Below are 57,671 nucleotides of genomic sequence, written 5' to 3' on the forward strand. Positions count from 1 at the left end.
ACCAGCTGTTCTTCCTTGGTCCGGCGTGAGGATAATAGCGGGCTGACCAATGGTGCAGACTGGCAAATGTCCTGCGATGCCGCACAGAACTGGCCAGCCGACGAAGCGCCGCGCTTTTTTGAAACCTATTTTGAAACGGTGCAAGTCGGCGATGGTGGTGCTTTTGCGACGGGATATTTCGAACCGCAAATTCGGGGGTCCCGAGTCAAAAATGACAATTATCCGGTACCGGTCTACCGGAAGCCAGCCAATTTGATCGATGTAGACCTTGGCTTGTTTTCTGAAAAGCTGAAGGACAAGCGGGTTCGCGGCAAGGTGGATGGGGCAAAATTGGTTCCTTTTGAAGACCGCGGCCAAATTGACGACGGCGCCGTTGCTGATCAGGGCCTCGAGATTGCCTGGGCACAAGACTATATCGATCTGTTCTTTCTGCAGATTCAAGGCAGCGGCCGTCTGGCACTCCCCGACGGTTCGGTCATGCGGATCGGCTATGCTGGTCAAAATGGTCATGACTATACCGGTATCGGTCGGGTGATGCGGGAACGCGGCCTGCTCGCCGACGGCAAGACCAATATGCAAGGAATCATCGAATGGCTGCGCGCCAATCCGCAACAAGGCATGCAGATCATGCGCGAGAATAGAAGCTATGTCTTTTTCCAGGAGTTGACCGGCCCCGGCCCTTTGGGTGCCATGGGCCATCCTGTGGTCGCGCGGACGTCGGTGGCGGCGGATCGGATGTTCGTGCCATTGGGTGCCCCGGTTTTTCTGGATCTCGAGCATAATATTGCCGATGGCCTCTGGGTGGCACAGGATAGTGGCGGGGCGATCAAAGGCCCTAACCGTTTCGATACATTTTGGGGCGCAGGTGAAGAAGCAGCGCAGATAGCCGGCGGTATGTCATCGCGCGGTCAGGCGCTGATCTTCGTACCGAAAGGTACGCTATCCAGGCTTTTGTCTTCTCAACCCACCGCTGGCCAATAGACCATGTCCGACCGGCCGCTTACCGCCGGCGAAAAGGCGCTTTGGCAGAAATTGATCGCGACCGTAGAGCCGCTCGACAGAGACCGGTTGCGGCGTGTGGAAGCGCTTCCCGTCCGCAGCAAGCCAAGGGACATTGCCGGGCCAATCACGGCAGAATATTTTGGCGGGCAAGCCGCGAAAGCGGTTCCGTTGCGCGATCAGAAGCCGGTGCCTACCCAACATGGCCTTGACGGTGGCTGGGATCGCCGACTGGCCAAAGGCATGGTGCAGCCGGATGTTACCGTCGACTTGCACGGTTGCAGCCTGTCGTCGGCGCATGGGCGTCTCGATAGTGCGCTCGAACTAAGCATTGCCGCTGGCCATCGTGCGATCCTGCTCATTACCGGTAAAGCGCGAAGTGATGAGGAGCGCCATCGGTCCGGCGGCCGTGGGGCGATACGCTCTGCTATCTCGGACTGGCTTGCCGCTTCACGCCATGCGTCGCATATCGCCACGGTACGTTCTGCCCATCCACGGCACGGAGGAGCGGGAGCGCTTTATATAATTTTGCGGCGTAGACGCTAAGCAGCGCTTTGACGGTTGCGAGCTGCCTGTTTCAAGCCCGGTTAGCGCAAGGCCCGCTGGACAATGAGCGCGAAGATTTTGGACAGTTGTTCCAGATCATCAATCGCCACCGCTTCATCCAATTTGTGCATGGTCGCGTTGCAGAGACCAAATTCGACGACCGGCGTGATCTTCGCCAGAAAACGTGCGTCGGAAGTGCCACCGGATGTAGATAGTTCGGGATCCACGCCGGTTATTTCGCGAATGGCACTTGCGACAATGTCGGAAAAGTCGCCCGGCGGTGTCAAAAAAGGTTCGCCGGAGATGATGGGTTTCAACTCACCGCCATGCCGCTCAACGATTTCCTGAATCATGGCGCTCAGGCTTTCACCGCTATGTTGGTCATTGAAACGGATCGACAGGCGTCCTTTGGCCTTAGCGGGAATGACATTATGGGCCGGATTACCAACGTGAAGATCGGTAAATTCTATATTGCTCGGTTGGAACCAATCGGTGCCTTGATCCAGTTGCAGTGCATCAATTTCGCTCAAAATCTTACCAAGCTTGGTGATCGGATTGTCGGCATTATGAGGATAGGCGACATGGCCTTGCATGCCATTTACCGTGATCCACATATTGACCGATCCGCGCCGGCCAATTTTCATCATGTCGCCAAGCTGGTTTACCGATGTCGGTTCGCCGACGAGACAGAGGTCGGGGGTAATGCCGCGCTCGGCCATAAGGTCCATCAGCGCGACGGTTCCAAAACGCGCGGGTCCTTCTTCATCGCCGGTAATGATCAGGCTGATCGTACCGAGATCTTCTGGCAGGTCTTGGAGCGCACTGACAAAGGCTGCGATGCTGCCCTTCATGTCAACCGCTCCGCGTCCGTAGAGCAGGTCGCCGCGAATTTCGGGAACAAATGGATCGGTTTGCCAACCTTCTCCGGGCGGCACGACATCAAGATGGCCGGCATAAGCAAAATGGCGTGATCCGGGGGCACCGTGACGTATGGCAAAAAGATTCTCTACAGCTCCGCCATGTTCAGCATCTTCGGGCCTATCGCCAGCGATGAATCGAGATATTTCAAAACCCAAAGGTTCCAGCATCGCTTCCATTTCGTCAAACACGCTGCCGGTTGCCGGGGTGATGCTGGGGTGAGCGATCAGTCGCTTTGCATGTTCAATTACGGTTGCGCGAGTCATATGTGGCCAATCACTTTGCTGCCGTTCCCGGCTGTTCAAGACGTTCTATCACCCACGGTTCTTCTTCGGCGGCTTCCATCCATTGAGCGGTCCATTCATGATCGAGAATGGTCTGCATATAGCTGGTGGCAAAGCCGGGCAGGTGGAATCCGTATGTTTGAAATCGTGATACGATGGGAGCATACATGATATCTGCTGCGCCATAGGTGCCGAATAGAAACGGGCCACCGCCGCCAAAGCGCGCGCGGGCCTGGGCCCAAAGTTCGATGATCCGGGCGGCATCTGCCTTTACGTCATCGCCGAGGGCAAGGCCTTGATAGATTTTGCGCGTGTTCATCGGGCATTGACGGCGCAGCGCCATGAAGCTGGAGTGCATTTCTGCGACCATTGAACGGGCCATGCCGCGAGCGGTTTCGTCCTTTGGCCAAAAGCGATCCCGGTGGGTTTTATCCGCAAGCCAGTCAACGATCGCCAGACTATCCCAGACGACGGTTTCGCCATCCCACAATATCGGAACTTTACCGCCCGATGGCGCAAAATTCTCGCTTTCCCGGACATGGTCCCAGTCGTCACCGAACAAGGGGACCGTTAGTTCTTCGAAGGACAGGCCCGACTGCTTGCAGGCAAGCCAGCCACGCATTGACCAGCTGGAATAGGCTTTGTTTCCGATTATCAATTTCATAGTCTGTCCCATAACCAAATATGGTCGCTCGTGTATAGAGAGGCGTTGTTGGACCTAGTCCTGCACTGCATCGAGTACGGCGCGTCGAAGTTCATCTATGCCCTGTTTCTTTTCCGATGAGGTGAGCAGCAATTCGGGGTGAGCGGCGGGATGTTTCTTGGCGATTGCCGCGACTTTTTCGGCCGTGACGTCCAATTCCGCTTGCTTCACCTTATCGGTCTTGGTCATCACCACCCGATAGCTGACCGCTGCGTTGTCGAGCATCTCCATCACTTCCTCGTCGACTGGCTTGATGCCATGTCGCGAGTCGATCAGGACAAAGGTCCGTTTCAGCACGGCCCGTCCGCGCAGATAGTCGTTGATAAGAAACCGCCATTTCTGGACGACTTTTGGCGGCGCTTTGGCAAAGCCATAGCCCGGCATGTCGCAAATACGAAAAATCAGTGGGTCACCGATATCGAAGAAATTCAGTTCTTGGGTTCGCCCGGGCGTGTTTGACGTCCGCGCAAGACCATTGCGATTGGTTAGCGCATTGATCAGCGACGACTTGCCGACGTTCGACCGGCCCGCAAAGGCAATTTCCGGCACCTTCGGGTCGGGCAGGAACTGTAACTGCGGCGCGCTTTTCAGAAAGCTGATCGGGCCAGAGAATAGCTTTGGGTGAAGTGGGGTCACCATTGGCTGTTCTTTCTGGTGGCCAGGGTCATGCCTCGGCCTTGTCAGCTGCAGCTTTCTTTGCCTTTTCTTCTGCTTCCTTCGCCATCATTTCCTTCATCTGCGGGTGGCGCGAATAGAGCCACTTTTGCTGCGCGATGGTGAGAATATTGGATACGGTCCAATAGAGCTGCAGGCCGGCGGCAAATGGTGCCATGATGAACACCAAAATCCATGGCATGATGGCGAATATCTGTTTCTGCATCGCGTCCATCGGCGCGGGGTTCAGTTTGAACTGCAAGTGCATGGTGAAACCCATGAGGATCGGCAAGATGCCAACCGCCAAGAAGCTTGGCGGATCGAATGGCAGCAGACCGAATAGGTTGACCGGGGTCAATGGGTCCGGCGCGCTCAAATCCTTGATCCAAAGCGCAAAGGGTTGATGGCGCATTTCGATCGAAAGCATCAGCACTTTGTAGAGCGCGAAGAAGATCGGAATCTGCAGGAAGATCGGAAGACAACCCGACAATGGATTGACCTTCTCATCTTTATACAGCTTCATAATGGCTTGCTGTTGCGCCTGCTTGTCGTCTTTATGTTTTTCCTGCAGTGCCTTCATCTTCGGTTGAACGGCGCGCATTTGGGCCATGCCGGCGAACTGTTTTTGTGCAATCGGGAACATGATTCCGCGAACCACGAAGGTCATCAGGATGATTGCTACGCCGAAATTCCCGACCAGTTGGAACAACCAGTTCAGCAGATAGAAAAGCGGCTTTTCAAACCAGTAGAACCAGCCCCAATCAATAGCACGGTCGAGGTTTTTGATTCCAAAATCTGCTTCATATTGTTCCAGAATCGCATTTTCTTTGGCTCCGGCAAAAAGGCGGGTCGTGGTTTTCAGTTGTTTGCCCGGGGCGATGATCTGGGCACTCTTTTTCGCGATCTCGGCTTGGAAGATATCACCCCCACCCGAACGAAATTTTGCGTCGACCTGATTGATATCATCAGGGATTAGCGCGCCCAGCCAATATTTATCGGTAAAGCCCAGCCAGCTGACTTCCTTGTCATAGGCATTGGTTCCGGCAACCGCGGACGTGCCGAATAGGCTTGCAAAGAAGCCGGGTTCTTCGCCAGCAAGATTTTCATAATCTACATCGTAATTTGCCGCGCCTTCATAGACGCCAACGGGGCCGGAGTGGATGGTCCAGGTGCTGGCTTCATCCACCGGGATATTATTTAGATCCCGCTTTCGGTTTATCAGGCCATAGGGTCTGAGTGCGATCGCATTTTCGCCGCGATTGGTGATGTTCTGGTCGGCAGTGATCAGATAATTTTCGTCAATTGCCAATGTGATCGCATAGGTTTGCCCGGTCTCGTTGGACCAGCTGAGCGTGACCGGTGTTTCAGGCGTCAGCTTGCTTTGGTCGGCAGACCAGATTGTATTGTCATCCGGGACCGCAACGCCGTCACCCGCCCAACCGAAGCGGCTGAAATAGGCATTTTTGGTTCCAGAGGGCGAAAAGAGCCGAACAGGCGCGCTATTCTTGCTCAGTTCAACGGTGTGATCGGTCAGCGTCAGATCATCAATCCGCCCGCCTTTCAGGTTGATCGATCCATTCACCCGCGGTGTTTCAATCAAGATGCGTGGATTTTCGCGCAAAACGACGGGGAGCGGGCGAATCTGGCCCGCGGTCGCCGCGGCAGATATTTCGGCGCCATCAGTAGCTGGGGCGGTGCCTGGGGTCATTGTCCCGCCAGCGACCGGATCGCTGGCTTGGACATTGGTCTGTTCCACCGCTTGCGTCTTGTTGGCCATGTCTGGAAAAAATTGTTCCATCAGCAGCGGCCAACCAAATAGGATGATCCCGGTGAGAAGCACCGCCATGATAATATTGCGTTTATCGTCCACTATCTCGTCCTGTTTTCGGCCATTTATTGCAAATAGGGTTGGTGTATGAAGCTATCAAGGCACTGGATCGTAGCCCGAGCCACCCCAAGGATGGCAGCGCAATAGCCGTTTCGTTCCCAGCCAGCTACCCTTAATTGCACCATGTTTCTCAATCGCTTCGATTGTATAAGCGCTGCACGTTGGCTGATAGCGGCAAGTGGGCGGCAATATCCGTGATGGTCCCCATTGCCAGCAGCGAACTAGGAAGATGAAGATAGGTTTCAACATCTCTAATCCAGCTTTTTGGCAAGATATTTCAAGCCCTTTTCCAACTCCGCCTTCATGGTCGCGAAATCCGCCTCGTTGCGCGCTTTTCGGCCGATCATGATATGGTCGACGCCGGCAATGCCATGGTCCGCCAATGTCTGGGCCAGCAAAGCTCTAAATCGGCGCTTCATCCGATTGCGTGCGACGGCATTGCCAATTTTCTTGGTGACGGTGATGCCGTAGCGGATGGTTTCAGTTGGAATGATGTGATCGCTGCGCCGGCGATGCGCGAGCAGGACGAAGCTGGGTGTAACGAATCGTTTGCCGCGATTGGCGGCGAGAAAATCCGTCCGCTTGCGAATCACTTCGACAGCCGATTCGGTTGAAGGGCGCTTCAAGTCCAAATGATCGGGTGATGGGCGTGCGTCGACAGGCGTCGCACGGGCGGTCACATTGGTTTTAGGCAGAGAGCTTTTTGCGGCCACGGTTGCGGCGGGCAGCCAGCACTTTGCGGCCTCCAACGGTCGCTTTGCGGGCGCGGAAACCATGGCGCCGTTTACGGACCAGACGGCTGGGTTGAAATGTGCGCTTCATCGCGATTATCCTACGTCAAAATTTCGATAAAAAAGGCCGCCAAAAGCTGCGGCCGATACGTTGAGGCTGCGATTAGGCAGGCAGGCGCGGAAAGTCAAGCATTTGCGCTAGACTTTCTTGTCACGATTGCCGGTTTTAACCTTGCCGAAAATCGGCAGTTCAAAATCGTCAGGCAGTGTCTTGTGATGTCTTCTGCGCATTGCCCAGTCGGTCCATTTGCCAAAATTGGGGAATCGCCGCTTGAAATCGACATAGCGTTTCTTTGCCCAGCGTGAATTTTGCAGAACCAGGGCCAGACCGATGGGAAAGACGATAACGAAGCCCGGACCGGGCACCGCGCCGATGATCGGAGAAATCAGAATCAGGAAGAATCCGACAACCGCGAGTGCGAATCGGGAACCCGAAGTATATTTCCATCTCTTTTTGGTCAGTTTCTCGCTCATCACATTCCACTTGGTGTTTTCCGGCCTGAGTCGCAAGCGTACAATTGCAACTCAACCGCCTAGCAGTAATTATTGTTCCTGAAATGCACGAGAGGTGAACAGGGGCTAAAACAGCTCCCGTTAGTGGACGAGTTGGAAGCTGGCCATGTCTCGACGCGATAGCCGCAGCTGATCCGAAAATGGCACGCTGTTGGTCAAGTCATAAAACGCCTTCGCAGTCGGTGCTGACACGCCCATTTCCGCATAATAGTCGAGATATTCGGCGTGGACAGGATCACTGGGTGGGTAGTCATTGGCTTCCCGTCCGTTTTCGTCGATCCAGCTGTGCACGACAAACTCGGCATCATGATGCGCTGTTCTGCGGACCCCGGCGAGAAAAAGCTCTACTGCGCCAGACCGGACCGAACCGCGAGCTGGTACATGGGTGCTGATTCCGGCGCGGCGGATCATCCGAGCGAGGTTGAGATTGGCTTCTTCATCGATGGATCCGGCGCAATCGCGCATTTCGATCCGCTTGATATTGGGATATTGCTTTAGCATCTGGCGGAAAATTGCAGGCGTATAGCTATCCACTGTACCCGTCATTTCTACCATATCCGGCGCTACTATGCGGAATGGGCCGAACTGAGGTGATAGGTTCGCAGCCGGTGTCGCGGTCGCGGGCGGGCCGAATATATCATAGCCCAGCACTACGCTGGTTTCGGTAATCACATGGCTGCTGGCGCTATGTGCTGTATTGGCTGGGAACAGCAGAAATGCTGCGAGCAAAGCGGCTACGATCGAAAAGCGGTTCAAGCCTTTCGGTGTTCTGCTACTTGCTACAGCTGTTGAATTTGCGTCCCATTTCATGCGTCTGTTATACGAGCAGAGCGTTTGCGAAAGCCTGAATGGGGGTGGTTGTAAATGTATTAACTAGTATCATTCGCGGATTTTCTGCGTTTTGACGGTTACGGCCAATTGGCCGTTGATGCTCGACTCACTCTTTGGCCGCCGCCAGTGTCTCATTTATGAAATTGGGGCGGCTATGATGGTGGCGCTGGTTCAGACGGTAGCGTACCTTGGACTGGAAGCGCGAGGTGTCGAAGTGCAATGTCAGGTTGCACCGGGATTGCCTGCATTTAACGTTGTTGGTTTGCCGGATAAAGCGGTGGCAGAGAGTCGCGAACGAGTGCGTGCGGCCATTGCAGCCATGGGGCTTTCGCTTCCGCCAAAACGTATCACCATCAATCTGTCACCCGCCGATTTACCGAAAGCCGGTTCCCATTATGATCTACCGATTGCGTTGGCTTTGCTCGGTGCGATGGGTGTTATCGATGCAGAGACGCTTGCGAGCTATATCGTGGTCGGGGAATTGTCCCTGGATGGCCGATTGGCGGCGACGCCGGGCGTTTTGCTTGCTGCGCTTCATGCGTCGGGAGAAAGTCTGGGACTGATCTGTCCGGCGCTGCAGGGATCTGAGGCGGCTTGGGCAGGCGATGTCGAGGTATTGGCACCCGATGGTCTGCTGTCACTGCTCAACCATTTTAAGGGTCAATCGGTACTGGCGTCGCCAGAAACTGGTGCTGCGCCGGAACCGGATTATGGTCCCAATCTGCAGAATGTGAAGGGACAGGAAACCGCGAAGCGAGCGTTAGAAATCGCTGCTGCGGGTGGGCATAATCTCTTGATGAACGGCCCGCCGGGGTCGGGCAAGTCTTTGCTAGCATCCTGCTTGCCCGGCATATTGCCGCCTTTGTCGCCATCCGAAGCGCTGGAGATTTCGATGGTGGCTTCGGTTGCTGGTATGTTGGAAGGTGGACAGATGTCCCGCCAGCGGCCGTTTCGCGCGCCGCATCACAGCGCCTCCATGGCGGCATTGGTCGGTGGTGGACTGAAGGTGCGTCCTGGGGAAGTCAGCATGGCGCATCTTGGGGTGCTGTTCCTTGATGAACTGCCCGAATTTCAGCGATCGGTTCTTGATTCTCTGCGCCAACCGCTTGAAACCGGAGAAGTCAGCGTGGCCCGGGCCAATGCACATGTTACCTTTCCCGCTCGCGTCCAGATGGTAGCCGCGATGAATCCATGTCGTTGCGGTCATCTCGGGGATGCCAGCTTGGCTTGTTCTCGAGCCCCGCGATGCGCAGCGGACTATCAGGCAAAAGTCTCTGGGCCGCTGCTCGACCGGATTGATCTCCATATCGAGGTCGAAGCCTTATCCGCTGCAGACCTTACCATGCCTCCGCCTGCAGAAGGGTCTGAAACCGTGGCGGCGCGGGTTGCCAGCGCGCGGTCCATTCAGCGTCAGCGCTATGCCGACCTGGACGCGCGGACCAATACCGAGATCGATGGAGATGCGCTGGAGAAATATGCCACGCCCGATGAGCCTGGCCGAACCTTGTTAGCGCAAGCGGCAGAAGCGATGCGCCTGTCGGCACGCGGTTATACACGGGTCTTGAGAGTGTCCCGGACCATCGCTGATTTGATCGGTGCGGATGCAGTTGGCCGAATTCACGTAGCCGAAGCGCTGAGCTATCGTAGGCAAGCGCCCCGAAATTAACTTCACATCATGATTTAAAGTCAATCTACATTCGTTCCAAAATATTGCCTATGAATCCTATTCTTGTCGCCAGCCTCATCTTAAGACAGCGCTATCGAATTGATGTTGATTATTGGAAAAGGCCGATTGCCCGTTGGAACCGGCGGGATCGATCGACCAGTGTATGGAAACGATTGCTGCGGTTATTCAAGACATATAGCTTCAAGCAACGATAGTTGCGCCATTACCACTATGAACAATGTTTATGGCTTCCCTTGGGCCTAGTCTAGATTGGTGGATTGCAATTGGACTGACTTTTCGGCATCAATCTTTCGAAGTCGCCGCAAAGTGCGATCAAATATTACGCCAAACGGGTCAAAGGCCCGAGAAAAAACGGGGGTCGTCATGCGTATCACTAAGAATAATGTCTGTGCACTATTATGCTCATCTGCCTTGACTGCGTTGGGGGCTGGGACCGGGCTTGCGCAAACGAGCGGTAATTCGGATGTCGTATCTGAAGATGAACAAATCATCGTTGTTACAGGTTCGCAGATTGTTGGTGCAAAGATTGACGATGTTTTGCCAGTCACTGTTCTCGATGAAGAGGCGATCGAAACCACGGATGCCGCGTCCGGAGACGAATTGTTTCGATCCATTCCACAGGCCGGGGCTGTGGCCTTCAATGAACAGAGCACGACGGGTGGCGTGAATGGTGCACGGGGCGATATCGCATCGATCAACCTTCGTGGGCTAGGCACTGGCAACACTCTGTTGTTGATCAATGGTCGTCGTATGGTTCTCAATCCTGGCTTTCAGACAGAATTGTTCGTTCCCGTTGTGTCGCCGGATACTAACACAATTTCACCGGGAGGGATTCGTAGAGTGGAAGTGTTACGTGACGGAGCTTCTGCGCTATACGGTGCAGATGCCGTCGCAGGCGTTGTAAACACACAACTCAAAAACAATCTGGATGGTGGTTTTGTAAGGAGCAACTATCGAGCTTCTACCGGTACTGGGCTTTATAGCGCTAGCGTCCGCGGTGGTATCGGCTTTGATTTCAACGAAGGCCGCAGTAATTTGACTTTGTACGGCTACTATTTTCATGAAAATGGAGCGCCCGCTTCTGCACGAGATTATTCCCGCAGTTCTGATTTACGGCCATTTCTTGTCGGGACTGATTTTGAGGGGGACACGCAATTTGATAATCGCTCAATCAACTCGCCATTCGGAGCGTTTGATACTCAAGGCTCTAGCGCAACATCTTCGAACACAACCGACTTACGCGATGACGATTTTCACATTCAACCCTGCAGTTTCTTTGGTGCCAGTGGGCAGCCAAGTGATGGCCGGTTTATCGATTTGGGCAATGGTCTATGCGCTGATAATGGCGGAACGATTGATCGCGATTTGAGGCATGACCTTGCATCGGACCGGGACCTATATTCGAAAAAGGACCGCTACAATTTGCAGGCGCTCTTTAATCATGAACTGAGTGACGCCGTCGAATTCTATTTCGAAGGATCCTATTACCGCTCAAAATCTAGCCGACAACGTGAACAGAATACTATGCTGAGCGCGGTTCCAATCGGTATATTGGCCTCGGCATACTATAATCCACTGGGCGCCACTACGCTGGCTGATGGGTCTGCGAACCCCAATCGGGTGACCAATGGAATCGGTAGCGGAGTGAGCGACGCAGGACGTGATTTGCTAATGGAAGACTATCGTTTTGTAGATGTCGGTCCGCGCTTGGGAACCGTTACTAAAAACACATTCCGCTTTGTCGGTGGTCTCCGAGGAGATCTGTGGGGATGGGATTTTGATACTGGACTTGTCTATTCAAGAGCCCGTACCAATGATTTCACCGCAAACCGTATTTCAGGAACATTGTTGCAGGATGCGATCAACCGCAACGATCCAACAGCATATAATCCGTTTAACGGTGGGTGTTTGGGAACAAGCTTTGTTACAGCCAACAATATCGACTGCACGCCTAGTGACGCACAAACTCTGCAGGATATTTCTATTGATGTAGTCCGTAAAGGTGAGACTACCCTAGCACTTGGAGACTTTAAGGTCTCCAAGCCCGATGTTTTCACAATGCCGGGGGGAGATGTTGGCATCGCAGCGGGCGTAGAGTTCCGGCGGGAAACTTTTCTCGATGACCGTGATCCCCGTCTTGATGGCACCATTACATTCACAAATGCGGTCAATGGTGACACATTCGGTAGTGACGTTGTCGGCTCAAGCCCATCGCCAGACACAAGTGGTAACCGCGAGGTCTATTCGGCTTATGCCGAGGCTTTTGTGCCCCTGGTTTCTGAAGACATGGATATCCCGTTGATCAGCGAGCTGAACCTGCAACTGGCAGGCCGCTTTGAGAGCTTCTCTGATTCAGGCAGTACTTTTGTACCTCGCGCCGCAGCTTCATGGACGCCGGTACAAGGTATCATCTTGCGTGGCGCCTGGTCCCGCGGTTTCCGCGCACCCAATCTGGTTCAAGTCAATGATCAAGGTACCACCCGCTCAAATTCAGAAATTCCAGCGGTCGAATGTGTGGCAGAGATTATTCAAGGCATTGAAACCAATGTTTCGGATTGCGGCACTAGAGGGTTGATTGATTTTCGAACCGGTGGCCCTGACCTGAAACCGGAAAAAACTGAAAGCATCAATCTGGGTGTGGTTTTGGCGCCGGAGTTTTTGCCTGGATTGACACTGACCGCAGACTATTGGCGTGTCCGTCAGGATGGCATCGTCGGTATTCTTGGCAACCAAAATGCTCTGTATCTTGATTTGCTTCAACGACTAGAGGGTGGTTCCAACCCGAATGTCATTCGCGCCGCGCCAGATGCCGGACAATTGGCGCTCTATGCCGGCACCGGAATCAATCCTGCTGGCGACGTCATCCAAATTCTAAACCCCTATCAAAACCTTGATAGCCGGGTCTCAGAAGGCGTCGACCTCAGCCTGATCTATGATGTTGGAAGTACACCATTTGGTGATTTGAAATTCCAAGTTAACGCTGCCCGTCTTATTGGTTTCAACCAATCACCGGGGGCTTCGGGTGCGCCGCTGGCTGATCTCGAAGACGTTTTATCAGCTATTCCTCAACTTTCAGAAGGTGATGTCGCGACATTGGCAGCCGAAGGCTTTGGCGAATTACTTGAAATAGATGGGCGCCCAAAATGGCGGCTTTCGGGTTCTTTGAATCTAAGAAACGGCCCCGTAAGGTTCAGCTTGTTCGGCCGTTATGTTGGTGGTGTATATGATCCGAGCGTGACGCAAGACACGACAGGTGCCTTGTTCCGTGTCGATGACTGGTTCACGATGAATGCAAATATCAGTTATACGATCAACAATGATACCGGGCTAGATGGCACACGCATCAAGTTTGGTTTCAACAATATTTTCGACAAAGCACCACCGATTGCTGATGAAAGCTATGGTTATTATGGAGACTTGCATAGTGCTCGAGGCCGTCAGTTTACGTTTGAAATTCAGAAGAAATTCTAAACTCATATGATGAGGCGGCGGCTTGTCGCCTCATCTATTTTTAAGGGATGTTGTTTGATGACAGTCGTTAAGCCCATAATCGTGCCTGTCATAACCAGCATGCTTCTTGCCAGCTGTGCCACTGCAACGGTCTCAGAAAATACAGGTACGAAGCTAGCAAAAAGCTGCTCAGTTGAGGGTGCCACGCTCGATACGAAATTCCCTTCGGGTAATGTCGCCTCTTGCCAGGGCAGTGACGACAATGAGTTTACGGTATCTTTAAAGCCGGAAGATGCTCCGCCAATCAATTGCAGCGCATGGTATGCATTCCGGGTGACCCCGGACAGCGCCGTAACCGAATCGCAGAAGATTCACATCAACCTCAACTATGAAACATGCGGTCACCGCTATTGGCCAAAAACCAGTGTCGATGGAATATCTTGGGATTATCTGCCGAAAACAGATATGAAAATCACTGAGGTAAATGGGGTAAAGCAAGCTAGTATCACAATCGAATTGGACGATCGTCCCATATTTGTAGCGGGGCAGGAAATTGTCGTTCCCGGAACCTATCGGTCGTGGATCGATGGTTTGACGCAATCAGCGCAGGCAGAGACGTTCCTGCTAGGTAAATCCGCCGAAGGTCGGGATATTCCGGCATTGACGATCAAGGCGCCCGGGAGCACTCCCAAAAAACATGTTGTCCTTGTGGGGCGTCAGCATCCGCCGGAAGTGACCGGTGCGTTGGCCTTATTTCCTTTTGTCGAAACATTGCTAGCAGATAACCCGCTTGCCCAAAAATACCGGGCGCGGTTCGAAACGATCATAGTGCCAATACTCAATCCCGATGGCGTCGAACACGGTTATTGGCGGCATAATACCGGCAGTACCGATCTCAACCGTGACTGGGGCCCTTTTGAGCAGCCGGAAACGAAGCTAATGGATAGCCTTTTAACTGAGATCGAGAATAATCCGGACAAGCAGCTCAGTTTTTTCGCTGACTTTCATTCAACCCGGAATGACATTTTTTACACTATCCCAGATGAATTTCCTACAACACCACCTCTTGCGATCAAAAACTGGCTCGGACTGCTGCAAGAACGTATGCCGGACTATGAGGTCAAGCGTAGCGCAAATTCTAACCTGACTCAGGCCAATTCTAAAAACTATGTCTACAAACGCTACGGCGTTCCGACGGTAACTTACGAAATGGGCGATGAGACGGACCGAGAATTGATTGTAGAAGTAGCCCGAGAAGCCGCAATGGCGCTAATGGAGACCCTTCTGGCACATAAAGATGAATGACGGAAATCAATCGAATATATTATTTGCTGATATCATCATTCAAAATGGCGCTATATTTGGGGTAACGAGGAAGCGTATGAAATTGGGCAGTAATCTCATTTTGACTATTGTAGCGATCTTCCTCGCACAATCCTTGTCCTCACCTGCCATTTCCTCTTCCGATTCAGCGACCTTATCCCACTTGCCTGCACCGAAGGTCAAAAGGATCGACATCGCTAAGCCCACACATATTCTATTCGTGGGCAACAGCTATTTCTACTATAATGATAGCTTGCACAATCACGTGCAACGCATGGTGGTTGCGGCTGGTTTGTTCAAGCCTTCCGATTTGTCTTATAAATCTGCAACAATCGGCGGAGCAGCTTTGTTCGATCACAATATCGACCATTTGCTTGATCCGTATAATTTACGAGTCACAAAACCTTTCGACATCGTGCTTCTGCAAGGTGGCAGTGCGGCGGCGCTATCAGACATAAGGCGTAAACGCTTTACCGAAACCGCGGCAGACTATGCCCAGAAGATACGGCAGGCAGGAGGAGAGCCTATCCTTTATATGACTCATGCCTATGTCGATCCGCATCGCCGTTACCGGCCTGGAATGATCGCCGAAATCGCTTCTCTATATATAGAGGCCGGGAACAAAATTGATGCGCTCGTAATCCCGGTAGGACTTGCATTTGAAGAGGCTTACCGCCGCCAGCCCAAAATATCTTTGCACAAAAGTTTTGATGGTAGCCACCCTGATATCTTGGGCACTTATCTAGCGGCCGCGACTGTCTTTGCCAGCATCTATGGCCAGTCGCCGGTCGGCAATAGCTATGACTATTTTGGAGAAGTGAAACGCGAAGACGCGGTTTTCTTGCAAACCGTTGCGCAGGATGTTGTGACCAAATTCTACCGTCGCGACCGGTAAGGCCATGATCAAAAATGGTTAAATGCCTCGATCGCTGGTGTCAGCAAAGGACGGAGCGCGCGCTCAGAAAGTAAATGTACGACTGATTCCAAGCTCGTGCCCAAAGGCAAAATCAAGCCGCTTTGTCGCCGTCTGTCAGCTCTAGCGGTGCCGCTATCTCACGCGCATTTACGGTCGATTTCGCAAGATTCGGTGACTTGCTGCTGCGATGTTTAAACTTGCCGTCGACATGGCCACCTTGTTCGATGGTCACCGTTTCATATGTGACATCACCGCCAATGCGGGCGGTCGACGCGATATTTAGATCGCCCGCATCGATCGATCCTTCGACCGCGCCTGATAGACTGGCGTTCTGGGCGACGATCGCACCCATGATTTTGCTCGATGGACCTTGCACGAGCGACAGGCATTTGACGTCACCGATGACTTCGCCGTCGATATGCAGATCGACTTTCGATTCGATATTTCCAGTGATAATGATTCCATCGCCGATGACCGAGAAACTCGGGGCGCTGCCGCCGTTGCTTCTAGTCATGGCTGGCGCCGGACTTGGGGCGCTTCGGTGTGCTGGTGCGTTGTCGTGCGATGGCTTTGACTTTGAGAACATCTGTGTTCGCCTCCAAAAATGGCCGGGGATTAACCGCCTGGCCGTTCATCCGCACTTCAAAATGCAGATGAGTGCCAGTCGAGCGTCCCGTACTTCCCATAGCCCCCAATTGTAGTCCCTGTTCTATCTTTTGGCTAGCGGTCACACCAATTTTTGACAAATGTGCGTAGCGTGTCATCAATCCGTTTCCATGCGTGATTTCTACGGTCTTGCCATAGCCGGACTTCCATCCTGCATGCGTGACTATACCACCGGCAGCTGCCAGAATCGGTTGACCATATGGTCCTTTGAAATCGATCCCGTTGTGCATGGCGCCACGGCCGGTGAAGGGATCTCGCCGATACCCATAGTTGCTCGACATCATCCCAGCGCTGGCCGGCATGCCTGACGGTATAGCGATCAAGCTGCGTTCCAGTGTATCCATTCGTTGCAGAGCAAGGTTAAGCCGTTCAAGCGTCGGATGTAGCTGTTCCTCCTTGTCCTTAAAGAAGGGAATGAACGGACCGCCCATTGCTTCGGTAGAATTTTTGGCCAGCTTATCCGGGTTAAGTCCGAATTTCCGAATGGCAGCAGCGACTTGTTCGGTGCGCTGATTGGCTGCTTTTGTTAAGCGCCGGGCAAATGCAATCTGCCGAGCTTCCAGCTGTGCTAGCTCGGCCGCTTCGGGAAAGGCCGCGCTAATCTCTTTGACGTTTTCGGATAGCTGATCATCCGCTTGATTCTGGTCTGCGGCATCAACAGCTTCTAGCTGTTCACCGATAAATTGCTCGGTGATCTGATCGAGCGTATCTTGGCGTAGCTTTAGATCGGCGGCGACGCCATCAATCGATTCTTTGTAGCTTGCCACGCGGCTTTCGGTGCTGTTCACTTCGGCTTCTTTTTCAGCCAAGGCCATGCGTTCGCCGGAGACTGTAAGCTGACTGATCATCATCGCGAGTGTGACGATCAGCCAGATGGTCAGCGCCGCTGCGACAGAATAGACCACTCGTTTCTGCAATGTTGCAGAGACGGTGAGAAAGCGGACCTGTCCGTGTGACCGCATGAAAAACTCGCGATCCGTAAACATATGGTCCAGCCGGGCTTTTAGCCCTTTCCTGGTACTTTCTTTGTGCATGACCCGCCGTTAGTTTATTCGTAATCCCCGATTATGGGCTAACAGAGGGGGGCGAAGGTGGCGAATCACAAGCGAACGACTCGTGACGAGTCGAATGAGTCGTGCGATGAGTTGCGTAATTCATAGAAAAGTAACCGAGTTTTTGTTGATTCTCACGAATCGAGTGTTGTGGGATGGAAAAGTTTCCTGCCCATAATAACTCGCGATTTTGGGTTAAATTGCCACCCTTGCCATGCTAGCAGCCGAATTATGACAAATCCGGCACAACTGATCACCGATATGGGCAATAAGGCACGCGCTGCATTTTTAACGCTATCTGGCGTGACCGATGCGCAGAAATCTACCGCTCTTATCTCCGCCGCTCGGCATTTGCGCGCTGGAGCGGCGACGATATTGGAGGCCAATGGGCGGGATATGGAAAGTGCGCGGGATCGCGACTTGAGTGACGCCATGCTCGACCGGTTGATGATCGATGAAAGCCGCCTTGAAGCTATTGCCGCGGCGGTAGAAAATGTGGCTGAGCTTCCCGACCCCGTGGGGCAAATCATTGATCGTAGCGAGCGGCCTAATGGTTTGATGATGGAGCGCGTTCGGGTGCCGCTGGGTGTGATTGGGATAATCTATGAAAGCCGCCCCAATGTTACCGCCGATGCAGCAGCATTGACGCTGCGTTCTGGCAATGCTGTGATTTTGCGCGGCGGATCGGAAGCGATAGAGAGCAACCGCGCGATTTTTGAGGCCATGACTGCTGGGCTGGCCGAAGAAGGGCTTCCCGAAAATGCCATTCAGCTAGTTCAGACGACCGACCGGGCAGCGGTTGGAGCTATGCTGAAAGCAAGCGGGTTGATCGACATCATCATTCCGCGGGGCGGCAAGTCTTTGGTCAAGCGGGTGCAAGACGAAGCACGGGTACCCGTGCTCGCGCATCTTGATGGCATTTGCCATACCTATATCGGTAAGGATGCAGATCAGGACAAAGCCATTGCTATCGCGGTCAATGCCAAGATGCGGCGGACCGGCGTTTGCGGTGCCATGGAAACATTGCTGATTGATCAGGATTATCCCGCGCCCGGGCCTCTTTTACGTGCGTTGATCGATGCCGGCTGTGAAGTGCGTGGCGATGATATGATCATGGAGCTCGACCCCCGCACGGTCCCCGCTGATGCTGACGATTGGAATACAGAATATCTGGCGCCCATTGTCGCTGCGAAGATGGTGCGGGATATGGAGGAAGCTGTGGCGCATATCGCCGAACATGGTTCGCACCATACAGATGTAATCGTCACCGAAGATTCTGCCATAGCCGATGAATTCATTCGGCGTGCGGACAGCGCTATTGTCATGCACAATGCTTCGAGCCAATTTGCCGATGGCGGAGAATTTGGACTGGGCGCCGAAATCGGCATTTCAACCGGACGGTTGCACGCCCGCGGCCCCGTGGCGTTAGAAGGTCTCACGACCTATAAATGGGTGGTGCGGGGCACCGGGCAAGTGCGGCCTTGAGCATCATTATATGAAAACAACCGGTCTTCTCGGTGGATCGTTCAATCCGGCCCATGGCGCCCATCGGTCGGTCAGCCTGTTCGCGATGCAGGCACTTGAATTAGACGAATTCTGGTGGCTGGTGTCGCCGGGCAACCCTCTGAAAGAGGGCGCCAAGGATATGGCATCTTTGTCTGCCCGTTTGGCCTCGGCGCAGAAAATGACACGGCGCAGTCCAATCCAACCCACTGCAATCGAACAGCAATTGGGCACCCGCTACACATATGACACGTTGAGAGCATTGGTGCGGCGCTACCCGAAAAGGCAATTTGTCTGGATCATGGGGGCAGACAATCTGGCCCAGTTTCATCGTTGGAAAGATTGGCGAAAAATTGCCCGTCTTTTGCCGATTGCAGTTATTTCGAGACCCGGCTATGATGACGATGCTTTTGCGGCTCCCGCAATGGCTTGGCTGCGGCGCTTCGTCCACCCCGCAAGCCAGCGTGGTAACTGGACCAATTGGAGTACGCCGGCGCTGACATTCTTGCGCTATCGTCCCGACCCTCGCTCGGCCACCGCGATCCGGATGGCCCGGCCCCATTGGCATCAGCAATATGATGATCGCTGCATTCGTGATGCAGTGACCCATAGGTTGATTGGCCCAGAAGATTAGGACTTAAGTTGACGAAACCGAAGGTAAAAGCTCTGAAATCTGCCACTTCCAAGGAAGGGAAGGCTGAGTCAGATGCGCTTCACGCACTGGTGATGAAGTCGCTCGACGACGATCAGGCACAGGATGTTGTTTCCATTCCGCTGGACGGAAAAAGCAATATCGCAGATCATATGGTGATCGCTGAAGGGCGTTCGACCAGACAGGTCGCGTCTATTGCTCAAAAGCTTGCCGAGCGGGTCAAGCAGGCAGGCGGTACGGCCCGAATCGAAGGACTCGCCAATGCTGATTGGGTGTTGATCGATGCCGGCGATGTGATCGTGCACCTGTTCCGGCCCGAAGTGCGTAGTTTCTACAATCTCGAACGGATGTGGGCGGTCGACGAGGATGATGACGCGGCCGACGTCGTCGAAGCCTGAAACGCCGGGGCGATGAGACTACATATTCTCGCCCGCGGAAAGATCGGACGCAGTCCGGAAGCCGAGATTGTGGATCGTTATGTGAAGCGTATCGGCTGGGACGTGAAAATCAGCGAGCTACCCGATCAGGGTGGGAAGACCCCGAAGCTTGACGGTATCACCAAAATCATCGCGATGGATGAAACCGGCGAAAACTGGACGTCCAAGAAATTTGCGGATTCCCTTTCAGCATGGCGCGATGACGGGGTACGCGAGGCGCGTTTCCTGATCGGCGCCGCGGATGGTTTAAGCGCTGACGAACGATCCAGTGCGGATCATTTCTTTTCTTTTGGCAAAGCCACTTGGCCGCATATGATGGCGCGGGCGATGCTTGCAGAACAGCTGTTCCGGGCCACGTCGATCCTAGCCGGCCATCCTTATCATAGAGAAGGGTGATAGAGTTGTTGCGCTCAGCTTTCTTGTTGATCGGAATTGCCGGTTTTGCGGTCGGCGGGGCGGCTTTGCTTTCCGCGCAGACGCCGGAATCAGAGCTTTCGGAGCAGCAGCGCAGTTTGTTGGCAGCGCGTGAGCAATCCGAGCGTGCCCTGCAGCGCAGTGATGCCTTGCGCCGCCAAGCAGAAGCAGCCGACAATGATGCGGACCGGCTCGACAGCGAAGCCGCAGCACTGGCTGCCCGCATTCAGGCGGCAGAAGCCGATATCAAGGCTGCCCGAACCCGTATCGCTATTGTCGCCCAGCAGCAGGAACGCCAGCGCGCCCGATTAGCAGAAAAGCAGGGGCCAATGGTCCGCCTGACTGCCGCTCTACAAATGATGACTCGCAAACCCACCGCACTTGCTCTGGTGGAACCGCGCACACTCGACGAGCTTATCTATATGCGCTCCATTATGTCGGCGGTGATGCCGGAGATCGAACGGCGGACGGCAGGGCTGCGCGATGAAGTCAAACAAGGTGAACAGCTGAGGTTGCAGGCTGATCAAGCAAGTGCATCGCTGGATCAAAGCCAGCAGCGCCTGACCGAACGGCGGCGGCAATTGGCTGGTCTGAAGGCCGGTAAACGCTTTGAAACCGCCCGATTTTCTGACGATGCAGGCATTGAACAGGGCCGGGCGCTCGCTTTGGGTGAAGAAGCGCGGGATATATTGGATTTGATGGACCAGATTCGCGAAAGCGGTTCGGTTCGTGAAGCATTGACGGCATTGGATGGGCCGGTGCTGAGGCCTGGCCAGGGTGAAGATGAACCGGTGCCTGTGCCGCCGTCGAACAAAGATATTGTCAAGGCCTATCGCCTCCCCGTGGTTGGCGAAATTGTCACGGGTCTAGGCGAAATTTCCGATAGCGGCTATCGCTCGCGTGGCCTGACCATTGCTGCCGATGCTGGTGCGCAGATTGTTGCGCCGGCCGCCGGCAGGGTGGCTTATTCCGGCCGTTACCGGGACTATGGGCAAATTTTGATCATTGAACATGATGCTGGCTGGACCAGTTTGATAACCAATATGGCAACGAGTAGCGTTGCGGTTGGCGATCGGCTGGTGCAGGGCGCGCCGGTCGGTCGGTCGGGGGGCGACGATCCTACCGTTACCGTTGAGCTGCGCCGCAATGGCCGGCCCATTGATATTGCGGCACTAATTGGCTGAAAGCCACTCAGACAGTTTGGAAAAATAGTCGTTTATCGAAGCGTCGCGTCATTTTTGGTTAAGCTGCTTGGCTTTACAGGTGATTCCCGCCTATATTTGTTACCGATCTAGACACACAGGACAGCATTGATGAAAAAGCCCGTATTGCAAGCCGCCGCTCTTGTTTTGACCGTTGCGCTTTTGCCTGCCACGACCTCGGCTATTTCCGCCGTTGACGCCAATACCTATCGCGAGATGGAACAGTTTATGAGCGTCTTTGACCGGGTGCGAAATGACTATGTCGATCAGGTCGATGATGCTGATCTGATCAAGGGGGCCATCGATGGCATGCTGGCCAGTCTCGACCCGCATAGCGGTTTTCTCGATGCCCGGGATTTTGACAATTTGCGGACCCAGACCGACGGCAACTATGGTGGCTTGGGTCTTTCGGTGACTCTGGAAGATGGCGCTGTAAAAGTGATTGCGCCATTCAAGGACACACCTGCCTATAAGGTCGGCGTGAAAGCCGGTGACTATATCACCCATATCGATGGCGAATTAATCTACGGCGGCACGCTGGATGAAGCGGTTGAGGAGATGCGCGGTAAGCCGGGCACACCGATCACGATCACGATCGTTCGCCCCGGCCGCGACAAACCTTTTGATGTGACGATGGATCGTGCGATCATCGATCTTAAACCTGTGACTTGGGAGGTTAAGGATCAGATCGGTGTGATCAGCATTAACAGCTTTTCCAATGATACCGGGGCCGACGTGGCTGCGGCGATTTCCGGTATTGATAAGTCTCTTGGGCAGAAGCCTCTCGGCTATGTACTGGATTTGCGTTCCAATCCTGGCGGTCTTCTGGATGAAGCCGTGTCGGTATCCGATGTCTTCCTGTCACGCGGTGAAATCGTATCGCAGCGTGGTCGTGAAAAATCTGATATCGAGCGCTATTTCGCGAAAAGTGGCGATGCGGCTGGCGGTTTACCGGTCATTGTGTTGATCGACGCGGGCTCGGCTTCGGCTTCGGAAATTGTTGCCGGTGCTTTGCAGGACCATCATCGGGCCTTGGTCATGGGTGAACGCAGTTTCGGCAAAGGTTCGGTGCAGACATTGCTGCCGCTTTCGAATGACAGTGCGTTGCGGTTGACCACAGCCCGCTATTACACGCCATCGGGCAAATCAGTGCAAGAAGGCGGGATTGAGCCGGACATCAACGTGCCGCAGCTTTCCGATCCGGACTATAAGACCCGGCCGCGGTTCCGTGAATCCGACTTGCGTCGCCATCTGGTCAACGAAGTTGAACTTAAAGATGATGTGCTGGAAGAAGATAGCAAGGATGATCCACGTTTCTCGCAGACCGCCGAAGAATTAGAGGAACAGGGTGTCGCCGATTTCCAACTGCACTATGCGCTGCAGACTATCGGGCGGCTTGGTCCCGACGGTCTGAAAATTGCGATGAACAAGGCCGCAAGAAAAGCCGGTAAGAATACCGTGATGGCGAAGAAATAGGATCTTCTGATGCGCTCTATCCGCAATGCTATTTGGCTAGCTCTCCTGCTACCGGCTGCGTTGCTCGGCGGCGCGTTGATTGGTCAATATGGTTTCGGACTCTATCCTTGCGAAATGTGTATATGGCAGCGGTGGCCACATCTCATCGCTATCATTCTGGCTCTGCTGGCCCTGATGCTCCGTTCCAAAAGCGGTGCTATCCTATTGGCGGTTGCCGCGGCTGTGGCGATATTGATTAGCGGCTTGATCGGCGGTTTCCATGCCGGCGTGGAATATGGTTGGTGGGAAGGCATTACCTCCTGCGCCACCAATATTCCCGTTGGTGACAATATGCTGGATTCAATCATGAATGCGCCGCTGACCCGCTGTGATGTGGCACCCTGGTCACTGTTCGGTATTTCGCTGGCGGGCTATAACTTTCTCTGGTCGGTGAGCGGTGCGCTGCTTATCTTTGTCATGCTGGCGGCGGGACGAAAGGATGCAGATCATGGCTGAAACCAAATTGGGACGAACACGAGCCGATATCGCGTCGATGATCCGCGTCAATCAAGCCGGTGAATATGGCGCGGCGCAAATATATAAAGGCCAGCTGGCGGTGATGGGCGATGATGCGCCGCAAAGCAGCGAAATCCATCATATGGCAGAACAAGAGCAACGGCATCTCGATGCTTTTGACCAGATGATTGCCGAGCGCGGCGTTCGACCAACCATTTTGCAACCCTTCTGGAAAATTGCTGGCTATGCCTTGGGCGCAACGACGGCGGCGATGGGGCCGCGAGCGGCGATGGCCTGCACGGCTGCGGTGGAAACCGAGATCGATCAGCATTATCAGGAACAGCTTGATGCGCTGGAGTCAGAAAATGATCCCGAATTAACCAAGATGATTGCCGAGTTTCGTGAAGAGGAACTGGAGCATAAGGCAACTGCGATTGCGTCGGGAGCTGAGGAAACACCGGGCTATCCGGCCTTGAGTGCCGCGATCAGGCTGGGGTGCCGGGTTGCTATTGGGTTGTCGAAACGTATTTAGGAATCCCGATGGGCTTCAGCACCCGTTCAGGACGACGGATACAAAGGATTTGATATGATACAGAAAATTTTATTCTCTGCCGTTGCCATTTCTGGCGTTTCGATGGTGGCTACCCCGGCCTTTGCTCAGGATCAGGCCGGAGACCGAGTCAATCAGCTGGTCATCTATGGCGACGATCCATGCCCGCAAAGCAGCGCCGATGAGATTGTCGTCTGTGCCCGTAAAGATGAAGGTGAGCGCTATCGCATTCCAGAAACCCTGCGTGGTGGAGGATTGGGCGAAGCCAAAAATCAAGCTTGGTCGGAACGCGTCAAATCCTATGAGTATGTCGGGGCGTCAGGCACCAATAGTTGTTCTCCTACGGGCGCAGGTGGTTTCACCGGATGCACGCAGGCGTTACTGCGTCAGGCTTATGCAGAAAAGGGCATAGACGACACGGTCAACTGGGGTCAGTTGATTGAGGAAGAGCGCCAGAAACGCCTGTCCCGGATCGATGCAGAAGCCCAAGCGGTTGAAGATCGCTTGCTCGAAATCGAAGCCCAACGGGAAGCACGTAACGCCGCTGCGGAAGCAGCGCGTGAGCGGCTTGTTGCTCAGGATGCCGAAGCGGTGAAAGCTTCTAATGATCTTGCGGTGCCGCCGGGAGCGGATGAAGACCCCGCAAAAGACGACTGAATGTTTCCCGGCAGGGTCGGATCGGTTTGCCTATTCCAGTAAGCTGCTAGTGCTATCGTCTATCTTGAAGCTGGTGATGATCCATCCCGAAGAACGCTTGTAAAATGATAGCTCTAGGCGCGTTGCAAACTCATGTTGAAAAATGACATAGCTATTTTCAATATATCTGTCGGACGCGGACTTTTCCTTCACCAGTTCCCATCCCTCAACGGGTCCGTAAATATCTAACAATGTTCGGACATTGGTCTTTATTTGAGCGGTGAGCGTGGTGGTTTTATCAAGCAATGGAGAAGCCGTTACGAGTTCAGAAAATGTGTCAACGTCTCCGTTCTGATATGAAACAAGAACATCATTGGCCAGTGTTGCAGGTGTAGCCTGAGCGAGAACCGGCGGGGCCATCAACATGAGAGCGGCAATCGCTAACGAGGCCAGGACTGTTGCAAAAACTTTCATAGTCTTTCCTTTTAGATAACTATCCCAAATGCGTTGGATCTGGTTCCGATGGCTAGTGTTTCAGTCAGCCTTCTTGTCTTCTATCCAACGGTTCACTTGCGCTTCGAGCATGTCGAGCGGGACCGCGCCCTGACCCAGCACGACATCGTGAAATTCGCGCAGGTCGAACTTGTCGCCCAGTTCGCTGGTCGCTTTACGGCGTAGCTCGCGAATTTTCAGCTCGCCCATCTTATAGGCGAGCGCTTGACCGGGCCAGCTGATATAGCGGTTTACCTCGGCTTCGATATTGGCGGTGCTGAGCGCAGTATTGTCGGTCATGAAATCAATCGCACGTTGTTTGCTCCAGCCTTTGCTGTGGATGCCAGTGTCGACGACCAGACGGCAAGCGCGCCACATTTCATAGGACAGGCGGCCCATATTTTTGGCTGGGGTATCGTAGAGATCCATCTCGATTCCTAGCCGCTCCGAATAAAGGCCCCAGCCTTCGACAAAGGCGGTGAAAAAGGCGCCATGTTTGCGGAAATCGGGCATGTCGAGTTCCTGCTGAAGGGCGATCTGCATATGATGACCCGGAACCGCTTCATGTACACTCAGCGCTGGAATTTCCCAGAAGGGGCGTTGGTCGAGCTTCGATGTATTGACATAATAGAAGCCCGCAATGCCAACATCCGGTGATCCGGGATTATAATAAGCCGTGGTCGTGCCTTCTGCGGTTTCGGCCGGGATTTCCTTGATGCCATAAGGCAGCCGCGCCAGTTTTCCGATGATGGATGGCATCTTGCCATCGATGATCTTCGTTACCCGGGCGACCTTTTCCATCAGCTCTTCGGGTGTTTTGGCGTAATATTGGGGATCGGTGCGCAGATGCTCGATAAATGCTTCGCGCGTATCATAGCCCGCTTCTTTCGCGACCTCCACCATCTCCGCGCGAATGCGGGCGACTTCGCTCACGCCAATATTGTGAATTTCATCCGCGGATTTGTCGGTTGTCGTCATCCGCCGGATACGAAAATCATAATAGTCCGCACCACCGGGCTGTGCCGAAACGCCAGGCGCTTTGGCGCAGTTTGGCGCATAGTCTTTCATATACCAGTCTAGATGCTTCTGCACCGCGGGGTTGATGATGCTTGTGATGATCCCGGCTGCTTCCGTGGCCAAAGTATCAAACGCCGCTTCGTCAATTGTCTCCGGCCGCTTGCGCAGAAAAGGTTGATAGAAACGCGACTGTTTTGCATCGTCGGTGAGCAGGCCGGAAATGCTGGTTTCATAACCGACCATGGAGACGCAGGGTTGGACATAGCCGCCAGCAAGCGCCTGATTGGCAACCGCTATCGATTGATCATTGATCTTGGCATATTGCTTGAGGCGACTGATATATGTCTGATAATCCTGCGCATCGCGGAATGGTAAGTTGTTTTGCATGCTCGCAAAACTCTGGTGCCAGCCGCCCCTATTGGTGAAATTGATCGTGCGCTGACCAAAGCCATTGGCTTCGATTTGCTCGGCAAGTGATCGGTGCAAGATACCGAAGTTGGTCTTGTCATCTTCGCTCAGTGCATCCCTATCCATAGCGTCCAGCTGCGCGAGCCAGATTTTTGCCTTTTCGACTCGCATGTCTTCGGCGGCGAGGCTGGCATCGCTAACCCGGCCTTTGACATCGTCGACTCCGAGAGAGGATGCAAATTCGGGAAATTGTTCCAGCTGATAGGCCCAATAGGAGTCGATGATTGCATGCAGTTCGGTTGATTGCTGTCCGTCATCCGCTTGCGCATAGGTGGGCGTGCTGACCAGCATCGTCAGTGGGGCCAGCATGGCTAAATATGTTCTGCGCATCATCTTCTCCCGAAATCGCCTGATAATATCTCTGGCAACTATCGTGGATGATCGGTGGTTTTAGTCAAGTGAGATTTTGGAGGGCCAGCTGCCGAGCGCGTAAATCCATGGCAGTAGGCAAGGGAATCGACGCGATCTTTAGCGGCGCTATTGCGGAACCACCGGCAATGGCAATGGTCACGGATGCCAGATCAAGCGGATGGTCGACTGGATTCTGGCTTACATCAACGGTTTGAATTTTGCGCAATGGCAAAATGGTCGACCTGCGTCGCCACCAACCAGAGCGGACATATAATTGCTTGTCCGTCATGGCATATTGATGATGACGCCAGTTGAGAAAGAAGATCAGGCTGAGTGGTATCGCGAGCAGGATCAGCGCAAAAAAACCGGAATGCAGGATTAAGCCGGTTGCCAGAGCGATGCCCGCCAGCAACAGGCAGCCAATGATTGCACGGCGCCACCAGAAGGCAGAACTGACCCGCTGAAATTTTAGGTCAGGTGCTGCTTGGTGGATTGCGCATTCATTGAGGATCGGCGTGATCTCTGTAAGCGTGGCACAGGGGGCCGCGCTATGATCGGTTTCTCCGCTAGCATCGCCTGCCAGAGACGTGAATTTGAGATGATACCAGCCAAAGCGCGCGCGAAGGGGGCCGGTTTGCAAGGTTGCTGCTTGTACGCGATGGATCGGCATGACCATGTCGGTCAGAGTGAATAGCCCGCGTCGTCGCCGAAAGCCCGGCTGTCCGGTATCGGCTCGGTCGAGCCGGAAGCTATATTCCCGGATGAAAGTCCGGACGATTCCGCTGACAAAGCCAATCATGACCAGCGATATAATCGCGGCCATCGCGCCGCCAACCCGTACCCAGAAGCTCAGCCCGTTGATAAGATCCTGATCCGGTAAAGCTTCGATCCAATTGCGTGGATTGAAGAAACCATCGGGCAGCAGGAAGTCCAGATTTTGTGCAATCGCGCCCAGAACTGCCAGCAGAACGAAGGAGAAATTGAACAGTCCGGCAATGAATATGCGGCGATTATCCATCGCAAATAGCGGCGGGACATCTTCTGTGTCGGGCGCGTTCTGAGACGGGGTGTCGGCCATATTCAAGCCGGCCTTATAGTCGCGGATCGTGTCGCGAAGCCGTTCTGCATCCGATCGGGCCAGCGCTTCAAGCTGACCATCTTCGCCGCCGCCTGAACCGGTTTCCAGCGTGACCGTGGTTAAACCAAGCAAACGACTGACCAGCTTTTGTTCCAGACTGACATCCTGTATCCGGTCGAAAGGAATGGAGCGATTGTTGCGGTTGAGCAGCCCGCTTTTGATCCGGATTTCACGTTCCGTGATTTGATAGGTGAAGCGCGACCAGATCAAGGCGATGACCCCGACGACCAACGAGATCAACGCCAAAGCAGCGAGCAGAGTATAGGAGATATTCTGATCGAACAGGCTGAAATGCAGGACGAAAATCGCGACGATATTCCGGCCGATCATCGACAAGGATTTCAGGATGATGCTGAGCGGGTGCAGGCGCTGGAAAGGCGCGCCGTCCTGCGGTGGGGGAATTTCTGCGGCGTCGCTCATATCATGTCTTGGCGAATATGACCCTTGATCGTCTCGCGCATATGCTCCGCATCGGCGGTGGCGAGGCCGGGCAGGGTGACGATACTATTGTGCGTTCCGGCGGTGTGCACGATCAAAGTCGATAGGCCGAACATCCGTTGCAGCGGACCTTGCGCGACATCGATATGCTGGATCCGGTTGAACGGAACGATCGTATCTTTGCGCCATAGGAAACCGCGTAGCACCCGCAATTGCTCGTCGCCCATGTCATAACCCCAACGGCGATAGATCCGATGGGGCAGGACGAAGACCAGCAAAATGGCGAAGAATATGGCCGGAATCAGCACCATTCCCGACTGCACTTGATGATGCATATAGAGCAGGGTTTCGACGACAGACGCCCCTATCAGCAGGATTAGCGCCCGCAGGATCATATTGACCCGGGTCAAACTTTTCTGCGGTGGATGGAGCGGTGTCAGGCCCTGATTATAGCTGCTGGATAGGGCCGATTCCATTGCATCAAATGGATCGGGACTGGAAGGATTGGAAGCATGTTCGGACATGCCGCGATTATGGCGAAACTGTGTTACCAAGGCAAGACAGATCCACTACTGTCAGCGGCGCTCTGCCTATCGGGCGAGAGCGGTCTCGGCTTGCTCGGCCAGCGCTTTGATAATTTCGGCCACCGATTCTTCCGCTTTGACCATGCCAACCGATTGTCCGGCCATAACGCTGCCCTGTTCAATATCGCCGTCAATGACCGCTTTTCGTAACGCTCCTGCCCAAAAATGCTCAATTTGTAGCTGCGCTTCGCCCATTTCTATCTCGCCCGAATCCAACAATTTGGCGACTTCAATCTGCTTGCGGGTAAATTCTTCGGTGCCTTTATTCTTCAGCGCGCGGACCGGGATCACCGGCAGGCGCGGATCGACCTGCACGCTGGTGATCGCATCACGGGCATTGCCGCGGATGAAGGCTTTTTTGAAATCGGGATGGGCGATGGATTCATGGGCGCAGACAAAACGCGTGCCGAGTTGAACGCCACTGGCGCCCATTTCCAGATAGGCGGCAATCATGTCGCCCGTGCCGATACCGCCGGCGACGAAGACCGGCAATTGGTCGGCGATTTCAGGCAATATTTCCTGCGCCAAAACGGACGTGGAGACCGGACCGATATGGCCACCGGCTTCCATGCCCTCGATAACAATCGCATCGACGCCGGAGCGGATGAACTTTTTGGCCAGCGCCATGGCGGGGGCAAAGCAAATGACTTTCGCGCCGGTTTCCTTGATCGCTTCGAGGCTACCCTTGGGCGGTAGTCCGCCCGCCAGCACGACATGGCTGACCTGATGTTCGCCGCAAATGGCAATCAGCTCCATCAGATCGGGATGCATGGTGATCAGATTGACACCGAATGGCTTGTCGGTGCGTTTCTTGGTCTCGGCAATTTCGGTGTCGAGCAAGTCCGGCGTCATCGCGCCACAGGCGATCACACCAAAGCCACCCGCGTTGGAAATCGCGCTGACGAGATTGCGTTCCGATACCCAGGACATCGCCCCGCACATGATCGCGGTTTCGCAGCCGAGGAAATCGGTGCCGCGTTGCATTAGGCTTTGAAGATCGCTCAAGATATTAGATCCTTATTCACAATAGACGTTCGACGCGATGGTGCGTCAAGAACGGTCTGTTTAGCGTCAAGCCGCATCCTCTGCATCCAACCCGTAAGCCGTATGCAGCACGCGCAATGCCAGTTCGGTATAATCTTCCTCGATCAGCACGCTGACCTTGATTTCCGAGGTGGTGATCGCCTGAATATTCACGCCGCGGTCGGCCAGCGCCTGGAACATGGTGGCGGCGATACCGGCATGGCTTTTCATGCCGACGCCAACGACGGAAATTTTGGCGACGTTGGTATCGGGAATCAGCCGATTGTATCCGATGTCTTTCTGTGCGCCTTCCAGGACCTGCATCGCCCGGTCGAGATCGACGGCGGGCACGGTGAAGGTCACATCGGTTTCGCCTTTCTCGCGACCGACATTCTGAATGATCATGTCGACATTGATCGCCGCGTCCGAGAGCGGCGCAAAAATATCGGCAACCGCGCCCGGTTTGTCGGGCACGCGGGTCAGGGTGATTTTCGCTTCATTCTTGTCATGGGCGATACCGGTGATCAGTTGCCGTTCCATATCTTTTGTCTCCATTTCGTCTTCGCTGACAATCATCGTGCCGGGCAGGTCGTCCGCGGTATAGTTGGTATTTTCATCGGTGAAGGAAGAGAGCACCTGGATGCGCACGCCTTCTTTCATCGCTAGGCCGACCGAGCGGGTCTGCAGCACTTTCGCGCCGACGCTGGCCAGTTCGAGCATTTCCTCAAACGTCACCTTGTTCAGTTTGCGGGCTCGCGTCACGATGCGCGGGTCGGTGGTATAAACGCCATCGACATCGGTATAAATGTCGCAGCGGTCTGCCTTGACGGCTGCGGCAATGGCAACCGCGCTGGTGTCGGAACCACCGCGGCCCAATGTGGTGATCCGGCCATCGTCGCTGACGCCCTGAAAGCCGGGAATGATCGCGATTTCGCCGCTCGCCATGGACGAGGCCAGCTTGTCCGCGTCAATCGTTTCGATCCGCGCCTTGCTATGGGCTTCGATCGTGCGGACGGGCATTTGCCAACCCAGCCAGCTGCGCGCTTTGGCCCCTAGCGACTGCAGCGCAATGGCCAAAAGGCCCGAGGTCACTTGCTCGCCAGAGGAGACCACCACGTCATATTCGGCCGGATCATAGAGCGAACTGGCTTCGCGACAGAAATTGACCAGCCGGTCGGTATCGCCCGCCATGGCCGACACGACCACCGCGACGTCATGACCGGCATCGGCCTGCTGTTTGACGATCTGCGCCACCCGGCGGATACGTTCGATTCCGGCCATCGAGGTGCCGCCAAATTTCATCACTATGCGTGCCATGATGCTGTCGGTAAAACTTTCAATAAAAAGGGCCTGAACAGGATTGAAAAGCCTGATAAAGAGGGGGCATGACAAAGGCAAGTAGCACAATCAAGCCCGAAGAAGCCGCGCATTTCGGCGCATTGGCAGAGGACTGGTGGGACCCCAAAGGGTCTTCCGCGATGCTGCATCGTCTGAATCCTGTGCGGCTTGCCTATATCCGCGACGCGATTGACCTGCATTTCCATTGCGACAGCAGCCTGCTAAAGCCGCTTTCCGGCAGAAAAGCACTGGATGTCGGCTGTGGTGCGGGTCTGCTTTGCGAGCCATTGGCGCGACTGGGTGCCCATGTAACCGGACTGGATGCGGCGCCGGAAAATATCGCGGTGGCGAAGGCCCATGCGGAACCGCAGCGGCTGGATATTGATTATCGCAACGAGGCGGTGGAGGATTTCGGCGGGAAGAATTTTGATCTGGTGACCTCGCTGGAGGTAATCGAACATGTCGACGACCCGCAAGGCTTCGTGCAGGGTCTTGCCGATGCTCTGGCAGATGATGGCCTGATGATCGTTTCGACGCCCAATCGTACGGCGCTATCGAAATTGCTGCTGGTCGATCTGGCCGAAGGTATGGGGCAGATTCCGCGCGGTACCCATCATCATGATCAATTTATCACGCCGGATGAACTGGAGAAGCTATTGGGCAACGTCGGCCTTGCGGTCACAGATACGACCGGTCTGTCCTATAGCCCGTCCAAAGGCTTCACTCTGTCCGACAATCTCTCACTCAACTATTTGATGACGGTGGTTCGGGCCTGATGACCCATGTCCGGCCTTATGCGCTGTCGGACAAACAGGCCTGCCTCGCGATATTCGATAGTAATGTCCCGGATTTTTTTGATTCCACGGAACGGCCGGACTTCGCAGGCTTTCTGGATGGTCCGGACGGTGAATATTTCATCGTCGAGCAAGAGGGTGCGGTGATCGGTTGCGGCGGCTTTGCCAAGGAAGATCGTGGGCAGGCCCGCTTCACCTGGGGGATGGTGAGCAACCGTCATCATGGTGAAGGTCTGGGGCGATTGCTGGCCGAATATCGACTGCGCGCAATGGACGATGCGGGCGATTATGCTGAAGTCGAATTGTTCACCACGCCGATAGTGGCGCCATTTTTCGAGAAATTGGGCTTTGCGATCGCGCAGGTCGATAAAGACGGCTTTGCACCCGGTATGGACAAGGTGCAGATGATCAAAACCCTGACCTAAAGCTCTAAAAGTCGACCTTTTCATAATGAGCCGGCGGGGCAATCACTTCCATCCGTTCGGACAGCAATGGCCGGAAGGACGGGCGCGATTTGAACATGCTGTACCAGGCTTTGGTCTGTTCATGCCCGGCCCAGTCAATCGCGCCGAGATAATCCGCCACCGAAATCTGCGCCGCTGCGGCAAGGTCGGCGAGGCTCATCGTCGCGCCGGCCAGCCAGCTGCGATGGTCGATCAGATAGTCGACATAATCCAGATGTGAATTCGCCCGGCGCATCGCTTCGCGCAACATTTTGGCATCGGGCGGTTCGCGCCGGACCAGTCTTTTGTGCATCCGCTCGTGCAGCATCGGTGCGGTGACATCGCCGTAAAATTGTTCGTCAAACCAGGCAACCAGACGCCGGATCTCGGCACGGTTCACGGCCGTGCCATTGATCATCGGGGTCTTTTCGACCGTTTCCTCGATAAATTCGCAAATGGCGACGCTATCGACCAGATGGATGTCACGCTCGCTGTGGCGCATGACCGGTGTCCGGCCCGCCGGGTTCATCGATAGAAATTCATCGCGCTGTTCCCATGGCGATTCCCGGATCAGCTCATAGCCGACCGACTTCTCACCCATCAGCAAACGGACTTTGCGAGAAAAGGGACAAAGAGGGAATTGGAACAGCTGCCACATAATGTTGCTGTTAGTCGCGATTGGGTTTTTGTGGAAGAGCTTTGATGCAGTATGTTCCGGTTGCGCCGCGCCTCGCCGGACGCTCCATTATTGTGTCGCCTCCATCCGGCGTTTCATCTTTTCGCCGAACGCCTGCAGCTGCGGAAGCAGCGCGCCAAATTCGGAAGCCATGGCTCCCATCATCGCAATGCCCTGACGCATTTTCTCTTCGCTATTGCGGTGGAAATCCGGGTCATTTTGCCCGGCGAGGTCACCCAGAGTGGCATCGGGATCAATGGTTGAAAAATTACCATCTCCTTGCATCTCCGGTGGGATGGATTGGTCTATAACACGCACAAATTCGCCGATCGGGAGATCCATCATCGCCGTCATAAAGCCGGTCATTGTCGAAACCATCTTGTCCTGAAAGGCCGTATCGTTGAGCTTCTCGACCATCTCGATATCTGTACGACTGTCCTGCGCGATAGCAGGGGCTGCCAGGCCAAGGGCCAGCGATGCCAGAGGCAACATGAAAATAGGGCGCATAAGAAACTCCGTCCGTTATGATTGTTGCAATTGCTATAGAATATCGCTGCTGAGTCCGGCCTGAACCGGATCAGCATCGATGTAAACAAATGCAACAGCCCTTCGGACTATTCCGCCGCTTCGATCACTTCCTTGTCCGACAAGGGATGTTCGATCCGGTCGATCATCTCTTTCGGGCAGACCTGCCAGAACCGATCGCGCCAGCGATCCCAGTCGCGCAGGATGGATTCGGACCATTTGCTATCGGTGGTCTTTTGATGCCGCTGGATCAGGGACAGCAAATGCCCTTCCCAATATGCGCTGTCGAGCCGTTGCCAGATGATGCTGTCACCATTGGCATGTTTTTCGAAATTGCGCTCGGTGTCGAGAATGAAGGCCATGCCGCCGGTCATGCCCGCGCCGAAATTGCTGCCGACCGACCCCAGGATAACGGCATTGCCGCCGGTCATATATTCGCAGCCATTGGCACCACAGCCTTCGACCACGACATCCGCGCCGCTGTTGCGCACGGCGAACCGTTCGCCCGCCTGTCCAGCCGCGAACAGCTGCCCGCTGGTCGCGCCGTAGAGCACGGTATTGCCGATGATCGTATTCTCTTTGCTGTCGAGCGGTGAGCTGACCATCGGGCGGATGACAATCTTGCCGCCGCACAGACCTTTGCCGACATAGTCATTGGCATCGCCGAATACTTCCAGCGTAATCCCCTGACAGAGATAGGCGCCAAGCGATTGGCCCGCCGATCCGCGCAGGCGAATATGGACGTGATCTTCATTCAAGCTGCTCATGCCATATTTGGCAGTCACTTCCGCCGAGAAACGCGTGCCCACCGCACGGTGGGTGTTGCGCACCGTATAGGTGAGTTGCATTTTCTCCCGCCGCTCAAAGACCGGTTTCGCATCTTTGATCATTTCGGCATCAAGGCTATCCGGCACTTCATTGCGCGGGGTGTCGATGTTGAAGCTGCGCTCGCTATCCTTGGCATCGACCTTGGCAAGAATCGGGTTGAGATCCAGATCATCCAGATGCTCTGCACCGCGACTGACCTGACGCAACAATTCGGTGCGACCGATAATTTCGGTCAGCGAACGATAGCCGAGACGGGCCAAAATTTCGCGCACTTCTTCGGCCATATAGGTCATCAGGTTGATCACCTTTTCCGGCGTGCCGGTGAATTTTTCGCGCAGACTCTCATCCTGAACGCAGACACCCACGGGGCAGGTGTTGCTGTGGCATTGCCGCACCATGATGCAGCCCATGGCCACCAGACTGAGCGTACCGATTCCGAATTCCTCGGCGCCGAGTATCGCCGCGATGACAATATCGCGACCGGTCTTCAGACCACCATCGGTCCGCAATTTCACCCGGTGGCGCAGGCCGTTGAGGGTCAGCACCTGATTGGCTTCGGTCAGACCCATTTCCCATGGGGTGCCTGCAAATTTGATCGAGGTTTGTGGTGACGCACCGGTGCCGCCGGTATTGCCGGAGATCAGGATAACGTCGGCATGCGCCTTGGCCACACCCGCAGCAATCGTCCCGATACCCGCTGATGACACAAGCTTCACGCAAACCCGTGCGCGCGGATTGATCTGCTTGAGATCATAGATCAGCTGCGCGAGATCTTCGATAGAGTAGATATCGTGATGCGGCGGCGGTGAGATGAGCGTGACGCCGGGCGTCGAGTGGCGCAGCTTGGCGATAAATTCCGTGACTTTGAAGCCCGGCAGCTGACCGCCTTCGCCGGGTTTGGCGCCTTGGGCTACTTTAATCTCGACTTCTTCACAGGCGCCGAGATATTCCGATGTCACGCCAAAGCGGCCAGAGGCCACCTGCTTGATCGGGCTCGATGCATTGTCGCCATTTTCAAATGGTGTGTAGCGCCGTTTCTCTTCGCCGCCTTCGCCGGAAACGGATTTCGCGCCAATACGGTTCATCGCAATGGCCAGCGTTTCATGCGCTTCGGGGCTTAGCGCACCCAGCGACATGCCGGGCGTGTTAAAGCGCTTGCGGATTTCGGTAATCGCTTCGACCTCGTCAATCGATACCGGCTCCGGCGCATAGTTGAACTCCATCAAATCGCGCAGATTAATGGGTTCCAGTTCGCGCACCGCCTGCGAAAATTGGAGATAGGAAGAATAGCTGTCATGGGCGACCGCTGATTGCAGAAGATGCATCAGATGGGCGCTATAGGCATGGGCTTCACCGCCATCGCGCTGTTTGTAGAAACCACCGACCGGCAAGCGGACGATCGCTGGTTCGAAAGCCGCTTCATGCTTTTCCTGTGCGTTGATGAACAGGGAGGCATAGCCTTCGCCGGATATTTTGGTGGGCATGCCGGGGAACAGATCGTTGCACAAAGCGCGCGACAGTCCGACCGCTTCAAAATTATAGCCACCGCGATAGCTGGAGATGACGGCAATGCCCATTTTCGACATGATCTTGAGCAGGCCGTCGTCGACCGCTTTCTTGTGTCGCGCGAGGCATTCGTCGAGGGTCAGGTCACCGAACAGACCACGAGCGTGCCGGTCGGCAATGGCGGCTTCCGCCATATAGGCGTTGACGGTGGTCGCGCCGACACCGATCAAAACGGCATAGCAATGGGTGTCGAGACATTCTGCTGCCCGGACATTGACCGAGGCATAGGACCGCAATCCCTTGCGAACCAGATGCGTGTGCACCGCGGCGGTTGCAATCACCATCGAGATTGCCAGCCGGTCTTCGTCAATATCTTCGTCGGTGAGGAAGATTTCGGTCTTGCCCGCGCGCACGGCCTGCTCGGCTTCCGCTCTAATGCGTGCCAGCGCATCGCGCAGTTCAATAGCACCGCCGGTGGTGCTCATGGTGCAATCGATCTGCGCCACTGTATTGTCAAAGCCGAGTTTCAATCGCTCCCATAAGCCGCAGCTGAGCACCGGACTGTCCAGCACCAGAACATCTTCATTCTGGCTGTCCTGTTCCAATATATTGGCCAGGTTGGAAAAGCGCGTGCGCAGGCTCATCACATGACGTTCGCGCAAACTATCGATTGGCGGGTTGGTGACCTGCGAAAAATTCTGCCGGAAAAAATGGCTGACCTGCCGAGGCTTCAGGCTGATCACCGCCAGCGGCGTATCATCACCCATCGAGCCAATAGCTTCTTTGGCATCCTCGACCATCGGCGCGAGGATCATTTCCATATCCTCCAGCGTATGCCCGGCGGCGGTTTGGCGACGGGTCAATTCTTCTTTGGAAAAGCCCATGCCCGACACTTTGGGCGCTGGTGGCAGATCGTCGACGGTCTGGAATCCTTTGACCAGTTCGGCATAGGGTTCTTCGGCGGCGATCCGGTCTTTGAGTTCGCGATCCTTGAACATGGCTCCTGCATCAAGGTCGACTGCAATCATTTCTCCGGGGCCGAGGCGCCCTTTTTCGACGACCTGACTTTCGGGGACGACGACCATGCCTGACTCGGAACCGATGATCAGCAGATTATCGGCGGTGCGCGAATAGCGTAGTGGTCGCAAAGCGTTGCGATCGACACCCGCAACAACCCAATGGCCATCGGTCATCGCGAGGGCGGCTGGACCATCCCAAGGCTCCATCACGCTGGCCATATATTCATACATCGCCTGGTGGCCAGGATCGATATCAGGGTCATTCTGCCATGCTTCTGGTACCAGCATGATCTTTGCGGTCGGCGCATCGCGGCCGGACCGGCAGATGGTTTCAAACACCGCATCCAATGCCGCCGTGTCAGAAGAGCCAGCAGGGATCACGGGTTTGATATCTTCACTATAGTCACCAAAGGCGAGGCTCGCCATTTTGATCTCGTGGCTCTTCATCCAGTTTTTATTGCCGCGGATCGTGTTGATTTCACCATTATGGGCAAGACAGCGGAACGGCTGTGCCAGCCACCATTGGGGGAAAGTGTTGGTGGAATAGCGTTGGTGGAAAATGGCCACGCGGCTTTCGAACCGATCATCGGTCAGGTCGGGATAGAAGACCGACAGGGATTCTGCGAGAAACAGACCTTTGTAGATGATCGACTGGCAGGACAGGCTACAAATGTAGAAATCCTGAATCTGTGCGGCGATGACTTTCTTTTCGATCCGGCGGCGAATGAGATAGAGATTCTTCTCAAATTCCCGGGCATCTTGCTTGTCCGGCATCGGGCCGGCAATCATGATCTGCTCGATTTCGGGGCGGGTGTTCTGCGCTTTCTGACCGATCACCGACACATTGACCGGCACCTGACGCCAGCCATAAATCGTATAGCCCGATTCAATGATTTCCGCTTCGACAATGGTACGGCAAGTTTCCTGCGCGCCCAAATCGGTCCGCGGCAGGAAGATCATGCCGACGGCAAGCCGGTTCGGGCGAACCTTGTGACCGCTATCGGCAATTGCATCATCGAAAAAGCGTGCGGGCAGGTCGACGTGCAGACCAGCGCCATCACCGGTCATGCCATCGGCATCGACCGCGCCCCGGTGCCAGACTGCTTTTAACGCATCAATCGCAGAGGATACTACGCGCCGCGACGGTTTTCCGTCGGTTGCCGCAACAAGGCCGACACCACAGGCGTCGCCTTCGAAGTCGGGCCGGTACATGCCTTCGCGAGCGAGGCGTTCATGTTCTGGAGTTGGGAAATGGTGCGTCATTCGTCGTCTTTCTGGGATTGTGTTTCGGTCGCGGTCCCGACCGGCGGAAGATGTGCCGTTGCGTCTTCCACCTTCTTCATGATGTTCGGCATGGCCTGCATCAATTCAGGCACCATGGACATCATCGATTCCATCATTTCCGGATCGACAAAGACCATCATATAGTCGCGCGCAAAGGCGCTGCCGGTGTCGGTGGCAAAAAAATCATTCATCTCGTTGAGCTGCGCAATGCTATATTTGCGGGCATAGATTTTGGTAAGCGTTGTGCGGACCTGTGGTTCCATTGCGCTCATCAAATCGGTCATTTCGTCCATGAGGACGCGCGTCGATATTTGCATACGCTCTTCGAAATTGGGATCAGATTCCTGCATGAGCTCAGCAAGGGTTTTATCCTTGTCTTCTGCGCTATAATCCTCGCCCGATGGGCTGACTGTGCCACCCATTTCTTCCATGGTCATGCCGCCCAATCCGGCAAGCATGCCGTCCAGCATTTGATCCATCGTACCTTTCATCATCCGCTCATAGGTGCCGATGGGAAACAGATGGTCGACGGTGGTTTCGGCCACGGCAAGGCGTGCGGGATCAATGGTCGCTTCTTCCGTGGTGCCAGGCGCACTTGTCTCTTGCGCAGCAGCAGGAACGCACATGGCCAGCGCCATAGGAATAGCAAATATCTTCTTCATCTTCATGCTCCGATCGGCAGGCACTATGCCGCCTGCTTGTTCGTCTGTTTCTGCTCTTTCAAAAAGCTGTGCATATGCTCGGTCACATCGCGACCATCGCGGATGCCCCAGACAACCAGACTGGCGCCGCGAACAATGTCACCTGCGGCGAACACGCCCTCAAGATTGGTCATCATCGACTTGTGATCAACGCGCAACGTTCCCCAGCGGGTGACGCTGAGATCCGGGGAATCGAATAATGTTGGCAGTTCCTCTGCGTCAAAGCCCAGAGCCTTGATGACCAGATCGGCTTCAACGGTAAAATCGCTGTCCGGCTGGACCTCTGGAGACCGGCGGCCGCTGGCATCGGGTGCGCCGAGCCGCATCTTGGTCGTCTTCACCGCGGTGACATGGTCGGTGCCTTCGATCGCTTTCGGGGCGGATAGCCAGACAAATTCGACGCCCTCTTCTTCGGCGTTGCGGACTTCATTCTGGGAGCCCGGCATATTAGCCCGGTCGCGGCGGTACAGGCATTTTACCGACTTCGCGCCCTGACGCACGGACGTCCGGACACAATCCATCGCCGTGTCGCCACCGCCGATAACCACGACATTCTTGCCCTTGGCATTATAACGGCCATTTTCGAATTCCGGCACGTCATCGCCAAAGCTTTTGCGATTGGACGCGATCAGGAAATCGAGCGCCTCTTCCACGCCCGGTGCGCCAACGCCCGGCATTTTGATATCGCGCGCTTTATAGACGCCGGTTGCGATCAAGATCGCATCATGTTTGCTGCGCAATTCTTCGAGTGTCGCGTCCTTGCCGACTTCGAAACTTTCGTGGAAGTGGATGCCGCCATCTTTCAACCGCTGGACGCGACGCATGATCACTTCTTTTTCCAACTTGAAGCCGGGAATGCCATAAGTCAGCAGTCCGCCTGCGCGATCGTGGCGGTCATAGACATGAACGTCATAGCCGGCGACACGCAGATATTCGGCGGCCGTCAGCCCGGCCGGGCCAGCGCCAATGATGCCAACCGATTGTCCGCGCGGTGCGCCTGGTTCCAAGGGCTCGACCCAGCCTTCTTCCCAGGCGGTGTCGGTGATATATTTTTCAACCGATCCGATGGTAACCGCACCATGGCCGGAAAATTCGATCACGCAATTGCCTTCACACAGGCGGTCCTGCGGGCAGATACGGCCACAGATTTCCGGCATCGTCGATGTCAGGTTGGACATCTCATAGGCTTCGCGCAGCCGACCCTCTGCGGTGAGGCGCAGCCAATCGGGTATATGGTTGTGCAACGGGCAATGGACCGAGCAATAAGGCACGCCGCATTGGGAACAGCGTGACGATTGTTCCGCTGCTTCATCGGGTGCATATCGGTCAGCGATTTCCTGAAAATCTTCCGCGCGAAGGCTGGGTTCGCGCTTGTTGGGATAGGACTGGCCTTCCTCAACAAATTTCAGCATGTCTAATTTCTGCGGGCTTTTTGCCATGCCAGATGCTCGTTTCTTGTAATTTTTGAATGTCGCTATTGGCCTGTCTGTGCAGGCACGGGCAACGAATTAGCTGACAAAGAACGGAGAGTCACGCAAAAATTGCAATAAAGGACAGCTAATCTGTCCTAAAAACCATTCGCCAGAGCCGCACGCTAGTGGCGCGGAGGCCAATAATGGCAAATAGTATCATATCGGACCTATATTTTCCTCACGACATTTTCTGTACAAGAGGCTATTGCGCCTCAAACCAAATATACAGGCTGCCGATGACCTTCCTTCAAATGCTGCTCCTTGCGATTGTACAAGGCGTTACCGAATTTCTTCCGATATCTTCTTCCGGGCATCTCATCCTTTTGCCCGTGTTCACCGGCTATGCCGATCAGGGGCCGATGATCGATATCGCGGTGCATGTCGGTTCCTTGCTCGCGATCATCACCTATTTCTTCAAAGACGTATGGAGTCTGGGCAAGGGCGGTCTTGCTTCCATTGGTATCGGCACGGCGCCGGCTGAGAAGCGTTTATTCTGGTGGATCATCATCGGCACGATCCCGGCGGTTATTGTGGGCCTGTTCCTGAAGACCGGCGGCTATCTGGATGGATTTCGCAGCACCACTTTGGTGGGTGTCAATCTTATCATCTACGGTGTGTTGCTGGGTATCGCCGACCGGTTTGGACAGCAGGTCAAATCTTTTGAGGATGTGACGCTGAAAGACGGTATCATCGTTGGACTGGCGCAAGCGCTCGCCTTAATCCCCGGTACCAGCCGTTCTGGCGTGACCATGACCGCTGCCCGTTTCCTCGGCTATACCAGAGTAGAGGCGGCGCGCTTTTCCTTCCTGCTGTCGATACCCGCTGTGGCCGGCGCTGGCGTGTTGATCATTCCCGATCTGATGGGTGCCAGCAGCGAGCTTTTGAAAGAAGCGCTGATCACCGGTGTGCTCACCTTCATAGCCGCGCTCGCGACCATGGCATTTCTGATGCAGTTCCTGCGTAAGGCATCGATGATGGTCTTTGTCATCTATCGGGTGGCAATGGGCGCCGCGTTGCTCGCCTTTTTCTAACGCGATTTTTTCCTGGCGAGGACTAGCTTGCTTTCGCGCGCGCGCCGAAACGACCATGGGCGGTATATTTTTCCATCCAGCCACCTGCGACTGTTGCGAGCGGGGTCGGCGCAACGTCGAAGCTGTCCAGCCCCTTGGCGCGCCGTCCGACGACATTATCTTTCTGCAGCATCTTATACTGGTCGGTTGTAATCGGACTGGCCGGCAGCATGGCCAATATCTTGCTGACGAAATCCGGAACCTCGACAAAGACCTTCTCGCGCCCGGTCATTGATGCGATGCGCCGGTTCAGGTCACCCATGCTGATCACTTCGGGGCCACCCAGTTCAAATGTCTGTCCGGCATAGAGATCGGGATGGCTCAAGGCTTCTGCTGCGACATCGGCAACATCGCCGACAAAGATCGGCTGGAATTTGGTGTCGCTGCCGATGACTGGCACCACCGGGAGCATCGTGATCATCGAAGCAAAGCGATTGATAAATTGATCTTCCCGACCAAAGACGATGGACGGCCGCAAAATGATAGCGTTGGGAAAGGCTTTCAAAACCGCTGCTTCGCCGAGACCCTTGCTTTTGCCGTAGCGGGACGGCGAGGCGACGTCGGCGCCAATGGCCGACAGGTGGAGCAGAGCGCCGCAACCGGCAGCGGAAGCGGCTTCGGCGATATTGCGCGCGCCCTCAACATGGGTGGCTTCAAAATCGCCGTTTAAAATGCCGACCAGATTGACCACCGCATCGCAGCCATGGACCGCGCGAGCGACGCTGTCGGCCTTGGTCACATCAGCACTTAAAAATTGCGTCTGACCCAGATTGCCGAGCGGTTTAATATGCATGGCGTTATTAATGCTACGCTCGGCAACGCGCAGGCGCGCACCGCGATCCAGCAGGTTTTGCGCGATATAGCGGCCCAGAAAACCGCCTCCGCCAAATATGCAAATCAATTGTCCGTCGAGATCCATGTTCATCTTCTACACCTAGCTTGGTTTTCGCCTCGCCTCTGCCCGAGCGCGGCGGACGAATCAACCGTCGATTCCTGACATGGCTTAGCATATTCTACCCGTCAGCGCCCCGACCGGGCGCACTATCGAAGAAACCCGGTGACCAAGTCGCATTTTGCCATATGAATCATTGACAGCGGAACCACCAACCGGCTAGGCGCGCGCCTCTATCAGGCGGTATTGCAATCATATCACCTGCATGGGCCCAGATGGCGGAATTGGTAGACGCGCCAGCTTCAGGTGCTGGTATTCGCAAGGATGTGGAGGTTCGAGTCCTCTTCTGGGCACCAGAAATGCTTTTAAGGCATTGAAATATACAACTTAGTTCGCAAGCTAAGTTTTTGAAGTGCCTTCTGGGCTGTTCTCCAAATTGCGCCAGCTGCATAAAAATCGGTCAAATACGCAAGTTTGCGTATCTCAACGGCTGTGAATATCGCCTAGATATCGTTGTTCAAACAACTACGTGGGGCCATGGAATACGAGGGCTTACTAAATACAGCTACGCCGCCAAGAAATATATGTTCCCTCTGTACCATTCTTGCGGCTAGCTAGCCCAAAGCCCAATTGTCCGCTATGATTTCAAAAGATGGATGTCCGGTAAGATGGAAGGAATGTTTCGGGTGAAAGCAGACGGCCGCCGGACGCGATTCTTTTTGTGCTTCGTCGCACCCCAAACTTGTTTGACTATACAGTGAAATGGTGGGGATCAGGGCTGCTTGATCGCAAGTTTAGTGGATCAAAAACTGCAGGTGCCATTGGCATTTTGACCATATTTCTGGCTGCGGCGGCCCTTATTTCAATCCTATACTTACGTACGAGCGATAGCGGCGTGCAGTTAACAAAGGGAGAGTTGGTTTCCGACCAATGGGATTATTCCAAAGGCCGTCCTTTGGAGTTGAAAGGAGAATGGGAGGTAATTTGGGGGAAGCTAGTATCCCCTGGAAAATTTGACGCAGAATATCGCGGCGACTATTTCTCCATTCCGAACCGATGGAATGCGGTCGATCACCCAGCCATGAACGGAGCCTATGGAGCGGCAACATTTCGAGCAAGATTGGACTTGCCCGATTATGAGAAAGACCTCTCTTTCCATCAGATTTCGCCGCATTCTGCTTGGCGCATTTACGCCAATGGCTTCTTGATCGGCGGTAATGGGACTGTTTCCGAATTGCCGGGTGAGCACCAACCTCACTATACTTCGCGGGTTTTCTCCGCCTATCCAGGCAAAAGCGAGATCATTCTGCAGGTTGCGAATTACACCCATGCTTTTGGTGGTCCTGGGCATCCGCTAACCATCTGGGATACACAAAGCCTGTTCAGGACGTTGGGGCTGCTCTCACTCTATTATGTCGTTGTACTCGGAGTCTTACTTGCAATCGGGGTTTTCCACCTAATCTTCTATTTGGCCGATAGGAGGCATCGCGAACAGGGGCCGGTCCATCTGTGGTTTAGTTTGTTATGTTTCATCATGGTGTTTCGGATTTCGGGAGTCATTCCCTATTTCCATATATATTATCCGGAAGCCGCTTATTGGTCGGATCTGAGGTTCCCCTATTTTAGTCTTTTTGCGGCGCCGGCTGTCTACATCCTATTTTTCAGATTGCTCTTCCCTGACTATTTCCCGAAGCGTTTAACCTCTGCGGTCATTGCGATAAACGTGCTCTTTGCGATGATCGTGCTCGTCACGCCCGAGAGTTTTTATACCCAACTCCGTAATTTTTCGATCCTGATGAATGTGTTTGTTATCCTGTATAGCTTGCTGTTCACATCTCAGGCATTGTTGGACAAGCAACCCGGGTCGGTAATAGTCATGATTTCAAATACCGTGTTTCTGGGTGCGGCTCTGAATGATGCGGTCATATATACCGACAATGGTAATGGATTTGACTTAACCCCATTTGGAGTACTGGTCCTTGGCATCGGATATTCCTATGCCTTGCTGTTGCGGCTGCAAGCTACTTTCCGAGCCGCACGCCAAACATCAACGGAGCTTGAGAAGCTCAACCTCGGCCTTGAAAAACAGGTTCATGATCGCACGCAGGAATTTGAAGCTGCGGCGGCGAAGGCGGAGAATAGTGCGCTTGACCGAGCACAATTTATTGCAGCAGCGAGCCATGATTTGCGTCAGCCTCTTCATGCGCTCGCCTTGTTTAATCACGCTCTCAAAAACCAAGTGCGCGATAAAAAAATGCGAGAACTAGTTGGAAAGCAGGAAGCCTCCATCGGCAATTTGAGCAACTTGCTCCAAGATACTTTGGATGCGGCCCGAGCAGAAATTAGCGAGAAAGAGCCAAGCTGGTCACAGTTCCAACTCGATGGGATGCTCCGCGATGTTGCCGGGCGTTTTGAGATGGAGGCTGCCGCGAAGGAGATCGACTTGATTGTCGAAGCCGATCATGGACATATTTCGTCAGACGCACAAATGTTGCAGCGGGTTCTCAGCAATTTGCTCGATAATGCTCTGAAGGCGGCCAAGAGCAATGTCGTATTGACGGCCAAAATATCGGACAATGGTTGGACGATATCCGTTCAAGATGATGGAGCTGGTATCGCGCAGGAAGATATTGAACGCATATTCCAGTCATATGTGAGTCTAAGGGAGCCTGACGCAAAAGATAAAGGCGGATATGGGCTTGGTCTCCACGTCGTCAAAAATTTTGTAAAATCATTGGACGGTCAGGTCCAAGTGCATTCCGCGAGGCAGCAAGGAACCATTTTTGAGCTCGTTCTTCCTTCGCAGCCAGCCGGCTATCATCCGATGGTGCCCGAACCCGAGGGGACACATCGCCATAGTTTGCAGGCTGGTATGGCCATATTGCTTATAGATGATGAGATTGCAGTTCTAGAGGCCATGACGGCGTTGCTCGAAAGCTGGGAGTGTGTCGTTAAGGCAGCGCGCAATAGCGAACAAGCGATCGAGATTATGGCGCATGAATTTACGCCAGACCTTCTGCTTGTCGACTATCATCTCTTCGGAGAAAATGGGATAGATGTTATCCAGAACATTCGATCGCGCTTTGATTGTGAAGTGCCTGCTGCCATTGTTACGGGAGCGACCGAGTCCGCTATTTTGAAGAAGATTGATGAAAGCGGTCTTGTGCTTCTCTCGAAGCCTTTGGATTCCAAATTCCTGAACGAATTGCTGGAGAGTGTTCGGCGTTAAGCGATTGCTGTCACACCAGTGATGCCTTGATCGCAAAAGCGGCCAGCGACGCGGGAGAATGGACCTTGAGTTTGCGATTGATATGTTCGCGGTGTTTTCGAACGGTATGCTCGCTGATGCACAGGGCCTCTGAAGCTTTCTGATTGCTCGCACCTTCAACCACCAATTTGATTATCTGTAATTCCCGGTCGGTCAGCGTCTCCCGCAGTTCTGCAATCGATTGAGCGTTATGTCCTTCATTCAATTGTTCGTTAGGTATGACCCGTCCGCCGGCAACTGCATTGAAAATGTCGAGAAAATTTTCGGCGTCGGTTGTTTTATAAAGAAATGCATCCGCGCCGGATCGGTAAATGCTTGCCGGTGAATAGCTAGCGGTATCGCCGGTTAGGACGATGACCTTTATGTCCAATTCCCTGTTTTTGATTTCCGTTAGAATATCTAGTCCCGTACGTTCCGGAAGGCCAATGTCTAACAGAGCCAAATCAACTTTCTTCTGTTTGATCAAATGCAAAGCCTCGCCACCATTTGCACATTGCCTTACTTCGCCAACCTCATGTTCTATCAACGCGACTATTCCTTGACGAACAAGCGCCTGGTCTTCTGCAACCAATACTCGAAGATCAGGGTATTTTTTCATTTACGATCCTTCAAGGATTGCGACTATTTTGATCAATAGGATAATTTTTCCATCCTGAAATACGCATATATGCGAATATACGGCGCGCCATTTGGTTCCCTATCGTCATCGTCATCCGCAGTCATTTGGAGTGACGATATCAAAACCGACATCAGGAAGAAATGGTTATGAGAAAAAGTTTCCTAATTGGGGCGGCGACCGCGATCCATTTTTCCGCAACACCAGCCCACGCTTTGCCCTGCGATAGTCGGGGATCAAACTGGACTGGCAGCGTTCAAATCGGGGCTGCTTACTATAATTTTGAGTTGCGGCGGCAAACCTGCGCGCCAGCAAGTCTATGGAATTTCTCTTTGAGGCCGACGTCAGGCGGAGGTTTACCCTCCCAAGGCCAGGTTACGGTATCGCTAAATGGCCGAACCATAGCCGTGCGCCCTGTTCCCGGTACGCCGTCCGGTTGTCCTTTCAGCCTCAATGGAACCTATGCGACGCGCGATGTGACAAATGGTCGGCCTTATCGAGGATCGGGAACGGCAACCTGCGGACCGGGGCCGACCGGCATATGGCGTGCCGCGATACGCTAGCACCGGAATATTGTGTCTGAATGGATGATACTGGCTGGAGAGTCAGATGAAAAGTCGACTATTGCAGAACTATTTGGTCTTCACCGATGATGATCTACCAAAACCCAGAACCGCTATCATCGGCAATAGAAAAAACACATCGGCGCCCAGTGCTAGAATAAAGATCAAGATACAAAGCGCACCGAAATAGGCGACGGTTGGCATGATACTGAAAAGCGTCGCTACCAGGCCAACAGAAAGCACAAGCGTTGTTGTGATAAGGGCTGGTGCAACATGCTGCATGATGTGATGAAGATCATGTACGGTGAAGCTTTTGGGGTGGTTAATGCGCTTGATCTGAAGACGGTTGAGCACGTGAATGCTATCATCAACCGCAACCCCAAATGCGATGGACAGGGCTAGCGCGCTGGTAAACTGTAATGTCCATCCGCTGAGCATCAACCAAGCGCCGACCATCAAAATCGGCAATATATTGGGAATGATCGCGGCGACACCGTAGCGCCACTGGCGGAACCAGAATGCAATCAGTACGGAACAGGCGAAGGCCGCGATGAGGAAGCTGATCGTCAGTTCTTTGATCATCCGATCCGATTGGATGGCCGCGAGGGCGGCGAGACCGGTCACGGGTTCCACCCGCAATCCGGCCAAGTTCAAATTTGCCATTTCTTTGTTGATTTCCGCCGTAAGGGCGTTGGTTTGTGAGGACGGGTTATCGTGAACCAAGATGAGAATTTTAAATCCATCCCTGTTTCTGCCGATCAGATCGTCACGCGCGCGCGCTGGTAACTGCTGCAGAATTTTGTTCACGTCGCTGACGGTCGCATCGGGATTGTTTTTCAGTAGCAATCGCTGGAAACTAGTCAGCGAGATTATCGTTCGGTTTGGAAATTTCGTTTCCAGCATGTTGTGTGCCTTGGCGAGCGCCTTCAGTTTTTGTTCTGAGAGCAACATTCCATCGTCGGTCTTTTGCAAAACAATATCGAGAGATTGAGCCGGCCCGGCAATCTTCTCGACCTGACCCAATGTCTGAAGCATCACGTCATCCTTGTGCAGATATTCGCTAAATTTGTGGGTTGTTTGCACTGGTAGGAACAACGCCAGCAATATGGAGCACAGGATGACACTGCCCGCCACCACCGCATATTTTCGCGTCGCTAGCCATTTTGTCATTCGGCCAAAACCATCGGCTAGCTTCGTTTGCGGCTGCGCTTTTTTTGTCATTGCTTTTTTCACCGCAGCAAAGTCCCATGCCAGCGCGTAAACCAGCGGATGGATAATGATTACGCAGAATAGGGCGATGAGCATTCCCAATATACCGGCTATGGAAAAGCCGCGGATCATCTCTGATTCAGAATAGAGGAGGCTGGCCAGCGCGATGATTGTGGTCAGGCTGGTCAATATGCAGGGCGGTCCCATAGAGCGTATCATTGAACCTATGGCCTCGCGTTTCCCCATTCCGGCGGCGGCATTTTTTCGCAATTCATGGGTCATATGAATACAGTCGGCCATCGCTAAGACGAGAATCAGCACCGTGACCGTATTTGAAATGACGTTCATTTCAAAACCGAAAATCCCAAAACTACCGAGGGTAAAAAGCAGCGCAAATGTCGGTGCCACGCCGTTTAGTGCGCCAATCAAGATACTACGGAACATGATAAGTGTGACTAGCGAGCCCAAAACGCCGCCCACGGCGCTGATAAAGATTTGCTCCGATGCGAGGTTGGAAACGATACGATGGCGCATTGGTAGCAGCCCAGTTGTTGCAAGTGACATATTTCCTTGAATCGAGGCGATCTCCATAAGCTCGTTGAGTTCTGCAATTAGTGGTGCTGCATTATCCAGATCGGTCATGCGGTCTTCGACGGAAAACAGGATCACCGTCTCGTTGAGGCTCTCGTTGATCAGCGGCACCAGTTTTAGATCGGTATCCCGCGCGGCGCGCATGGGATGCGCGATATCCTTATAGGACGAAAGGTCGTCGGTAATCAGCGTCTTATATTCGCCCGTTTCGCGATCAAAATCTTGTTGCGAGAAAATGGAGACGGCGATTTCGACACCTTCGATCAATTGTCCTTCGAGGACAAAGTCTCGCAGTGTTCTCAATTGTGCATGATTAAAAGGCGCCGGTGACCGGACGAATATTAGTATATCAGTGTCCGATTGGGGGAAGCTCTCAACATGGCGCTGATACTGCGCATATTCGGAAGCAGAAGAAACAAAGACATTCCGCGTGCCATCGCGATACTGGATTTGGGTCGCTGCATAAGCTGCACCAAGAGATAAAATGGCCAGCAGCATCGCCAACCATTTCCCGTGTGCAAAAATGAATGAAGCTAGGTTTTGTAGAATCTGATTGAGCTTCAAAATTGTCCCAGCCTCTTTGATCGCAGGCCTATCGATTATCAGGAGGCCGCTACATGCAATATACGCAGTTATTCGTATATCGCCGGCAAAGGTGTCGCCCTAACCCAAGCCTTGGTCGCATATTCTTGTAAAATAGGGCGTATGTTGTGAAATTGTCATACAGATATTCCAGTCGTCCAATATTGCGCTGGTCGATTTTGGGGCTCGTATTACTTCTCACAACCAGTCTGTCGTTTTCGGATAGCCAGGCCAAAAGCGCAGTACAGATACCGCTTTCGCAAATCGCTGGGGAATGGTCTGGGATTGGTTGGGGAAAGCGCGATAGTTTTGCTGCGCGGGAGGCGGTCCGCTGCCGTATGAAGGCAAAATATCGCAGTGCGACGCGTAAATTAGTTTTCAGTGGAAAATGTGCTTCTGCGAGCCGGACGTTCACATTGCTGGGGCATCTTGCCGACTATCCAAAAACCGGCAGGATCACTGGTCGGTGGGTCAATCCCGATGGAATCGGTTCGATGAATATTGCCGGGACAAGGCGGTCCAATCGAATGAGTTTTGAATTTCAGGCAAAAGATAGGAAATCGGGAAAAAAACAAACGTTCAGAAATCGCTGGGATCTAGGTGGTTCTCAATTTTCCATTCATACCGATCAAATGACGCCGACCCCGTCGACGATCGGTAGCATCAAATTTATACGGAAAAACTGATATGGCCGCGACAAAGGAGTTGAGCGGTCCCGCGCGATCGCCGCAAGCGAAGCCAGTGAACCGTCTCGGTAACATCTGTCTTATATTGGTTGCTCTGGCTTGGTTGGGTAACGCCATTTACGCCTGGGGCGCGCCCGATGGTTTGTTAAAGAAATATTCTCCTGCACTGGTGGCTGGTGCGATGATCGCATTTGTCATTCTGCATGGTAGCCATCAATGGGGACGGCGGCGCGTTGCCTCTTTTGCCGTCACTATATTTTGTGTTGGTTGGTTTTTTGAGACCGTTAGCATCAACACGGGTTTCCCCTTTGGTAATTACACGTATGGCGACATTATGTGGCCCTTTTTCGGCCATGTCCCGGTTGCGGTCATGCCGGCATATTGGGTGATGGCCTATGTCTGTTGGTCACTAGCATTGCTACTCCGAAGGCGGATCAATGGCCCGATGGATCGTAATTTTATGGTTGGGGTGCCGGTCATTGGTGCCATTTTGATGGTGGTTTGGGACCTGTCAATGGACCCGCTTCGCGCCATTGCTGAACAGCGTTGGCACTGGCATGATGGTGGCTCCTATTTTGGTATCCCGCTGACAAATTTTCTTGGCTGGTTTTTCGTCACCTGGTTCATGTTCCAGATTTTTGCGATGTTGGTTTGTCAGGCCGAACGCAATGCGCCATCGCGAATATCTGTCGACAACCCAAAATACTGGCTTTCCGTGCCGCTGATGTATCTGGCATTCCCCATGGAATATTTGCTGAACCCTGTATTTGCCAGGGCTTTAGGCAATGCAAACTTGCATAGTGTTGAAACGATATCGACAACTGTTTACTTCGAGATTGCCTTAGTAACGTTGCTGACAATGGTGCCGATATCGCTTGGTGCCATGGCGCGCCTTCACCGAGAGAATACTCAAGCCGTCGTGCAGCAAGAGCGGGTTGTTACAAGTCAGACGGAAGGATGAATGCACTGGCACTCTCCGTAATCCCACCGACCGATGCTGATCGGTCACGGACGTGTGATCGGTCCGCAGAACAAGCCTATAATGAGTTGAAAAGGGCTGTTGATTGGCTGGAATGTCAGCCAGATGATCCGGGTCTGCGGGTCCATTGCCTGTTCGCCCGGCTCTATCTTTATGATACCAAATGTTGGATCAGCAAGCTAAATACTGACGAGAATTCGGAGTTTCTAAAACTGTTTTTGGCTCGGTTCTTGGACGCATATTTTAGGCAAGTCGTCGATGTCATGAAAGGGCATCGGTGTAATGAAGGCGGCAACTGGTCCGACTATTTTATACATGCCCGGAAACTATCGATGCGCAGCAATATATTTTCGCATTTACTTGTCATCATCACCGCTCTCAAAACACATATATGCCATGACATCACGACCGCTCTCCATCAGTCAGCCCAAGACTATGAAGAGTTATTCGGACATCCCGTGGACTTGGTTCGTAATAGAGGTCTGTTTTTTGACCCGGCTAATCGGATGGTTTTTCACACCGCGCTGTTGGAATTCATTGCATTTCATCGGACCCATCATAGTGCATTCCGCAGAATGATGTTGGGACTTTTCTCGCAGATTCTGGGAGTGACCGTTAGGTTGTGGTGGCCTGTACTGAACAGTTGGCGCAGCTCGTCTTGGGAGCGCTTTCAGAAACAGATGGGATAGTGCAGGACTTCCTAAAATGACGGCAAAGCAGCGTGCGGGAAGAGAAGATACGGGTCGCGCTGGGCGTATTCAGGCATGGTTGAAAAATTGTATGAAGGCCAGAAGCAGCGGGCCGGGCCTACCCATCATTACCACCACAGGAACTCGTGCTGTTTGATTAGCGCTTCGCGCGAGCTCAATCTCTGATTGTTAGCTCAGCTTTTAGTACATTGGGACTTGAACTAGTAGCCGACCCCAACGGCCCGCCTTTTGATGTATGAGAAGTTAAAATTCTATAGCGGCCTGCCAATCACCAACCGTTGTTTCCAAACGAGTTGTTCCGGTGTAATAGTTTATCATTCACGATACTTACGCGAACTAAATTTTAGAAATATTTCATGAAATCACCATGTTAAAACGGGGTCCGTCATTATAATTATTCGATATTCAAAGATTGAGTAAATAGACAATATAATCTCCGATTGAATTATAGTTTACAATATGATTACTATTGCACCCATGAGGGGTGTTGATGGAGTCGGGGTCTTCCGCGCATGATGAAATATTTGCTGATCGCTTTCGGGCGTTTGTCAGCTATAGCCATGCGGACGCCAAGGTGGCGCGGAGACTTCACCGGAAGATAGAAAATTATCGCCTGCCCGCGCGGATCACCGATGGTCTGGAAACGGCGGGTGGTGGGCTGGCCAGTCGTCGGCTTGGTAAGATATTCCGGGATCGCGAAGATTTGCCCGCCGCGCAGGATCTTTCGGAGGCGGTGAAGGATGCACTGTCCCGCTCCGAAGCACTGATCGTACTCTGTTCGCCCGATGCGCAGGCTTCCCCTTGGGTGGCGCAGGAAATCTCATTGTTCCGCTCGCTCCATCCGGAGCGCCCGGTGTTAGCGGCGCTAGTACGTGGCGAACCCGAAGAGGCCTTCCCAGCAGCATTATCAGAAGGCGCGGAGCCGCTGGCGGCGGATCTGCGCAAGGAAGGCGATGGCTGGCGGCTGGGCTTTCTGAAGATTGTCGCGGGCATTGCCGGTGTCCCGCTCGACGCGCTGGTCCAACGCGACGCCACCCGCCGGATCCGCCGCGTGATGGCGGTCACGGGCGGCGCGCTGATCGCGCTGCTAGCCATGATCGGGATGACAGTATTCGCACTCCAGTCGCGCAACGAAGCGCAGCATCAGCAAGCCGAAGCCGAAGGGCTGGTCGAATATATGCTGACTGATTTGCGAACCGAGTTGAAGGGCGTCGGCCGGCTCGACGTGATGACCAAGGTCAACGAACGGGCGATGGACTATTATGAGGACCAGGGCGACCTGTCCGAGATGCCGGCCGAAAGCCTAGAGCGGCGCGCGCGGATATTGCACGCTATGGGTGAGGATGATGAAAAGCGCGGGGGTCTGCATAGGGCGCTCGAGAAATTTTCCGAGGCGCACCGGGTGACGGAGGCATTGTTGCAGAGGGATCCGGAGAATCCGGACCGGGTTTTCGGGCATGCGCAGAGTGAATATTGGGTTGGGTATATTGCTTATCTGCTGAAAGACTGGGGGACGACTGAAATCCATTGGCAGCAATATAAACTGCTTGCTGATCAGTTGATTAAAAAGGACAGTGCAAATTTGGGTTGGCTTCGTGAAGCGGGCTATGCAGACGGTAACTTGTGTACGCTTGCTTTACAGCGGGAGGACAAGAGAACTAACCCGATAGAAACTTGTATGTCTGCCTTGAAATCTATTGAGCAGGTTTCCGAAGGCTATTCAAATGATACCCAATCCCAAATAGATTTGGCAAATCGCTTTGCTTTCATGGGTGATGCTTTCGGTGCCATTGGCCAATCAACGAAAGCGACTGTCTGGTACAGACGTCAGGATGACTTATTGTCAAAAGTCTTGAAGCAAGAACCGAAGAATATGACTGTTCTCGACGCCTTGACACGTTCCAAAATGACTCTGTCGGAAGCGTTAGAAAAAAATGGCCAGTTTAAAGAAGCTCAAAACTTGAATAGACAAGCATTGTCGCTTGCCTATCAGATAGTTTCCAAGGACCCTGACAATAAAAGATGGGATATATGGTTAAGTAGAATAAAAGAATTAGAGAATAAACTTCATAAATAGGCCCACAATGAACAAGAGGTAAGTATGTTTATAGAAACATTTACAAATAAAGTTGCATCTGGACTTTCAACCTTAGGTGTGCAAGTTTTTTCGAGTGGGACCTTACGCCCCACAACTACAGTATCCGGATTAGCGCCCGATATGATTCGCTACTTTGAATTGGACTTCGATATTGTCGACGGTATATCTCTCAAATATACAGATTCTGCGATCGAAATCGTGTCTGACTGGCCAGAGGCTTACCAGAAGATTGCAGAGTCAATGAGAGTAGACAATTTCCCGCCACATGGAACTTCGCATCGAAGCCGGGTGCTGCCGCATTGGGATAGCGCTAAACCTAATGGATATCGAGATCGAAGCCCACTTGCACTAAGAATGCCTACTAATAAGGAGCCGCCGTCTCCCACTGAACCGAAAATAGAAATATCCGAACGGTGTTTGTATGTAATAAAGCTGGCCTCAGGTAGAGAACATAGTGGAATAAAGTGGAGATATTCTACGATTTTTTCTCCGATCACCGTTGGTGAAAAGGGTTCGATAATGGATAAGCTGTTCTCGGATACCCAGCTGTTGTATCTGAAGGATGGAAGGCTTGCGCCCCAAATACCGCTCAATGATGAGCTCCCAATAGGCGCAAAACCCTATGAGAGCACTAATTGGGCTTGCTTCATGTTCAATTGCGCGGAAGCAAGAAATTTCTACAAGGACGGGAAGTTTGTGGCACGGTTTAATATTCATGTCGAAATCAACGACAAGAATGATCTGGCCAGATATATTCCCATCATAATCGATCCAGATGTTGGACACCCTGGCGGTAATAGTGGCGGTTGACTAATTTTTATGACCCCTCTCCATCAAATCCTCTCCATAGCCCGCGCGGGTAACCCCGCGCGGGCTTGGGCGTTGTTTCAGTCTGCTGGCTGGGACGCGCGCGCCGATGACCGCAAAGCGCTCACTCTAAAAGGTCGCCTGCTCAAGGATCAGGCGAAGGTTGCTGATGGCGCCGAGCGCACCCGGCTTTATGGCGAAGCGGCGGAGGCTTATGCGGCTGCTGCTGTGTTGGAGCGGGATAGCTATCCGCTGATCAATGCCGCGGCGCTGGCGCTGCTTGGCGGCAAGCCAGAACGGGCGCGGTCGCTTGCGCAAGAAACCCTGGCGCTGCTGGAGAGCGATCCCGATCAGGGCGAAAATGCCTATTGGCGCGCGGCGACGCGGGCGGAGGCTTTGTTGTTGCTGGGGGACGAAACGGGTGCCCGTGCGGCGCTCGCAGACGGGATCGCGAAATTACCGCAGGCTTGGGAAGATCATGCCGCGACCATCGGCCAGTTTGCGCTGATACTCGCGGAGCAGGGCAAAGATGCTACTTGGCTTGACCGGCATCGTCCGCCACCCAGTCTCTATTTTAGCGGTATTATCGGGCTGGATGAGACAGATCCGGCCATCCTTCAGGATATCGATGAGATTATCGCGCGCGAAAAACCAGGCTTCGGCTTTGGCGCGCTGGCGGCGGGGGCGGACATATTGATTGCCGAGGCGCTGCACAAGGCGGGCGCGGAGCTCCATGTCATATTGCCCTATCCGGTGGACCGCTTTCGCGATCTGTCGGTTGCGCCTTTTGGGGACCATTGGGTTGCTCGCTTTGACGCGCTGATTGCGGTGGCCGCCAAGCTGGATGTGTTGACCGAATTGCCGGATGAAGAAGAGCCGTCGATTGCGGTTGCGGTGGAATTGGCTGATCTGGTCGCCGTCGGCCAATCTATCCGCAACGCCGTAGTGTTGCAAAGCAAACCCAAGGCGCTGACGATTACCGGCGTTGGCGATCAACCGCGTGGCCAGCATCTGGTCTGGGCCGATACGGGCCATGATCAATTTTCTATATCGGTTGCCCGCAAGGTGGATCACCAGTCGGTCACCGCGCCCTCAAATGAAGAAACCAGAGAGATTTCCGCGATTCTTTGGGTCGCTGGTCTGGATCAGGATGGGCTGTCATCAGCACCTGGGGCTGGCGACGGTTTTGAATCAGCTGGGGATGCACATTATCAGATTTCAACCGATCCAGCGGCCTTATTGTCAACCGGTCTATCGCTGTTGCATCATGATGCTGATCGCCGCGTCAGCTTACTCATCGACATTATGGACCCTCGCCAGCCTGCGGCCTCTTTGCTGGAGCAGGCCAGTGATATGGCGCGGGCTTCACGCGGGGAATCGATATTGACCGACTATAAATCCGCCATGGTCTTGCGGTCGCAATCTGCTGAGCAGGTGATTGAGGAGATAGGCGAATTGCAAACCGCTCATGGTCCGTTGTCCTTATGGTCTGTTGCCTAAACGGCAGCGGTTCAGATCACCAGTTCTTCGAGCAAGCCGCGTGATACGATCTTTAGCCGTTCTTCATCGCGTTGGATGATACCCCGGCGTTCCAACGCACTAATCGCTCGCGAACCGGTTTCCCGCGTAGTCTGGGCGGATAAAGCGAGCGCCGCGATTACCGGTGGCGGGGATATTCGACCTTCTTCCCCCGCTGTGCGCAGTAATTCGGCGTAGACGCGGCCATTGGCGGTCAGCGTGATGCGCGCGGCCATACGGTCGAGTACAGCATTATATTGCCGCCCCAATATTTTGGATAGACCGCTGCCAATCCCTGCTTCTTCCTGCAATAGTGCTGTCATCTTGGCGGTTGGAATCTCGAGCACGGACAATCGGTCTTGCGCGGTGATATCGGAAATTACGGCTTGTTCATGCGGGAAAGTACCAAAGAGCTCGCCTGGGCCGTGGGAAGCAAGCAATTGGATTTGGCCATCGATCCCGATGATCTGTAGCTGTGCCCGTCCGTGGAGCACGATCCAAAGCTTTGCACCAATGTCACCTTGATGGATCAATATGTCTTTGTGACGATAGGTAGCAAAGGACATAGCGGCATTAAGCTTTTCTGCATCGGTCTGCGAACATGCAAAAAAAGATTCAAGAGCCGCTAAGCGATCAGTAATGTCCATTCAAATCCATTCTTTGCGATGTTACATCACGATAACAGGAATCGCGGTATGATCAAATCAGCAAGCCATTTTTCAAGCTATCTGCTTTGACAACAGCATATCGTTCACAGCCGCTTACGCCCCATATTCACCAGCCGGCTGCATCTTCTGGCGGTGTTGGGCTTTACTTGTAATCTGAAAATTTTATCACTCAATCATTGCAATTGGGAGAGAATGTTTGCCGGAAATATGACCGAAACCTTCTATTGACACCGGTTACCTAATTGCGTAACGGCATCTTATCGACGGCACCACACAATAGTTACGAGGCTCAAATATGTTCCAGAAAACCTATCATGCAACCCATCCAGATATGATGGAATCTGTCGACAATGATGCGCTTGTTGATCGGCATTTGGTGCAGAACATGTTTGAGGACGGAAAAGTCAATTTGAACTATTCGCATAATGAACGCTTTGTCATTGGCGGAGCCGTGCCCAATGGTGGTGCGCTGAAATTGCCCGATCAGACCGAACCGGAATCAGCGGCGGGCCATCCTTTTCTGGAACGCCGCGAGATGGCTGCCGTTAATATCGGCGGCATTGGCAAGGTGACGGTTGATGGCCAGATTTTTGAAATGGGCAATAAGGAATGCCTCTATATTCCGATGGGGTCCAAGGATGTGACCTTTGAAGGAGATGGTGCGCGCTTCTATCTGGCATCGCTGCTCGCCCATAAAATTTGCCCGATCAAGCATATCACATTGCAGGAGG

The 57,671-nt window shown here is 53.7% G+C and carries 50 protein-coding genes and 1 tRNA gene (2 of these 51 running past the window's edge); 25 read left to right on the forward strand and 26 right to left on the reverse strand.

All coding sequences use genetic code 11. The annotated features are described in order from the left end of the window. A protein-coding gene (locus ABJG22_RS02210; protein ID WP_348018598.1) for a murein transglycosylase A crosses the window boundary here: on the forward strand, positions 1-981 show its 3' portion. The gene continues 321 nt to the left of window position 1, outside the view; the window shows 981 of its 1,302 coding nt (coding positions 322-1,302); its start codon lies off the left edge, out of view; it ends in the stop codon at positions 979-981. A gap of 3 nt (positions 982-984) precedes the next feature. Continuing rightward, the gene (locus tag ABJG22_RS02215) at positions 985-1,545 is read left to right on the forward strand and encodes a Smr/MutS family protein (protein ID WP_348018599.1); all 561 of its coding nucleotides are present in this window, start codon (positions 985-987) and stop codon (positions 1,543-1,545) included. 41 nt (positions 1,546-1,586) lie between these two features. Here ABJG22_RS02215 and dapE read toward each other — a convergent pair whose 3' ends face one another. The 9 genes from dapE to ABJG22_RS02260 form a co-directional block, all read right to left on the reverse strand. Next, positions 1,587-2,729: a succinyl-diaminopimelate desuccinylase gene (gene dapE / locus ABJG22_RS02220; protein ID WP_348018600.1), complete on the reverse strand. Its 1,143-nt coding sequence runs from the start codon at positions 2,727-2,729 to the stop codon at positions 1,587-1,589. Positions 2,730-2,739: 10 nt separating this feature from the next. Beyond that, entirely contained in the window at positions 2,740-3,411 is a 672-nt protein-coding gene (locus ABJG22_RS02225; RefSeq protein WP_348018601.1) for a glutathione S-transferase family protein, read from the reverse strand. 54 nt (positions 3,412-3,465) lie between these two features. Continuing rightward, complete coding sequence (gene yihA / locus ABJG22_RS02230; protein ID WP_348018602.1) at positions 3,466-4,089, reverse strand: ribosome biogenesis GTP-binding protein YihA/YsxC; 624 nt, start codon at positions 4,087-4,089, stop codon at positions 3,466-3,468. A 25-nt stretch (positions 4,090-4,114) separates the two neighbouring features. Then, positions 4,115-5,974: a membrane protein insertase YidC gene (gene yidC, locus ABJG22_RS02235; protein WP_348018603.1), complete on the reverse strand. Its 1,860-nt coding sequence runs from the start codon at positions 5,972-5,974 to the stop codon at positions 4,115-4,117. 54 nt (positions 5,975-6,028) lie between these two features. Then, the gene (gene yidD, locus ABJG22_RS02240) at positions 6,029-6,241 is read right to left on the reverse strand and encodes a membrane protein insertion efficiency factor YidD (protein ID WP_348018604.1); all 213 of its coding nucleotides are present in this window, start codon (positions 6,239-6,241) and stop codon (positions 6,029-6,031) included. 2 nt (positions 6,242-6,243) lie between these two features. Then, the gene (gene rnpA, locus ABJG22_RS02245; protein ID WP_348018605.1) at positions 6,244-6,705 is read right to left on the reverse strand and encodes a ribonuclease P protein component; all 462 of its coding nucleotides are present in this window, start codon (positions 6,703-6,705) and stop codon (positions 6,244-6,246) included. After that, positions 6,680-6,814 carry a 50S ribosomal protein L34 gene (gene rpmH, locus ABJG22_RS02250; protein WP_348018606.1) on the reverse strand — a complete coding sequence of 45 codons (135 nt, stop codon included), beginning with the start codon at positions 6,812-6,814 and terminating at the stop codon, positions 6,680-6,682. The genes rnpA and rpmH overlap by 26 nt, the downstream gene beginning before the upstream one ends. Positions 6,815-6,921: 107 nt before the next feature. Continuing rightward, positions 6,922-7,257: a PGPGW domain-containing protein gene (locus ABJG22_RS02255; RefSeq protein ID WP_348018607.1), complete on the reverse strand. Its 336-nt coding sequence runs from the start codon at positions 7,255-7,257 to the stop codon at positions 6,922-6,924. A 120-nt stretch (positions 7,258-7,377) separates the two neighbouring features. Next, complete coding sequence (locus ABJG22_RS02260; protein WP_348018608.1) at positions 7,378-8,052, reverse strand: hypothetical protein; 675 nt, start codon at positions 8,050-8,052, stop codon at positions 7,378-7,380. A gap of 232 nt (positions 8,053-8,284) precedes the next feature. Between ABJG22_RS02260 and ABJG22_RS02265 the strand changes: the two genes are divergently transcribed. From ABJG22_RS02265 to ABJG22_RS02280, 4 genes are all read left to right on the forward strand, one after another. Beyond that, positions 8,285-9,793, forward strand: coding sequence for a YifB family Mg chelatase-like AAA ATPase (locus ABJG22_RS02265; protein ID WP_348018782.1), 1,509 nt, complete (start codon positions 8,285-8,287; stop codon positions 9,791-9,793). A 384-nt stretch (positions 9,794-10,177) separates the two neighbouring features. Beyond that, positions 10,178-13,285, forward strand: coding sequence for a TonB-dependent receptor (locus tag ABJG22_RS02270; RefSeq protein ID WP_348018609.1), 3,108 nt, complete (start codon positions 10,178-10,180; stop codon positions 13,283-13,285). Between the two features lie 57 nt (positions 13,286-13,342). Next, the gene (locus ABJG22_RS02275) at positions 13,343-14,569 is read left to right on the forward strand and encodes a M14 family metallopeptidase (protein WP_348018610.1); all 1,227 of its coding nucleotides are present in this window, start codon (positions 13,343-13,345) and stop codon (positions 14,567-14,569) included. 76 nt (positions 14,570-14,645) lie between these two features. Then, positions 14,646-15,482, forward strand: coding sequence for a DUF4886 domain-containing protein (locus ABJG22_RS02280; protein ID WP_348018611.1), 837 nt, complete (start codon positions 14,646-14,648; stop codon positions 15,480-15,482). Between the two features lie 112 nt (positions 15,483-15,594). Here the strand turns inward: ABJG22_RS02280 and ABJG22_RS02285 are convergent, their stop codons facing one another. Together ABJG22_RS02285 and ABJG22_RS02290 are read right to left on the reverse strand one after the other, a co-directional pair. Beyond that, complete coding sequence (locus tag ABJG22_RS02285; protein WP_348018612.1) at positions 15,595-16,017, reverse strand: polymer-forming cytoskeletal protein; 423 nt, start codon at positions 16,015-16,017, stop codon at positions 15,595-15,597. After that, positions 16,010-17,203 (reverse strand): M23 family metallopeptidase, encoded by a 1,194-nt coding sequence (locus tag ABJG22_RS02290; protein WP_348018613.1) that lies wholly within the window; start codon positions 17,201-17,203, stop codon positions 16,010-16,012. The genes ABJG22_RS02285 and ABJG22_RS02290 overlap by 8 nt, the downstream gene beginning before the upstream one ends. 249 nt (positions 17,204-17,452) lie before the next feature. Here ABJG22_RS02290 and ABJG22_RS02295 point away from each other — a divergent pair, with 249 nt between their 5' ends. The 9 genes from ABJG22_RS02295 (at position 17,453) to ABJG22_RS02335 (ending at position 24,607) form a co-directional block, all read left to right on the forward strand. Next, entirely contained in the window at positions 17,453-18,706 is a 1,254-nt protein-coding gene (locus ABJG22_RS02295; RefSeq protein ID WP_348018614.1) for a glutamate-5-semialdehyde dehydrogenase, read from the forward strand. Positions 18,707-18,716: 10 nt separating this feature from the next. Continuing rightward, positions 18,717-19,358 (forward strand): nicotinate-nucleotide adenylyltransferase, encoded by a 642-nt coding sequence (locus ABJG22_RS02300; protein ID WP_348018615.1) that lies wholly within the window; start codon positions 18,717-18,719, stop codon positions 19,356-19,358. A gap of 92 nt (positions 19,359-19,450) precedes the next feature. Next, complete coding sequence (gene rsfS / locus ABJG22_RS02305) at positions 19,451-19,774, forward strand: ribosome silencing factor (RefSeq protein ID WP_348018783.1); 324 nt, start codon at positions 19,451-19,453, stop codon at positions 19,772-19,774. Between the two features lie 12 nt (positions 19,775-19,786). After that, complete coding sequence (locus ABJG22_RS02310) at positions 19,787-20,209, forward strand: 23S rRNA (pseudouridine(1915)-N(3))-methyltransferase RlmH (RefSeq protein WP_348018616.1); 423 nt, start codon at positions 19,787-19,789, stop codon at positions 20,207-20,209. A gap of 23 nt (positions 20,210-20,232) precedes the next feature. Then, positions 20,233-21,411, forward strand: coding sequence for a peptidoglycan DD-metalloendopeptidase family protein (locus ABJG22_RS02315; RefSeq protein WP_348018617.1), 1,179 nt, complete (start codon positions 20,233-20,235; stop codon positions 21,409-21,411). A gap of 129 nt (positions 21,412-21,540) precedes the next feature. Then, positions 21,541-22,905, forward strand: coding sequence for a S41 family peptidase (locus ABJG22_RS02320; protein WP_348018618.1), 1,365 nt, complete (start codon positions 21,541-21,543; stop codon positions 22,903-22,905). Between the two features lie 9 nt (positions 22,906-22,914). Then, positions 22,915-23,400: a disulfide bond formation protein B gene (locus ABJG22_RS02325; protein WP_348018619.1), complete on the forward strand. Its 486-nt coding sequence runs from the start codon at positions 22,915-22,917 to the stop codon at positions 23,398-23,400. Then, positions 23,393-23,932, forward strand: a complete 540-nt coding sequence (locus ABJG22_RS02330) for a demethoxyubiquinone hydroxylase family protein (protein ID WP_348018620.1) — start codon at positions 23,393-23,395, stop codon at positions 23,930-23,932. The genes ABJG22_RS02325 and ABJG22_RS02330 overlap by 8 nt, the downstream gene beginning before the upstream one ends. A gap of 54 nt (positions 23,933-23,986) precedes the next feature. Continuing rightward, positions 23,987-24,607: a hypothetical protein gene (locus ABJG22_RS02335; protein WP_348018621.1), complete on the forward strand. Its 621-nt coding sequence runs from the start codon at positions 23,987-23,989 to the stop codon at positions 24,605-24,607. 30 nt (positions 24,608-24,637) lie between these two features. On the opposite strand, the gene ABJG22_RS02340 is transcribed toward ABJG22_RS02335, so the two are convergent. The 6 genes from ABJG22_RS02340 to ABJG22_RS02365 form a co-directional block, all read right to left on the reverse strand. Next, positions 24,638-25,060, reverse strand: a complete 423-nt coding sequence (locus ABJG22_RS02340; RefSeq protein ID WP_348018622.1) for a hypothetical protein — start codon at positions 25,058-25,060, stop codon at positions 24,638-24,640. A gap of 60 nt (positions 25,061-25,120) precedes the next feature. Further along, positions 25,121-26,896 carry a DUF885 domain-containing protein gene (locus ABJG22_RS02345; protein ID WP_348018623.1) on the reverse strand — a complete coding sequence of 592 codons (1,776 nt, stop codon included), beginning with the start codon at positions 26,894-26,896 and terminating at the stop codon, positions 25,121-25,123. A 61-nt stretch (positions 26,897-26,957) separates the two neighbouring features. Continuing rightward, positions 26,958-28,472 carry a PH domain-containing protein gene (locus tag ABJG22_RS02350; RefSeq protein ID WP_348018624.1) on the reverse strand — a complete coding sequence of 505 codons (1,515 nt, stop codon included), beginning with the start codon at positions 28,470-28,472 and terminating at the stop codon, positions 26,958-26,960. After that, positions 28,469-29,014 (reverse strand): PH domain-containing protein, encoded by a 546-nt coding sequence (locus ABJG22_RS02355; RefSeq protein ID WP_348018625.1) that lies wholly within the window; start codon positions 29,012-29,014, stop codon positions 28,469-28,471. The genes ABJG22_RS02350 and ABJG22_RS02355 overlap by 4 nt, the downstream gene beginning before the upstream one ends. A 66-nt stretch (positions 29,015-29,080) precedes the next feature. Next, positions 29,081-30,058: a nitronate monooxygenase gene (locus ABJG22_RS02360; protein WP_348018784.1), complete on the reverse strand. Its 978-nt coding sequence runs from the start codon at positions 30,056-30,058 to the stop codon at positions 29,081-29,083. A gap of 87 nt (positions 30,059-30,145) precedes the next feature. Then, entirely contained in the window at positions 30,146-31,414 is a 1,269-nt protein-coding gene (locus tag ABJG22_RS02365) for an aspartate kinase (protein ID WP_348018626.1), read from the reverse strand. 68 nt (positions 31,415-31,482) lie between these two features. Here ABJG22_RS02365 and ubiG point away from each other — a divergent pair, with 68 nt between their 5' ends. Further along, positions 31,483-32,211, forward strand: a complete 729-nt coding sequence (gene ubiG / locus ABJG22_RS02370) for a bifunctional 2-polyprenyl-6-hydroxyphenol methylase/3-demethylubiquinol 3-O-methyltransferase UbiG (RefSeq protein WP_348018627.1) — start codon at positions 31,483-31,485, stop codon at positions 32,209-32,211. After that, on the forward strand, positions 32,211-32,654 hold the full coding sequence (locus ABJG22_RS02375; protein ID WP_348018628.1) for a GNAT family N-acetyltransferase: 444 nt from the start codon (positions 32,211-32,213) through the stop codon (positions 32,652-32,654). The genes ubiG and ABJG22_RS02375 overlap by 1 nt, the downstream gene beginning before the upstream one ends. Before the next feature lie 4 nt (positions 32,655-32,658). Here the strand turns inward: ABJG22_RS02375 and ABJG22_RS02380 are convergent, their stop codons facing one another. The 5 genes from ABJG22_RS02380 to ABJG22_RS02400 all read right to left on the reverse strand — a co-directional run bounded on the left by ABJG22_RS02380 (position 32,659) and on the right by ABJG22_RS02400 (position 40,650). Beyond that, positions 32,659-33,330, reverse strand: coding sequence for a glutathione S-transferase family protein (locus ABJG22_RS02380; RefSeq protein ID WP_348018629.1), 672 nt, complete (start codon positions 33,328-33,330; stop codon positions 32,659-32,661). Between the two features lie 87 nt (positions 33,331-33,417). After that, positions 33,418-33,855, reverse strand: a complete 438-nt coding sequence (locus tag ABJG22_RS02385; RefSeq protein WP_348018630.1) for a hypothetical protein — start codon at positions 33,853-33,855, stop codon at positions 33,418-33,420. 107 nt (positions 33,856-33,962) lie between these two features. Continuing rightward, entirely contained in the window at positions 33,963-38,489 is a 4,527-nt protein-coding gene (gene gltB / locus ABJG22_RS02390; protein WP_348018631.1) for a glutamate synthase large subunit, read from the reverse strand. After that, the gene (locus ABJG22_RS02395) at positions 38,486-39,172 is read right to left on the reverse strand and encodes a DUF2059 domain-containing protein (RefSeq protein WP_348018632.1); all 687 of its coding nucleotides are present in this window, start codon (positions 39,170-39,172) and stop codon (positions 38,486-38,488) included. The genes gltB and ABJG22_RS02395 overlap by 4 nt, the downstream gene beginning before the upstream one ends. Before the next feature lie 23 nt (positions 39,173-39,195). Then, the gene (locus ABJG22_RS02400; RefSeq protein WP_348018633.1) at positions 39,196-40,650 is read right to left on the reverse strand and encodes an NAD(P)-dependent oxidoreductase; all 1,455 of its coding nucleotides are present in this window, start codon (positions 40,648-40,650) and stop codon (positions 39,196-39,198) included. Between the two features lie 269 nt (positions 40,651-40,919). Here ABJG22_RS02400 and ABJG22_RS02405 point away from each other — a divergent pair, with 269 nt between their 5' ends. Continuing rightward, on the forward strand, positions 40,920-41,714 hold the full coding sequence (locus tag ABJG22_RS02405; RefSeq protein ID WP_348018634.1) for an undecaprenyl-diphosphate phosphatase: 795 nt from the start codon (positions 40,920-40,922) through the stop codon (positions 41,712-41,714). 22 nt (positions 41,715-41,736) lie between these two features. On the opposite strand, the gene ABJG22_RS02410 is transcribed toward ABJG22_RS02405, so the two are convergent. Further along, positions 41,737-42,678 (reverse strand): complex I NDUFA9 subunit family protein, encoded by a 942-nt coding sequence (locus ABJG22_RS02410; protein WP_348018635.1) that lies wholly within the window; start codon positions 42,676-42,678, stop codon positions 41,737-41,739. A gap of 236 nt (positions 42,679-42,914) precedes the next feature. Between ABJG22_RS02410 and ABJG22_RS02415 the strand changes: the two genes are divergently transcribed. Both ABJG22_RS02415 and ABJG22_RS02420 read left to right on the forward strand, forming a co-directional pair. Further along, positions 42,915-43,001 (forward strand) — tRNA-Leu (locus tag ABJG22_RS02415). A gap of 386 nt (positions 43,002-43,387) precedes the next feature. Then, positions 43,388-45,874, forward strand: coding sequence for an ATP-binding protein (locus ABJG22_RS02420; RefSeq protein ID WP_348018636.1), 2,487 nt, complete (start codon positions 43,388-43,390; stop codon positions 45,872-45,874). A gap of 10 nt (positions 45,875-45,884) precedes the next feature. On the opposite strand, the gene ABJG22_RS02425 is transcribed toward ABJG22_RS02420, so the two are convergent. After that, positions 45,885-46,511 (reverse strand): response regulator transcription factor, encoded by a 627-nt coding sequence (locus ABJG22_RS02425; RefSeq protein WP_348018637.1) that lies wholly within the window; start codon positions 46,509-46,511, stop codon positions 45,885-45,887. Positions 46,512-47,161: 650 nt separating this feature from the next. Next, the gene (locus ABJG22_RS02430; protein WP_348018638.1) at positions 47,162-49,390 is read right to left on the reverse strand and encodes an MMPL family transporter; all 2,229 of its coding nucleotides are present in this window, start codon (positions 49,388-49,390) and stop codon (positions 47,162-47,164) included. Positions 49,391-50,161: 771 nt separating this feature from the next. Between ABJG22_RS02430 and ABJG22_RS02435 the strand changes: the two genes are divergently transcribed. From ABJG22_RS02435 to ABJG22_RS02450, 4 genes are all read left to right on the forward strand, one after another. Beyond that, on the forward strand, positions 50,162-51,121 hold the full coding sequence (locus ABJG22_RS02435) for a carotenoid biosynthesis protein (RefSeq protein ID WP_348018639.1): 960 nt from the start codon (positions 50,162-50,164) through the stop codon (positions 51,119-51,121). 1,218 nt (positions 51,122-52,339) lie between these two features. Further along, the gene (locus tag ABJG22_RS02440) at positions 52,340-53,926 is read left to right on the forward strand and encodes a toll/interleukin-1 receptor domain-containing protein (RefSeq protein WP_348018640.1); all 1,587 of its coding nucleotides are present in this window, start codon (positions 52,340-52,342) and stop codon (positions 53,924-53,926) included. Positions 53,927-53,950: 24 nt separating this feature from the next. After that, positions 53,951-54,757: a hypothetical protein gene (locus ABJG22_RS02445; RefSeq protein WP_348018641.1), complete on the forward strand. Its 807-nt coding sequence runs from the start codon at positions 53,951-53,953 to the stop codon at positions 54,755-54,757. 9 nt (positions 54,758-54,766) lie between these two features. Then, entirely contained in the window at positions 54,767-56,254 is a 1,488-nt protein-coding gene (locus ABJG22_RS02450) for a tetratricopeptide repeat-containing protein (RefSeq protein ID WP_348018642.1), read from the forward strand. Between the two features lie 11 nt (positions 56,255-56,265). On the opposite strand, the gene ABJG22_RS02455 is transcribed toward ABJG22_RS02450, so the two are convergent. Next, positions 56,266-56,919 carry a Crp/Fnr family transcriptional regulator gene (locus ABJG22_RS02455; protein WP_348018643.1) on the reverse strand — a complete coding sequence of 218 codons (654 nt, stop codon included), beginning with the start codon at positions 56,917-56,919 and terminating at the stop codon, positions 56,266-56,268. 316 nt (positions 56,920-57,235) lie between these two features. Between ABJG22_RS02455 and kduI the strand changes: the two genes are divergently transcribed. Next, positions 57,236-57,671: the 5' portion of a 5-dehydro-4-deoxy-D-glucuronate isomerase gene (gene kduI, locus ABJG22_RS02460; protein ID WP_348018644.1), read on the forward strand. It continues 401 nt past the right edge of the window; 436 of the gene's 837 nt are visible here — the first part of the coding sequence; the start codon lies at positions 57,236-57,238; the stop codon falls past the right edge of the window.

This window comes from Parasphingorhabdus sp., assembly GCF_039939955.1.
GTDB lineage: Bacteria > Pseudomonadota > Alphaproteobacteria > Sphingomonadales > Sphingomonadaceae > Parasphingorhabdus.

Excerpts from the sequence above, each read along its gene's own strand:
- ABJG22_RS02215 (WP_348018599.1), top strand. The coding sequence starts at position 985 with ATGTCCGACCGGCCGCTTACCGCCGGCGAAAAGGCGCTTTGGCAGAAA.
- dapE (WP_348018600.1), bottom strand. The coding sequence starts at position 2,729 with ATGACTCGCGCAACCGTAATTGAACATGCAAAGCGACTGATCGCTCAC.
- ABJG22_RS02225 (WP_348018601.1), bottom strand. The coding sequence starts at position 3,411 with ATGAAATTGATAATCGGAAACAAAGCCTATTCCAGCTGGTCAATGCGT.
- yihA (WP_348018602.1), bottom strand. The coding sequence starts at position 4,089 with ATGGTGACCCCACTTCACCCAAAGCTATTCTCTGGCCCGATCAGCTTT.
- yidD (WP_348018604.1), bottom strand. The coding sequence starts at position 6,241 with ATGTTGAAACCTATCTTCATCTTCCTAGTTCGCTGCTGGCAATGGGGA.
- rpmH (WP_348018606.1), bottom strand. The coding sequence starts at position 6,814 with ATGAAGCGCACATTTCAACCCAGCCGTCTGGTCCGTAAACGGCGCCAT.
- ABJG22_RS02255 (WP_348018607.1), bottom strand. The coding sequence starts at position 7,257 with ATGAGCGAGAAACTGACCAAAAAGAGATGGAAATATACTTCGGGTTCC.
- ABJG22_RS02265 (WP_348018782.1), top strand. The coding sequence starts at position 8,285 with ATGGTGGCGCTGGTTCAGACGGTAGCGTACCTTGGACTGGAAGCGCGA.
- ABJG22_RS02270 (WP_348018609.1), top strand. The coding sequence starts at position 10,178 with ATGCGTATCACTAAGAATAATGTCTGTGCACTATTATGCTCATCTGCC.
- ABJG22_RS02275 (WP_348018610.1), top strand. The coding sequence starts at position 13,343 with ATGACAGTCGTTAAGCCCATAATCGTGCCTGTCATAACCAGCATGCTT.
- ABJG22_RS02280 (WP_348018611.1), top strand. The coding sequence starts at position 14,646 with ATGAAATTGGGCAGTAATCTCATTTTGACTATTGTAGCGATCTTCCTC.
- ABJG22_RS02285 (WP_348018612.1), bottom strand. The coding sequence starts at position 16,017 with ATGACTAGAAGCAACGGCGGCAGCGCCCCGAGTTTCTCGGTCATCGGC.
- ABJG22_RS02290 (WP_348018613.1), bottom strand. The coding sequence starts at position 17,203 with ATGCACAAAGAAAGTACCAGGAAAGGGCTAAAAGCCCGGCTGGACCAT.
- ABJG22_RS02295 (WP_348018614.1), top strand. The coding sequence starts at position 17,453 with ATGACAAATCCGGCACAACTGATCACCGATATGGGCAATAAGGCACGC.
- ABJG22_RS02300 (WP_348018615.1), top strand. The coding sequence starts at position 18,717 with ATGAAAACAACCGGTCTTCTCGGTGGATCGTTCAATCCGGCCCATGGC.
- rsfS (WP_348018783.1), top strand. The coding sequence starts at position 19,451 with ATGAAGTCGCTCGACGACGATCAGGCACAGGATGTTGTTTCCATTCCG.
- ABJG22_RS02310 (WP_348018616.1), top strand. The coding sequence starts at position 19,787 with ATGAGACTACATATTCTCGCCCGCGGAAAGATCGGACGCAGTCCGGAA.
- ABJG22_RS02320 (WP_348018618.1), top strand. The coding sequence starts at position 21,541 with ATGAAAAAGCCCGTATTGCAAGCCGCCGCTCTTGTTTTGACCGTTGCG.
- ABJG22_RS02325 (WP_348018619.1), top strand. The coding sequence starts at position 22,915 with ATGCGCTCTATCCGCAATGCTATTTGGCTAGCTCTCCTGCTACCGGCT.
- ABJG22_RS02330 (WP_348018620.1), top strand. The coding sequence starts at position 23,393 with ATGGCTGAAACCAAATTGGGACGAACACGAGCCGATATCGCGTCGATG.
- ABJG22_RS02335 (WP_348018621.1), top strand. The coding sequence starts at position 23,987 with ATGATACAGAAAATTTTATTCTCTGCCGTTGCCATTTCTGGCGTTTCG.
- ABJG22_RS02340 (WP_348018622.1), bottom strand. The coding sequence starts at position 25,060 with ATGAAAGTTTTTGCAACAGTCCTGGCCTCGTTAGCGATTGCCGCTCTC.
- ABJG22_RS02345 (WP_348018623.1), bottom strand. The coding sequence starts at position 26,896 with ATGATGCGCAGAACATATTTAGCCATGCTGGCCCCACTGACGATGCTG.
- ABJG22_RS02350 (WP_348018624.1), bottom strand. The coding sequence starts at position 28,472 with ATGAGCGACGCCGCAGAAATTCCCCCACCGCAGGACGGCGCGCCTTTC.
- ABJG22_RS02355 (WP_348018625.1), bottom strand. The coding sequence starts at position 29,014 with ATGTCCGAACATGCTTCCAATCCTTCCAGTCCCGATCCATTTGATGCA.
- ABJG22_RS02360 (WP_348018784.1), bottom strand. The coding sequence starts at position 30,058 with ATGCAACGCGGCACCGATTTCCTCGGCTGCGAAACCGCGATCATGTGC.
- ABJG22_RS02365 (WP_348018626.1), bottom strand. The coding sequence starts at position 31,414 with ATGGCACGCATAGTGATGAAATTTGGCGGCACCTCGATGGCCGGAATC.
- ubiG (WP_348018627.1), top strand. The coding sequence starts at position 31,483 with ATGACAAAGGCAAGTAGCACAATCAAGCCCGAAGAAGCCGCGCATTTC.
- ABJG22_RS02375 (WP_348018628.1), top strand. The coding sequence starts at position 32,211 with ATGACCCATGTCCGGCCTTATGCGCTGTCGGACAAACAGGCCTGCCTC.
- ABJG22_RS02380 (WP_348018629.1), bottom strand. The coding sequence starts at position 33,330 with ATGTGGCAGCTGTTCCAATTCCCTCTTTGTCCCTTTTCTCGCAAAGTC.
- ABJG22_RS02385 (WP_348018630.1), bottom strand. The coding sequence starts at position 33,855 with ATGCGCCCTATTTTCATGTTGCCTCTGGCATCGCTGGCCCTTGGCCTG.
- gltB (WP_348018631.1), bottom strand. The coding sequence starts at position 38,489 with ATGACGCACCATTTCCCAACTCCAGAACATGAACGCCTCGCTCGCGAA.
- ABJG22_RS02395 (WP_348018632.1), bottom strand. The coding sequence starts at position 39,172 with ATGAAGAAGATATTTGCTATTCCTATGGCGCTGGCCATGTGCGTTCCT.
- ABJG22_RS02400 (WP_348018633.1), bottom strand. The coding sequence starts at position 40,650 with ATGGCAAAAAGCCCGCAGAAATTAGACATGCTGAAATTTGTTGAGGAA.
- ABJG22_RS02405 (WP_348018634.1), top strand. The coding sequence starts at position 40,920 with ATGACCTTCCTTCAAATGCTGCTCCTTGCGATTGTACAAGGCGTTACC.
- ABJG22_RS02410 (WP_348018635.1), bottom strand. The coding sequence starts at position 42,678 with ATGAACATGGATCTCGACGGACAATTGATTTGCATATTTGGCGGAGGC.
- ABJG22_RS02425 (WP_348018637.1), bottom strand. The coding sequence starts at position 46,511 with ATGAAAAAATACCCTGATCTTCGAGTATTGGTTGCAGAAGACCAGGCG.
- ABJG22_RS02430 (WP_348018638.1), bottom strand. The coding sequence starts at position 49,390 with ATGCTGCTGGCCATTTTATCTCTTGGTGCAGCTTATGCAGCGACCCAA.
- ABJG22_RS02435 (WP_348018639.1), top strand. The coding sequence starts at position 50,162 with ATGGCCGCGACAAAGGAGTTGAGCGGTCCCGCGCGATCGCCGCAAGCG.
- ABJG22_RS02440 (WP_348018640.1), top strand. The coding sequence starts at position 52,340 with ATGGAGTCGGGGTCTTCCGCGCATGATGAAATATTTGCTGATCGCTTT.
- ABJG22_RS02445 (WP_348018641.1), top strand. The coding sequence starts at position 53,951 with ATGTTTATAGAAACATTTACAAATAAAGTTGCATCTGGACTTTCAACC.
- ABJG22_RS02450 (WP_348018642.1), top strand. The coding sequence starts at position 54,767 with ATGACCCCTCTCCATCAAATCCTCTCCATAGCCCGCGCGGGTAACCCC.
- ABJG22_RS02455 (WP_348018643.1), bottom strand. The coding sequence starts at position 56,919 with ATGGACATTACTGATCGCTTAGCGGCTCTTGAATCTTTTTTTGCATGT.